39 protein-coding genes and 3 pseudogenes are annotated in these 57671 nt (G+C 58.7%); 19 read left to right on the forward strand and 23 right to left on the reverse strand.

The genetic code is table 11. The features are described 5' to 3' along the window. Positions 1 to 209 precede the first annotated feature (209 nt). From AC1DWM_RS17340 to AC1DWM_RS17355, 4 genes and pseudogenes are all read right to left on the reverse strand, one after another. On the reverse strand, positions 210 to 587 hold the full coding sequence (locus AC1DWM_RS17340; RefSeq protein WP_223512145.1) for a DUF6124 family protein: 378 nt from the start codon (positions 585 to 587) through the stop codon (positions 210 to 212). A 630-nt stretch (positions 588 to 1217) separates the two neighbouring features. Further along, entirely contained in the window at positions 1218 to 1595 is a 378-nt protein-coding gene (locus AC1DWM_RS17345) for a DUF6124 family protein (RefSeq protein ID WP_477795756.1), read from the reverse strand. A gap of 426 nt (positions 1596 to 2021) precedes the next feature. After that, positions 2022 to 4415: pseudogene (locus tag AC1DWM_RS17350) on the reverse strand (glucose/quinate/shikimate family membrane-bound PQQ-dependent dehydrogenase); the annotation flags it as partial. 201 nt (positions 4416 to 4616) lie between these two features. Further along, the gene (locus AC1DWM_RS17355; protein WP_477795757.1) at positions 4617 to 5999 is read right to left on the reverse strand and encodes a carbohydrate porin; all 1383 of its coding nucleotides are present in this window, start codon (positions 5997 to 5999) and stop codon (positions 4617 to 4619) included. A 284-nt stretch (positions 6000 to 6283) separates the two neighbouring features. Here AC1DWM_RS17355 and AC1DWM_RS17360 point away from each other — a divergent pair, with 284 nt between their 5' ends. Both AC1DWM_RS17360 and AC1DWM_RS17365 read left to right on the forward strand, forming a co-directional pair. After that, a complete protein-coding gene (locus AC1DWM_RS17360) occupies positions 6284 to 6514 on the forward strand; it encodes a VF530 family protein (RefSeq protein ID WP_162438744.1) in 231 nt (76 codons plus the stop codon). Between the two features lie 2 nt (positions 6515 to 6516). Further along, entirely contained in the window at positions 6517 to 7173 is a 657-nt protein-coding gene (locus tag AC1DWM_RS17365) for a Pr6Pr family membrane protein (RefSeq protein WP_223512139.1), read from the forward strand. Between the two features lie 96 nt (positions 7174 to 7269). Here the strand turns inward: AC1DWM_RS17365 and AC1DWM_RS17370 are convergent, their stop codons facing one another. Together AC1DWM_RS17370 and AC1DWM_RS17375 are read right to left on the reverse strand one after the other, a co-directional pair. Beyond that, positions 7270 to 8055: a siderophore-interacting protein gene (locus tag AC1DWM_RS17370; RefSeq protein ID WP_223512138.1), complete on the reverse strand. Its 786-nt coding sequence runs from the start codon at positions 8053 to 8055 to the stop codon at positions 7270 to 7272. Beyond that, positions 8052 to 8630 carry a PadR family transcriptional regulator gene (locus AC1DWM_RS17375; protein WP_223512137.1) on the reverse strand — a complete coding sequence of 193 codons (579 nt, stop codon included), beginning with the start codon at positions 8628 to 8630 and terminating at the stop codon, positions 8052 to 8054. Before AC1DWM_RS17375 ends, AC1DWM_RS17370 begins: the two co-directional genes overlap by 4 nt. A 512-nt stretch (positions 8631 to 9142) precedes the next feature. On the opposite strand from AC1DWM_RS17375, the gene AC1DWM_RS17380 reads away from it, so the two are divergent. The 6 genes from AC1DWM_RS17380 to AC1DWM_RS17405 all read left to right on the forward strand — a co-directional run bounded on the left by AC1DWM_RS17380 (position 9143) and on the right by AC1DWM_RS17405 (position 16150). Further along, complete coding sequence (locus AC1DWM_RS17380; protein WP_223512136.1) at positions 9143 to 9631, forward strand: CS1 type fimbrial major subunit; 489 nt, start codon at positions 9143 to 9145, stop codon at positions 9629 to 9631. A 109-nt stretch (positions 9632 to 9740) separates the two neighbouring features. Beyond that, a complete protein-coding gene (locus AC1DWM_RS17385; RefSeq protein ID WP_477795758.1) occupies positions 9741 to 12263 on the forward strand; it encodes a TcfC E-set like domain-containing protein in 2523 nt (840 codons plus the stop codon). 40 nt (positions 12264 to 12303) lie between these two features. Next, entirely contained in the window at positions 12304 to 13044 is a 741-nt protein-coding gene (locus tag AC1DWM_RS17390; RefSeq protein WP_477795759.1) for a molecular chaperone, read from the forward strand. Positions 13045 to 13048: 4 nt separating this feature from the next. Further along, entirely contained in the window at positions 13049 to 13549 is a 501-nt protein-coding gene (locus AC1DWM_RS17395; protein WP_223512132.1) for a CS1 type fimbrial major subunit, read from the forward strand. A 24-nt stretch (positions 13550 to 13573) separates the two neighbouring features. After that, a complete protein-coding gene (locus AC1DWM_RS17400; RefSeq protein WP_223512130.1) occupies positions 13574 to 14824 on the forward strand; it encodes a hypothetical protein in 1251 nt (416 codons plus the stop codon). A 66-nt stretch (positions 14825 to 14890) separates the two neighbouring features. Then, the gene (locus AC1DWM_RS17405) at positions 14891 to 16150 is read left to right on the forward strand and encodes a hypothetical protein (RefSeq protein WP_223512128.1); all 1260 of its coding nucleotides are present in this window, start codon (positions 14891 to 14893) and stop codon (positions 16148 to 16150) included. A 268-nt stretch (positions 16151 to 16418) separates the two neighbouring features. Here AC1DWM_RS17405 and AC1DWM_RS17410 read toward each other — a convergent pair whose 3' ends face one another. Continuing rightward, positions 16419 to 21497, reverse strand: a complete 5079-nt coding sequence (locus AC1DWM_RS17410) for an NEL-type E3 ubiquitin ligase domain-containing protein (RefSeq protein ID WP_477795760.1) — start codon at positions 21495 to 21497, stop codon at positions 16419 to 16421. A 166-nt stretch (positions 21498 to 21663) separates the two neighbouring features. Beyond that, the gene (locus tag AC1DWM_RS17415) at positions 21664 to 24792 is read right to left on the reverse strand and encodes a transglycosylase domain-containing protein (protein WP_223512124.1); all 3129 of its coding nucleotides are present in this window, start codon (positions 24790 to 24792) and stop codon (positions 21664 to 21666) included. Positions 24793 to 25314: 522 nt separating this feature from the next. Here AC1DWM_RS17415 and AC1DWM_RS17420 point away from each other — a divergent pair. Then, entirely contained in the window at positions 25315 to 26736 is a 1422-nt protein-coding gene (locus AC1DWM_RS17420) for an amino acid permease (protein ID WP_223512123.1), read from the forward strand. Positions 26737 to 26792: 56 nt separating this feature from the next. Here AC1DWM_RS17420 and AC1DWM_RS17425 read toward each other — a convergent pair whose 3' ends face one another. After that, positions 26793 to 27917 carry an OpgC family protein gene (locus tag AC1DWM_RS17425; protein ID WP_223512122.1) on the reverse strand — a complete coding sequence of 375 codons (1125 nt, stop codon included), beginning with the start codon at positions 27915 to 27917 and terminating at the stop codon, positions 26793 to 26795. 247 nt (positions 27918 to 28164) lie between these two features. Between AC1DWM_RS17425 and AC1DWM_RS17430 the strand changes: the two genes are divergently transcribed. The 3 genes from AC1DWM_RS17430 (at position 28165) to AC1DWM_RS17440 (ending at position 31707) form a co-directional block, all read left to right on the forward strand. Then, on the forward strand, positions 28165 to 29670 hold the full coding sequence (locus AC1DWM_RS17430; protein ID WP_477795761.1) for a glucosyltransferase domain-containing protein: 1506 nt from the start codon (positions 28165 to 28167) through the stop codon (positions 29668 to 29670). 118 nt (positions 29671 to 29788) lie between these two features. Next, a complete protein-coding gene (locus tag AC1DWM_RS17435) occupies positions 29789 to 30163 on the forward strand; it encodes a GtrA family protein (protein WP_223512120.1) in 375 nt (124 codons plus the stop codon). Further along, positions 30160 to 31707, forward strand: a complete 1548-nt coding sequence (locus AC1DWM_RS17440) for a glycosyltransferase family 39 protein (protein ID WP_477795762.1) — start codon at positions 30160 to 30162, stop codon at positions 31705 to 31707. The genes AC1DWM_RS17435 and AC1DWM_RS17440 overlap by 4 nt, the downstream gene beginning before the upstream one ends. Here the strand turns inward: AC1DWM_RS17440 and AC1DWM_RS17445 are convergent. Both AC1DWM_RS17445 and AC1DWM_RS17450 read right to left on the reverse strand, forming a co-directional pair. Then, positions 31685 to 33304 (reverse strand): FMN-binding glutamate synthase family protein, encoded by a 1620-nt coding sequence (locus AC1DWM_RS17445; protein WP_223512118.1) that lies wholly within the window; start codon positions 33302 to 33304, stop codon positions 31685 to 31687. The two genes, AC1DWM_RS17440 and AC1DWM_RS17445, sit on opposite strands and share 23 nt — an antisense overlap. 176 nt (positions 33305 to 33480) lie before the next feature. Beyond that, positions 33481 to 34280 (reverse strand): annotated as a pseudogene (locus AC1DWM_RS17450) (helix-turn-helix transcriptional regulator). 10 nt (positions 34281 to 34290) lie between these two features. On the opposite strand from AC1DWM_RS17450, the pseudogene AC1DWM_RS17455 reads away from it, so the two are divergent. After that, positions 34291 to 34515: pseudogene (locus AC1DWM_RS17455) on the forward strand (amino acid permease); the annotation flags it as partial. A 26-nt stretch (positions 34516 to 34541) separates the two neighbouring features. Here AC1DWM_RS17455 and AC1DWM_RS17460 read toward each other — a convergent pair. Further along, positions 34542 to 35012, reverse strand: coding sequence for a DUF4234 domain-containing protein (locus AC1DWM_RS17460; protein WP_223512117.1), 471 nt, complete (start codon positions 35010 to 35012; stop codon positions 34542 to 34544). A 215-nt stretch (positions 35013 to 35227) separates the two neighbouring features. Between AC1DWM_RS17460 and AC1DWM_RS17465 the strand changes: the two genes are divergently transcribed. From AC1DWM_RS17465 to AC1DWM_RS17475, 3 genes are read left to right on the forward strand one after another with little or no spacing between them, the layout of a single operon-like run. After that, a complete protein-coding gene (locus AC1DWM_RS17465) occupies positions 35228 to 35662 on the forward strand; it encodes an NUDIX hydrolase (RefSeq protein ID WP_223512115.1) in 435 nt (144 codons plus the stop codon). A 24-nt stretch (positions 35663 to 35686) separates the two neighbouring features. Beyond that, complete coding sequence (locus AC1DWM_RS17470) at positions 35687 to 36325, forward strand: LysE family translocator (protein ID WP_223512114.1); 639 nt, start codon at positions 35687 to 35689, stop codon at positions 36323 to 36325. Positions 36326 to 36327: 2 nt separating this feature from the next. Beyond that, the gene (locus AC1DWM_RS17475) at positions 36328 to 36825 is read left to right on the forward strand and encodes a GNAT family N-acetyltransferase (RefSeq protein WP_223512113.1); all 498 of its coding nucleotides are present in this window, start codon (positions 36328 to 36330) and stop codon (positions 36823 to 36825) included. Positions 36826 to 36883: 58 nt separating this feature from the next. On the opposite strand, the gene metR is transcribed toward AC1DWM_RS17475, so the two are convergent. Beyond that, positions 36884 to 37801 (reverse strand): transcriptional regulator MetR, encoded by a 918-nt coding sequence (metR, locus tag AC1DWM_RS17480; RefSeq protein WP_084323017.1) that lies wholly within the window; start codon positions 37799 to 37801, stop codon positions 36884 to 36886. 119 nt (positions 37802 to 37920) lie between these two features. On the opposite strand from metR, the gene metE reads away from it, so the two are divergent. Beyond that, on the forward strand, positions 37921 to 40233 hold the full coding sequence (gene metE, locus AC1DWM_RS17485; protein WP_477795763.1) for a 5-methyltetrahydropteroyltriglutamate--homocysteine S-methyltransferase: 2313 nt from the start codon (positions 37921 to 37923) through the stop codon (positions 40231 to 40233). Positions 40234 to 40276: 43 nt separating this feature from the next. Here metE and AC1DWM_RS17490 read toward each other — a convergent pair whose 3' ends face one another. Next, positions 40277 to 45484 (reverse strand): dermonecrotic toxin domain-containing protein, encoded by a 5208-nt coding sequence (locus AC1DWM_RS17490; RefSeq protein ID WP_477795764.1) that lies wholly within the window; start codon positions 45482 to 45484, stop codon positions 40277 to 40279. A 205-nt stretch (positions 45485 to 45689) separates the two neighbouring features. On the opposite strand from AC1DWM_RS17490, the gene AC1DWM_RS17495 reads away from it, so the two are divergent. Continuing rightward, positions 45690 to 46724, forward strand: coding sequence for an alpha/beta fold hydrolase (locus AC1DWM_RS17495; RefSeq protein ID WP_477795765.1), 1035 nt, complete (start codon positions 45690 to 45692; stop codon positions 46722 to 46724). A 112-nt stretch (positions 46725 to 46836) separates the two neighbouring features. Here AC1DWM_RS17495 and AC1DWM_RS17500 read toward each other — a convergent pair whose 3' ends face one another. Beyond that, positions 46837 to 47193, reverse strand: a complete 357-nt coding sequence (locus AC1DWM_RS17500; RefSeq protein ID WP_477795766.1) for a DUF6124 family protein — start codon at positions 47191 to 47193, stop codon at positions 46837 to 46839. A gap of 548 nt (positions 47194 to 47741) precedes the next feature. Here AC1DWM_RS17500 and AC1DWM_RS17505 point away from each other — a divergent pair. Then, positions 47742 to 48410 (forward strand): DsbA family oxidoreductase, encoded by a 669-nt coding sequence (locus tag AC1DWM_RS17505; RefSeq protein ID WP_477795767.1) that lies wholly within the window; start codon positions 47742 to 47744, stop codon positions 48408 to 48410. 107 nt (positions 48411 to 48517) lie between these two features. On the opposite strand, the gene AC1DWM_RS17510 is transcribed toward AC1DWM_RS17505, so the two are convergent. From AC1DWM_RS17510 to glpD, 8 genes are all read right to left on the reverse strand, one after another. Further along, entirely contained in the window at positions 48518 to 48847 is a 330-nt protein-coding gene (locus AC1DWM_RS17510) for a GlpM family protein (RefSeq protein ID WP_223512201.1), read from the reverse strand. 8 nt (positions 48848 to 48855) lie between these two features. Beyond that, on the reverse strand, positions 48856 to 50184 hold the full coding sequence (gene aauR / locus AC1DWM_RS17515; RefSeq protein WP_477795768.1) for a two-component response regulator AauR: 1329 nt from the start codon (positions 50182 to 50184) through the stop codon (positions 48856 to 48858). After that, positions 50181 to 52082: a two-component sensor histidine kinase AauS gene (aauS, locus tag AC1DWM_RS17520; protein ID WP_477795769.1), complete on the reverse strand. Its 1902-nt coding sequence runs from the start codon at positions 52080 to 52082 to the stop codon at positions 50181 to 50183. The genes aauR and aauS overlap by 4 nt, the downstream gene beginning before the upstream one ends. A 137-nt stretch (positions 52083 to 52219) precedes the next feature. After that, a complete protein-coding gene (locus AC1DWM_RS17525) occupies positions 52220 to 52954 on the reverse strand; it encodes an amino acid ABC transporter ATP-binding protein (RefSeq protein ID WP_223512102.1) in 735 nt (244 codons plus the stop codon). Beyond that, positions 52951 to 53622 (reverse strand): amino acid ABC transporter permease, encoded by a 672-nt coding sequence (locus AC1DWM_RS17530; protein WP_150779483.1) that lies wholly within the window; start codon positions 53620 to 53622, stop codon positions 52951 to 52953. The genes AC1DWM_RS17525 and AC1DWM_RS17530 overlap by 4 nt, the downstream gene beginning before the upstream one ends. Further along, positions 53622 to 54368: an amino acid ABC transporter permease gene (locus AC1DWM_RS17535; RefSeq protein ID WP_223512100.1), complete on the reverse strand. Its 747-nt coding sequence runs from the start codon at positions 54366 to 54368 to the stop codon at positions 53622 to 53624. Before AC1DWM_RS17535 ends, AC1DWM_RS17530 begins: the two co-directional genes overlap by 1 nt. Positions 54369 to 54719: 351 nt before the next feature. Further along, positions 54720 to 55634, reverse strand: coding sequence for a glutamate/aspartate ABC transporter substrate-binding protein (locus tag AC1DWM_RS17540; RefSeq protein WP_223512098.1), 915 nt, complete (start codon positions 55632 to 55634; stop codon positions 54720 to 54722). Between the two features lie 438 nt (positions 55635 to 56072). Next, positions 56073 to 57611, reverse strand: a complete 1539-nt coding sequence (glpD, locus tag AC1DWM_RS17545) for a glycerol-3-phosphate dehydrogenase (protein WP_477795770.1) — start codon at positions 57609 to 57611, stop codon at positions 56073 to 56075. Positions 57612 to 57671 lie beyond the last annotated feature (60 nt).

A 57671-nucleotide genomic window follows, 5' to 3' on the forward strand; every position in this document is an offset into this window, starting at 1 on the left:
GAGCAAAGGCGGTACGCCGATCTACTGTAGGAGCTGGCTTGCCAGCGAAGGCGGCCTGAAAGCCGACCAATCTCTGGCGGACGGACACGATCCAATTGTGGGAGCGAGCCTGCTCGCGAATGCGGTATGACATTCAGTGTTGATGTCGACTGACACACCGCTATCGCGAGCAGGCTCACTCCCACAAGGGATTTGGTCCATCAGGGGGATTAGCGGTGTGGCGCGGTTTTGGGTAGTTCGAGGTTGTCGAGCATCCGGTTCGCCGCCAACTCGGCGAGCATGACGATTTGCTGGATTGCCATCGCGGTGTTGCGATGCGGGCCTTCCAGATAGCCGGCAAAATCGCTGGCCATCACACTGGCCTGAGCCAACGACTCACAGGTGTGGGCCAACAGGTCTTCGTCTTTGAGATCTGGTGCGAGCATGAACATCGTGCTGGGTTTGCGGGTGGGCGGTGATTTGAGCGCAGCGGGATTGAGGTAGTGATTCAGCGCGCGTTCGGCGGCTTCGTTGAGTTTTTTGGAATCGACGGATTCGTAGGGTGAAACGTCGTCGGTTTCGGGGGGATTTGGTGTTTCTTTGATCATGGTGAAGCTCCATTCGAAGATAGGGAGTTCGCCACGACTGCGACCAAGCAGTTGGGTGGCGAACCGTACGCAGGTTGGTCGACCAGGGAATGGAACCCGGCAGGGCCGAAGCCCTCCCACGCACAGCTCGCCATGAAGCAAGCACGAAAAGTGCGCCATTCTAAACCTGGGCGACCAAACCCGGTCGCTGAATTTGCAGCGACGGGCAAAGCCTATCTCCCGGCCTTCCGACACGACAACCGACAGTACCTGTCGGAATCCTTCCCCAAAACCGCCACGGCTGTAGGACCAGCGCAAAATTTTCAGACTGATCTCAATCGAAATGTGGGAGCGGGCTTGCCCGCGAAGGCTGTTTAACATTCAACATGAATGCTGGCTGGCACACCGCTTTCGCGAGCAAGTCGAATCGTCGCACCGCCGCTCCCACATTTGTTCAGTGGTGTGGCGAATATGGCGGCCACAAAAAAGGTGAGGCTTGCCTGCGAAGGCGCCCTGACAGCCGACCAATCTCTGGCAGATATGTACCGTTCCACTGTAGGAGCCGAGCTTGCTCGCGATGACGGAGTGTCAGTTGTCATTAATTTTGAATATTAGACCGCAATCGCGAGCAAGCTCGGCTCCTACAGGGGATTAGCGGTGTGGCGCGGTTTTGGGTAGTTCGAGGTTGTCGAGCATCCGGTTCGCCGCCAACTCGGCGAGCATGACGATTTGCTGGATTGCCATCGCGGTGTTGCGATGCGGGCCTTCCAAATAGCCGGCAAAATCGCTGGCCATCACACTGGCCTGAGCCAACGATTCACAGGTATGGGCCAACAGGTCTTCGTCTTTGAGGTCCGGTGCAATCATAAACATCGTGCTGGGTTTGCGGGTGGGCGGTGATTTCAGCGCAGCGGGATTGAGGTAGTGATTCAGCGCGCGCTCGGCGGCTTCGTTGAGTTTTTTGGAATCGACGGATTCGTAGGGGGAAACGTCGTCGGTTTCGGGGGGATTTGGTGTTTCTTTGATCATGGTGAAGCTCCAAGTAAGTAATGGAGCTGCCACTAATCGCCGCGAAGCGATGGAAGGTGGCAGCTGTGCGCGGGTTCGCGGACCGGAGCTACTTGGAAACCCGGCATACCCGAAGGTATCCCGCGCACAGCCACCATAAAACCAATCGACAAACTACGAGGGAGAGTCGGTTGAGGGCGGTGATTATGCACCAAGTAAGCTAACTCGGGCCGCGATGCCCGGTCGCTGAATTTGCAGCGACGGGCAAAGCCTATCTCCCGGCCTTCCGACACAACAACCGACACAACCTGTCGGAATCCTCCTCGAAAACCGCCCCGGCTGTAGGACCTCCACAGATTTTCCAGACCTCCCCCGGTCAAATTGTAGGAGTGAGCCTGCTCGCGATGGCTGTTTAACATTCAACATCAATGTGCCTGACACACCGGCCGCAATCACATAGTCACCCATCTTGGTGCCCAGCGAACCGTGACCACCCACAACCAACAGAACGTATTGCTTGCCGTCCTTGCCCGTATAGGTCATCGGTGTGGCTTGGCCACCCGCTGGCAGGCGCGATTTCCACAACTCTTTACCAGAGTTCACGTCGTACGCTCGCAGGTACTGGTCGAGGGTGCCGCTGAGGAAGCCGACGCCGCCAGCCGTTACCATCGAGCCGCCCATGCTCGGCACGCCGAGGGTGAAGCCGATCGGGATCGGCGAGCTGTCGCGGCTGGTGCCATTTTTGCGTTTCCACACGACTTTGCCGGTGGTCAGGTCGATACCGGCGACGTAGCCCCAGGCGGGGGCCTGGCACGGTACGCCGAAGGGCGACATGAACGGGTGCATGATCACGGCGTATGGCGCGCCGGTGTTCGGTTGCACGCCAGCGGTTTCGCTCTCGCGTTTGCTGCCGGCAGCGACTTCTGCGCGTGGCACCATTTTCGAGACGAAGGCCATGTAGTTCGGGCTGGTGAACAGGATCTGGCGAACCGGATCGACCGAGACGCCGCCCCAGTTGAACACGCCAACGTTACCCGGGTAGATCAAGCTGCCCTGCTCCGATGGCGGGGTGTACTGGCCCTCATAACGCAGTTCCTTGAACTGGATGCGGCACAGCATCTGGTCGAACGGGCTCGCGCCCCACATGGCTTTTTCGGTCAGTTCCGGGGCCAGCAGGTTGAGGTCCGAACGGGCCTGGGTCGGGGCGGTGTGGTCGCCTTTCACGGCGCCTTGCGGAACCGGGATTTCCTTGATCGGGATGATCGGTGTGCCGTCACGACGGTCGAGGACGTACAGGCTGCCCTGTTTGGTCGGGGCGATCAGCGCAGGTTTGACGCCGTCGGCGGTTTTCATGTCGAGCAGGGTTGGCTGGCTGCCAACGTCCATGTCCCACAGGTCGTGGTGAGTGAACTGGTAGTTCCAGCGCACTTTACCGGTGGCCAGGTCCAGAGCCACAACGCCGGCGCTGAATTTCTCGGCGCCTGGGGTGCGGTCGGCGCCCCATTGGTCTGGGGTCTGGTTGCCCAGTGGCAGGTAAACCATGCCGAGTTTTTCGTCGACGCTGGCCAGCGACCACATGTTCGCCGAGTTGCGGCTGTAGGTTTCGCCCGGGGCCAATGGCTCGGTGGCGTCTGGCTTGTCGCTGTCCCAGTTCCATACGAGGTGGCCGTCGCGCACGTCGAAGGCGCGGATCACGCCCGATGGCTCGTTGGTCGATTCGTTGTCGGTAACGTGACCGCCCATGATCACCAGATCACGGGTAATCGCGGCCGGCGAAGTGGAGTAGTAGCCACCGGCAGTAAACGGGCCGATGCCTTGGGTCAGGTCAACCACACCGTTTTTGCCGAAGCCTTCGCAGATCTTGCCGGTGTCGGCGTTCAACGCGATCAGGCGGGCATCGGCGGTTGGCAGGTACAGACGACGCGGGCAGGCCTGGGCAACGGCTTTGCCGGCTTCGGAGATGACGGCGGAAGCGGCGTTTTCAGACTTGGCGTACGCAGCTTCGTCGTAGTACGACACGCCACGGCAGGTCATGTGGGCGAAGCCCTTGAAGCCGACCGGGCTCTTGATCTGTGGATCGAAGCGCCACAGTTCCTTGCCGGTGTCCGGATCCAGTGCCAACACTTTGCTGTGCGCGGTGCAGGCGTAGATCATGCCGTTGGCTTTGAGCGGGGTGTTTTCGTTGGTCAACTCGACCGGGTCATCCGCGGTCGGCAGGTCGCCGGTCTGGATGCGCCAGGCTTCTTGCAGCTTGCCGACGTTGGCCGGGGTGATCTGCTTGAGTGGCGAGTAACGGTCACCGAACTCGGTGCGGCCATAAGCCTGCCAGTCGCCATCCGGCATTTGCGGGGCGGTGCTGGTGGTGTCTGCAGTGTCGCGGCCCAGTTCGCCGAACGTTTCGCCCGGGTGGGTGAACAGGCTGGCCAGTGCGGTGACGCCGGCCAGAACCACAGCCACGGTCAGGCCGCCGGTGCCCATTGGCGCAGGGCCGTTGAGCAACAGTGGACGACGGAACCACGGCAGCAGCATCACGAAACCGAGGACAAACAACATCGCCAGGCGCGGAACCAGTTGCCACCAATCGAGACCGACTTCCCACAAGGCCCAAACGGTGCTGGCGAACAGCACCAGTGCGTACAGGCCCAAGGCGGCTCGGCGGGCGAGCATCAGCAGCACGCCGGTCAGCGCCAGGCCGATACCGGCCAGCAGGTAATACAGCGAGCCGCCGAGCATGCTCAGCTTGATCCCGCCTGCCAGCATGGCCAGGCCCATTAGCAGAAGCAGAATGCCGAGCAGGGTCGGCAATAGACGGCTTCGACTCAAAGCACCATCAGTGCTCATAGTGTGGTTCTCCGTGACGTTTCAAGTAGTCCCGCGCAAGTTCACTGTAGATGACGATCTGGCGTGGGCATGGTTCATATAAAAACTGCAATCCTTGTAGGAGCTGGCTTGCCAGCGAAGAGGGCGTATCAGTTGGCATAGATGGCGACTGACACCCCCTCTTCGCTGGCAAGCCAGCTCCTACAGGTTTTGTGGTGTCGGTTAGAACGACGACTGGATTTTGATCCCGCCAATCAGTGCGTCATCGACCTGGTCCACGCCACCGGGGTGGCGGATGTATTGCAGGTTCGGGCGCACGGTCAGCCAGTTCGTGACGTGCACGCCGTAATAGAGTTCGGCGCTGTATTCGGTGTCTTGCGGTGGCAGGAACGACGGGTCGTCATAGTCATCAACGGCGTGCGCCTGATTGGTCGCTTCGGCGTTTTTGCGATACGCCGGGTTGACGTGGACCCGGGCGAGGGCGAAACCGATGTCGTCTTTGGTGCGCGCATCGAACCAGCCTTTGTAGACCACACCGGCCTGGACGTAGTTGTCGATGGCATTGGTCTTCTTGTCGTGCATCGTGGCGTTGGCAAACACGTTCAAACCACGGGAGTGATCGCTGGCGATGCTGGTCACTTGCTGCTGAATAACGAGCCACTCGCCGTGCTTGCTCGATGCACTGCGATACGCCTCGCCACTCAGGGCGGCAGGCTGGCCATTGCTGTCCTTGTAGACATCGGTGGCATTGGCGCTGCTGTAGTAATAGCCGACGCGGTATTCGCCCGGCAGGTCATGAACCTTCGGCGACCACACCAGTTCCACCGGCAAAATCGCGCCTTGGGTGCCGCTGCCGCTGAGCTTGAAGCCGTTGCCGCGATCCAGGTTCGATGGGTTTTGCTCATAGGCGCCGACCTGCGCAAACAACTGCGGCGTGAGGTGATATTTGACGCGCATCGCCCACTGGCTGACGGGCCAGTTGTACCAGATGCCACCGACCCAGTTGCCGACTTGCGAGCCGCAGAACGCCAGGTTCTGGAAGTCGCAGGGGAAGCTGTTGAAGTCTTCGCCTTCACCGAAGCGACCGACCTTGATGTCGAGTTGCTGATCGAAGAATTTCTGCTGATACCACATCTGCGTCAGGCGCCAGGTCTGCCCGCGCCCCCAGACTTCCTGAGCCGAGGTAAAGCCGCCCACACGCGGATCGTTGATCCGGTCGTTGCTGATGTTATTGCCATTGCGCTCGGTGAGGGTCAGCTGAAATTCGGCGTCGTCCCAGCCGAGGATTTTCTGCAAGTCCAGGTGCGTGCCGAAGGCGAACTGGTCGCTGTAACGCGCGGTGCGGTCATGGTCGTAGCCGCCGTGCAGATTGCTGCCCGTTTCGCCGGTGTAATCGACGTTGAAGTCGTAGCCTTTTTCCGAAAGTTCGGTGCGAGTACCGTTCCAGTCGCCGAGCATCCATGGTGAATCGCTATCGAAGGCGGGAGCCGCCTGGGTGCAGGTGGCAAGGCCCACCGCGGTGAGCCCACCGATCAGGTTCAGGGCTTTTCGGCTGGTAATAGTCGTGCAGACAGCGCTGTCTCGCGAAGTTTGAAAATAAGGCATAGAGAAGAAATTCGGGGTCTTTTTCCAGGAAATAAACGGATTGCAGCAGGCGTAAAGCAGTGTGCGGAAGCGTTTCAGCTTGGCGGGCGCAAGGATAATGTTCTGTTACAAATAGAGAAAGGGCTTTTACTGACATGGATCATTTCAGATTCGGTAACAGTGTCGGGCGGCAGTCTTATCAAGGTCACCTACAGTAAGAGATAGCGCACAGAGCGCTTCCACCCGATCACACCCTCGGCTAAGGTGCGCGGCTTCCCACTCCTTACATCGCTCGAAGGCCCTGCATGACCGAACAGAACAACAACCCGCTGCATGGCGTGACGCTGGAGCAGATCCTCAACGCCCTGGTTGAACATTACGAATGGTCGGGGCTGGCCGAGCGCATTGATATCCGCTGCTTCAAGAGCGACCCGAGCATCAAGTCGAGCCTGACGTTCCTGCGTAAAACCCCGTGGGCCCGGGAAAAGGTCGAGCGCTTGTACATCAAATTGATGCGCACCAAGCGACCGGTCTGAGCATGTCGGGTTCGGCTGCGAGGCGTCGTTTTGTTGCCGTTGCGGCGCTACTGGGCTGGATGGGACTGGCCATTCAGCTGTACCTGATTCTCTATTCGCGCTGGAGTCTGGAAGCCAGTCTGATAGGTGGGCTGGTGAGCTTTTTCAGCTACTTCACGGTGCTGAGTAACACGCTGGTGGCGACGGTATTGACCTGTGAGTGGACGTCCCGCGAGTCAGCGATGCGACGCTGGTTTTTACAGCCGTGGGTCAGTAGCGCGATAGCCGTGAGCATCGCCGTGGTGGGGTTGGCGTACAGCGTTTTGTTGCGACATTTATGGCATCCCGAAGGCTGGCAGTTTCTGGCTGATGAACTGATGCACGACATCACGCCGCTGCTGTTTCTGGCGTATTGGTGGGTGTGTGTGCCCAAAGGCACGTTACGGCTGCGGCACATTGGTCTGTGGGTCATTTATCCGCTGGTGTACTTCGCGTTTGTGTTATGGCGCGGGCATGTGCTGGCGGTTTATCCCTATCCGTTTGTGGATGTCGACAAGTTGGGTTATCCACAGGTGTTTGTGAATGCGGGGGGATTGTTGGCGGGGTTTATTCTCATTGCTCTTGTGTTTATCGGGCTGGATCAGTGGCTTGGGCGTCGTGTAAATACTTCAGGTTTGTAGCGGCTGAGCTATCGTCATCGCGAGCAGGCTCGCTCCCACATTAGACCGCGATCAACTGTGGGAGCGAGCCTGCTCGCGAAGGGGCCTTGGAGCCTGTCACTCCTCTTCGCTGTCATCCAGCCGCCAATAGCCGACGGCTTTGACGAACTGCTCATTCAGGCCGTGCTCATCGAGCAATACCCGACGGATCTGCCGCGACACCTTGCTCTCGGTCGCTATCCACGCGTACAGACTGCCGCTCGGCATTTGCAGTTGCTTGACGGTGGTCAGCAGATTGTCTTTGCCCCCTTCGCGCAGTACCCAGATCACATCGACCTGTGCGGCGCTTTCCAGGCGCTGCTGTTCGGCGCCGTTCTCCACTTCCACAATTACCAGCGCACGGCGATTGGCCGCGAGGCCTTCAAGTCGACGGGCGATGGCGGGCAGGGCGGTTTCGTCGCCGATCAGCAGGTAGCTATCAAACATGTCCGGCACGATCATCGAGCCGCGTGGCCCGCCGATGTGCAGGAACTGGCCGGGCCTGGCTTGCTCGGCCCAGGTCGAGGCAGGGCCGTCGCCGTGCAACACGAAATCAATGTCCAGTTCCAGGGTGTCAAGGTCATAGCGACGTGGCGTGTAGTCACGCATCGCCGGCATCGGCCCGTTGTTTTTGCCCCCGCCGAGCACCAGGGTTTCCAGCGCCGCTTGTTCCGCCGCATTTTGCGGGAACAGCAGTTTGACGTGGTCGTCGGTGCCGAGGCTGACGAAGCCAGCCAATTCCGGCCCGCCCAAGGTGATCCGGCGCATACGCGGCGTCAGGTCGACCACGCGCAACACTTCCAGGCGCCGGCGTTTGATCTCATGCATGACACGGTGGATGGATTGCACGATCACTTCAGTCATTCGGCTTTCTCCTGAAAAGGTTGAATGGCAGGGCCGTCAACAATGGCTTTGGCAGTGTTGTTAAGCAGGTCGCGCACCCGCAGGATTTCTTCCGGGCTCCAGCGCCCATGATGCATCTGCAAGGCGTAACGCAAGTTGTGCACCGCCTCGTGGATCTCCGCCGGACGGTCATGACCGCGTAGCGATCGCTTGCTGACCTCGATGCGCAAGCGCACACCGTCTAGCGCAATGGCTTGATCGGTCAGTGATAAGCGCCCAGCGTCGGTGACGTTGTAGCGTTTTTTGCCGCCCTCGGCGTCGCCCGAAATCATTTCGCTTTCTTCAAGAAAGGTCAGGGTCGGGTAGATCACGCCGGGGCTGGGGCTGTACGCGCCGTCGAACATGCTTTCGATCTGGCGAATCAGGTCATAGCCATGGCAGGGCTGCTCGGCGATCAGCGCCAACAGCAGCAGTTTCAGGTCGCCGGGGGCGAACACTCGTGGTCCGCGTCCGCCGCGTTCACGGCCGGGGCTTGGGCGTTTTTCGACGCCGTCGCGGTTGTCGCTGTGCTCTCGATGGGAATGATGGTCTCTCATTTTGTGTCTTCTCTTGTCGCGTTTAGATACAACTTAAGATATATCTTAAGGCGAAAGCAAGGGGGCTTGACGAACGGTCGAGGGTCGAGGGTCGAGGAGGGCCTGAAGGGAATCAGCACGTGAGGATTGGACGGATAAGAAAGTCACTTTTTTAGAGTAATAAAACTAATTCTATAAGTTCCTCTACTTATCACGGGGCTTTGAGTGTGTTAGTAGTATTGATCTTACGGAAAGTTGATGGCTTGTCGTCTGTGTGTCTTTTTAGCTAGAACTGTGTGTAGTATTTATCTGAGGGCTATACAGCGTAATCAGGGCTTTTCTGTCTATTTTCCTGCTGTTCGAAAGTCATTGTTACTACATGTGCTTCGGAACTTACGTACTTACTTTCTCGAGCGATTGGCCGATCATTCTCCGGCGTCGAAAGTTAAGCGAATTCACCATTACTTCACGGTATGGCATTCGCTTGTTCTAACTTTCTGCGCCCAATCCTTTGAAAAGACAGGTACTCAACAATGTTCAAGAAGTTTGCAATCTCCGTTCCGATGACTCTCCTGGCCCTCAGCTCTTCGCTGGCGTTCGCTGCGGAAGAAGCGCGCACGACCATCAATATCAGCGCCACTATCCCAACCCAGGTATTTCACGCCCAACCGGTGGATCCTGACTTCGGTAAAGATGAAAAAATGGCCTACAACCTGGTGGCCGGTACCTTGAACCCGCTGCGTGCGACTTACGATATCCGCCACACTAACGGTTCGGTCAATGCTTATGTAGAAGGTGGTCCGCAACCCCTGTTCAACGGTGCCAACAACATCGCGCTGACCTACTCCTTCAACGGCGTAACCTTGACCGGTGTGTCTCAAGAAGTGGTCGGCGATACCGAGTCCAACGGGGGCATGCGAGCTGATCTGGTAATTGCCGCTGCCAAACCGACCGCCGCTCAGACGGGTGTTTACACGGCCAATCCGGTCGTGGTCTTCGATGCCATCCCGCGCGTCCAGTAATACGGTTATGAATTAAGGCTTGTCCTTATTCGTCAACGCCGACCGGTCGATGGGTAGTCACTGCCTGTCGATCGGGTTTTAACGTACTTATCTTCAGAGTATCTCGTTCATGTTCCCGATGACTCCCATCGCGGCGGCGCTTGCCCTTTTTTTCTGCGCAACTGCAATCGCCGCGCCAGCGGATAACGGCACTACACCTCGAAGTCTGCTGGCGCAGGCCAAGGGGTTGCCGGCCGAGTTTGAAGAGCACTTCTTTGATGTGCCGCTGGCGGTGCGCGTGGAACTTGACCAACAATTTCTCGGTGAGGCGATGGTGGTGTTATCTCGCGATGACCGCATCACCTTAGTTGAATTCGCTGACGTCAGTGACAGTACGATCAAGCCCAGCGAGCGCGACACCTGGTCGACCTGGCTGAAACAAGGTGTGGCGTTGGGCAGCTGCGAGGCCAAGTGCCCTGAGCAACTTCTGGCGGTGCATTACAGTCTTGAAAACTCGCTGGTGTCGATTGTCACGGAAAACGCCGAACGTGATGATCAAGCACAGCGTTACTACACGTTGCCCGAAGGTGGCAGCACCGGATTGATCGTGCGCAACCAGTTGAACCTCAATGGCGGCCAGGGCCAGGACCTTGGCGGGCGCTACGGTCTGGAAGCCAGCAGCAGCCTGGGTAACTGGACCCAAGCGGTCAATGTTCAGTGGTCCCGGCTGGGCGGCCTGGATAACACGCTCTACCACGCTGTGAATGAGCTGTTTACCCAACGTGAACTGGAAGGCAACTTTCTGCGCCTGGGCCTGTTCACGCCCTCGTCCGAAGGCCTGACCCGGCAGCCGAATACCTTCGGCACCAGCCCCGACACGGCACTGGGCGTGATGTATGGCAGCTCCGACAGTCTGGCGCTGAATAACCCGAAGCCGGCTGTTTATCCGATTTATGTCACTGCCAATCGGCAAGGGTCGGTGGAAATCTATCGCGACGGTTTGATGATCAATACCCAGGCCGTGCCCGCCGGTTTGCAAACCCTCGATACACGTCCGCTGCCGGGTGGCATCTATGAAGTGGAAGTGCGGCTGATCGAAGACGGCCAAATCACCTCCAGCACCCAGGAACTGATCTACAAGCCGAACAATTGGCGTAACCATGACGAACGCTGGCGCTACAACCTCTTCGCCGGCCGTGAATCGAAAGTGCTCAGCAACTGGGACCAGCAGGACGATGGCGACATGACCTCTGGCGCCGCGTTCAACTACCTGCTGCATCCTCGGGTGATCCTCGGCCTGAGCGCTCGTCAAGTGCGCGACAACTTGCAATACGGCACGTCGGTCGATTGGTCGATCGTCAATAACGCCAGCCTGTATGCCAGCGTCTACGAGACCGAAAATTACGGCACCGGCCTTGACGTGCAGGGGCTCTACTCCTATGGCAGCGGCAGCCTCGTCGCCAGCTATAACCGCAGCTGGCTCGACACCACAAAGCTGTATGACACCCTGCCCGATGGCACGCGGGTGCGGCAGCCAAACGTGTTTATCGGGCAAACCAGCAACTCTTCGTTGTCGATCAACCATCGATTGACCAGTAAAAGCTCGGTCAATGCGCGGGTATCCCACAGCGAGGGCAACACCAATGGCACTGGTGTAGATCTGGGGTGGACCCAGCGCACCCGACTGTTTGGCAGCGATGCCAACTGGCGGCTGTCCCTGTTCGATCGGCCGGGCAGTATCAGTTCAGATGACGAGCGCAACCGTGGTGTCGACCTGAGCGTCAACATTGCCTTGGGCGGCCCCGGTGAACAGCTTTCCGGCAGCATCGGCTCACGCACCGCACGCGAGGGCGGTCGGGATAACAATGCCTCGATCTCCTACCGCAAAGACCTGCAGGATCACCTGCTGCAAAGTGTCTCGGCCACGGTCCTCACCGACACCTACGGCGTGGGCTTGAACGCAATGGGGACGATGCAAACGGACCTGGTCAACGGCGACGGTTTTGTCCAGCGCTCGTCGTTCAACAATGACTTCACCGGTGGCCTGAACCTGGACAGCACCGTGGCCGTTGGCGGCCAGAAAATGGTCGTGACCAGCCAGTACCACCGCAACGGTGCGGGCATGATTATCGATGTCGAATCGGACATCACAGATATCGCCCTGCGCGCCGACGATTTGAGCGGTAGCAGCACGGTACTCAAACCCGGGCGCAATTTTGTGCCGATCACCGCCTACAAAAGCAGCTCGGTCAGTTTCGATTTCGAGGGCAACCATGTGCCCGCCGCGACGATTCAGCCGGCCCGCTCCAGCTATCACCTGAACAAGGGCGGCGTGGGCTATCGCCAGATCAAGGTCATGCGAACCCTCACCGTACTCGGTCGCCTGATCGACCCCCAGGGCAACCCGCTCAAGGGCCACCACGTCATCAACCATGCCAGTCGCGGTGTGAGTGAAGTGGACGGTTTCTTCTCGATGGAAATGAATGCCGGCTCACCGACCCTGGAAGTGCGCCACGGTGATCAATTGCTGTGTCAATTCCGCCTCGATACGAGCAGTGGGCGCACAGAAAACAACGTGTTGATGATCGGTGATTTGCGCTGCACGCCGGACACCTTGGCAGATGCAACTTTTATGGCTCGAACGGCGGGTTGATGGCCCGGCAGAACGTGATTAATCAACGAGGTAAGGGACGATGAAACGTCTGTTGGCAGTATTTGGTTTGTGTTTGTTTACCCAGGCAACGCAGGCAACACCGAGCATCAATATCGGCACCGTGTACGACTATCTGGACGGCGACAAAAGTACCTTTTTGAAACGGGTTTTCAATGGCGGCGACAGCACGGCATTTGTGAAGGTCAACATTCTCGAGATCCTCTATGACGCCGACGGCAAATCACAGGAAGTGCCGCTCAAGACCCAGACCGATGGCAGCGCCCGCGATGGCTTGATGGCCAGCCCGGCTCGACTGATCGTCCCGGCCAATGGCATGCAGGGCACGCGATTGTTGTTCATGGGGGAGCGCGACAAAGAGCGCTATTTCCGCGTGCGTTTTGTACCGGTGGTGCCCGAGAAAGAAGACGAGTTCGCCGTCTCCAGCGAAGAGCGCGAGGACTACAAGAAAACCCTCTCCGCCGGGGTCAATGTACTGGCGGGTTACGGCGCGGTTTTTTTCGTACGACCCAAGCAGACACGCTTTGACAGCGCGATTGAAAACGGCGCGGGCACTTACCGGATCCGCAACAACGGCAACACGGTCGTGGTGATCGATGAGTTCAAGGATTGCTCGGTTAAAAACGAGCAAGACTGCCAGCCGACCACCAAGCATCACATTCTCGCCGGCCGCACGTTTACCTTCGAAAAACAGGCCGGCCGCCACTACCAGTTCACGCTGGTGGAAGGTGCAAGCAGCAAAAAACTCGACGTGAAGGGTTGAAGCCATGACCAGGAAACTGATCTTCGGGTTATTGGTGGTTGCTGTTTCGTATGCGAGTCATCCGGCCTTTGCCGCCAGGGAAGTGCATCAGTTCGAAGTGTTCGTGACGATCCCGACCCAGGCGTTCTACGTGATTCCCTCTGACCCGACCTGGATCCATCGCGAGCAGCAACTGCCCTGGAACCTGACCGCATCGACGCTGGGCGGCTTGCGCAAGTATTTCGACGTCAAGAATGCAGCCGGCTCGATCGAGGCAAGGCTTGAAGGCCGACCGTATCTGTCCAACGGCACGCCGGCCGATGACATCGGCTTGCGTGTGCTGTTCAACGGCACGTTGTTGAGTGAGCTTGAGAGCAGCGAAGTGGTGTCCCCGACCGACGCCGCCCCCGGTAAACGCGTCTTGCTGGAAATCGTCCCGATGCCGCCGGCCGCCGGGGTTTACAAGCCCGGCAATTACTTTGGCAACGTCAACATGATCTTCAACGCGGTCATGCCAGGTACTTGATACCGGTTCTACGAGGCTAAAGGGATGAAGCGTTTTCGGACATTACGACGTTGTGCGGGTGCGGTGGTGTTGTGCTCGATGTGGCTGCCAACGGTCTGGGCAGAGGAGGTGTCGATTGAGGCCTCGTTCAAGCCGGATTCGGCAAACCCGCAACGCAATAAATTCACCAACGACACGCCGTCCAGTGGTTACTGCGCCTCTTGGCCTCAGCAATGCAAAGACCATGAAATGTTCAGTCTGCGAGTGCCGATCCAGTTCGATTCCAGTGGGCCGATCACGGCCAATCATGAAGACCCTCGCAAGGGCGCGATGATTAAAGTGCCCGCGCAGTGGCGGGACTTGAGGGTAGTCCATGAGACTACCGGTGAGGCGGAAACCGTGAAGGTACGGATCGCCGGTATTGGCTCCCAATACCAGACGGAAGACGTGGTCAGTCTGGTGGGCGGTGGCGTTGACTATCTACGCGCTCACTATTTGCTATGGGGCAAGGATTGGGTCAATGCGCCTGCTCCCTGTGTGTACAGCGGCGTGGGGTACTACACGACGCGCACGTATGCTTTTTTCTGGAAAACGCCGACTCAGGGGGCGTGTGAGAAACAGGCGAAGTTCAATGTTCCGTGGCTTCGTTATGAGTATCTGGATTTTGCTTACGAACTGGTAACCCCCAACCCGTTAGGCATGTCCTCGGGCAAGTACCGTGGAGACCTGGTCTATTACCTCGGTCCCAACATGGATTTCGACATGGGCGACATTATGCTGCCCACCAGCTCGACCCTGACCTTGAACTTCGCCCTGGATGTTCAGCACACCCTCAAAGTTGATATTCCACCGGGAGGCAACCGCGTGGAGCTGGTGCCCCAAGGCGGCTGGCAGTCGTGGTTGACGCAAGGGCGCAAACCGACACGCCTGTTCCGTGACCAGACGTTCAATCTTTCCGCCAGTTCACGTTTCAAAATGCAGCTCGAATGCCAATACACGCAGGATGGCAACAACTGTTCCTTGCAGGAACCTGTCAGCGGTCACGCCGTTCCCCTGAATGTCAGCGTCAGCCTTCCCCATGGCTTGAGCGATGCCAATGGGCAAGCGGTCAGTCGTCGCCCGCTGCGGCGTGACGGCAGTGGCTCGGAGCTGTTTCAACCGGGCATTTATGTGGATCGCAAACCGGGAACGCTGCACTTTGAAATTCCCGCCGCTGAAGTCGGCGAAATGATTCGTCCAGGCGTCGCTCGCCAATACGCGGGCAACGTGACAGTGATCTGGGATTCGGATGTCTAGCGCTCCGTCAAACGCTGCCCACGGTTCCAACGGGCCGGGCATCACTATGATCTTGAAGGAAAGACAATGAGCAGTCTGCGTACGCAATCATCTGAAAAATTGACTGGCCGTGTAGTGGCTGGCCTGCTGTGCGCGGTGTTTGCACTGTCGGCGCAAGCCTTGACCGTGGATATCGAAGCCACCTTCAAGCCCGACTCATCCAACCCGCAGCGCAATAAATTCATCAATCAGACGCCGTCCGAAGGTTTCTGCCGACAGGTTCCGCAAGCCTGCGAGCCCTTTGGTCTGTTCAGCCTGGGCGCGCCCATTTTGTTCACGGCCAATGCGCCGATCCTGGCCAATCACACCGACCCTCGTCAGGGCGGCATGGCCCGGGTGCCCTCGGAGTGGCGAGACGTGCTGGTGACCCATGAATCGGGTGATACCAAAGTGCTGTCCGTTCGGATTGGAGGGATCGGGCACGAAGCGTCCATCCCTCGTTCCATCACTGAACTGACGGGAGGAGGCGGGTGGGATCAACTGTGGGAAGGAGGACGCTGGATCTATGCTCCGCCACCTTGTGAGAGTGTCGGTTGGGCCACTGTTGGCCCAGTGGGATACAACAGTTTTTGGCGAGTCCCGGTTGGAGCGGGTGTGTGCAGCAAGAAGGCGCTTTTCGACATTCCGATGTCCTTCCGTTATCTGTACTTCGTTTTCGCTTATGAGCTGCGTACACCTGACCCCCTGAACATGAAGGCGGGCAAATACACAGGCTCCATCCCGTACTCGGTCGGCCCTCGCCAGGATTTCGACATGGGCGATGTCATGATTCCGAACGACAACCAGTTGACCCTCAATTTCTCGCTGGATGTTCAACATACGCTCAAGGTGGAGATTCCTCCCGGTGGTACACGCATTGAGCTGGTGCCGCAAGGCGGCTGGCAGGCCTGGTTGACTCAAGGGCGCAAACCGACGCGGTTGTTCCGTGATCAGACGTTCAACATTTCAGCATCGAGCCGATTCAAGATGAACCTTGAGTGCCAGTACGTCAGTGGCAATACCTGCGCGGTGCGGGAACCGACGGCGGGACATTCGGTGCCGCTCAACGTCAGTGTCACCTTGCCCAGTGGTTTGACCGATGCCGCGAATCAGCCGGTCAATCACCGCCCGCTGCTGCTCGATGGCAGTGGCACGAACTGGTTCCAGCCTGGCTTTTACCTGGATCAGAAACCCGGGACGCTGCATTTTGAAGTGGCCCGGGACCAGGTCGAGGAGATGCTCAAACCGGGTGTTGCCCGAAGTTACTCGGGCACTGTCACGGTCATCTGGGATTCGGAGGTAGGTTGAAAGCAGGGTGGTGTGCAGAAGATTGTCCTCAGGACAAATGCCAGTCAGTTAAGTAAATCTCAGGCAAAACAAGCTCTTGGTAGCAGCTGGCGAAGCCTGCGTTCGGCTGCGCAGCAGTCGTAAAATTAGGCGGTGCGGTGTTTCAGGAAGACTTCGCACTCAGGTTTTACGACTGCTGCGCAGCCGGACGCAGGCTTCGCCAGCTGCTACAAATCGCGTTACGGCTTAACTGACTGGCATTACCCCGCTGGGCTTTCAGGGGGCGTCTTTACTGCCCTGCCTTTTGCAGCGCTTCACGGGTCAAGCGTCGGCTTAACGCCTTTTCGTCATAGCCGATTTCGTTGAGCAACCGCTCATACACGGCATCGCTCATCTCGGCGCCGGTAAACACCACGCTGTGGGGCACTGGCAGTTGATCGGCGAGGTCCTGCAACTGCCGCCGCAACGGAGCGCGCCGCATTTCAGACCATCGGGCAGAGAGTGCCCAGGCGCGTTGTGCATCGCGCAACTGATCCAGCAGCTCGGGTTTTTCCTGGTAGATCCGGGCGTTACGGCGGTAGGCGTCGGGGTAGGTTTCACGCAGGTACTTTTCCCAGAAGGGCTGTTCGAGCATTTCATTGACCAGCCCATCGCCAGCCTCCATGGAAATCACGGTGTCAAACGCCGTATCGAGGTGTTTGGCGCTCACGCCGGCCACGGGTTCATAGAGCATGGTATTGGATTGCCATGGCAGGCCCAGGCGGTGAGCCAGGCCGGTTTCGTAGGCCAGGTACACCTCGACTTCATCGGGATTGCCCGCTCGACTGCGGACATCGGCACCGGCGATGTCATCCACCCGCGCCAGACGCGCGGCACCTTTTGCCAGGGTCACCAGCCTGCTTTCCAGAGTCGCAGCCGATGTCGAGAGGGCATAGGCTTCGGTGGTCAGTACCTTGATGCCCATGTTGTTGAACAACTGGGCACCGGCATCGGCGCAGGTGGTGGGTGCGGAGGTCATCTCGAACAGTTCGGTGCGCAACCCGGTGTCCAGATCCATGGCCTCGATCATGCGCCAGACGCGTCCACTGAGGTGCTCGCGCAGTGCTCCCCCCGCGCGATAGTCGGCCGACTGCTTGAGTTTCTCGATCAATGCGAAGAAGTCTTTGGCGCCTGGTTCTCCCATCAAGTCGTGCCAGGCTTCTTTCCTGAACGTACCCAACCCGGCGACGACTGAACTCCACCAACGGGAATCATCCGACATCGGCCAGGCATCGATCGCATTGTCGGCAGCACGGCGATAGAGATGCTCGCGGCTCAGTCCCACCGACTTTCGGTATTGCTCATAAGCCATGCGGTTTGCATCGGAGAGCCGCTCGGCGAACAAACGCGTGCGGGCGACGATGCGTGCATCTTCAGAGCCCGCAACCACAGCCGGCAGTTCAGTGAGCGGGTTTTCCATCAGGTCGAGGAAAAACCCCCGGGGGCGGCGTTTCTTGAACAGACCCTCCGGCCAGCGCGTCACCCCGGTGTTGCTCAAACTGAGGATCATCAGTTTGGGCATACGCTCGACATTGGGCAGCAGGCCCAGTTCCGGGTTTTCATCGAGCCTGAGTGTTTCCATGCGGGTCAGGTTTCTCAGGCTCTCGACGGCTTCGGGTGTCAGGGTGATGTAGTTGTCGGTCAGGCGCAGGGTGCGCAGAAAGTGCATCTTGTCGATGCCGTCCGGCAAGTGCGCCAGCCGGCAGCCTCTGGCACTGAGCTGCTCAAGCTTGGGGAAGTCTTCCAGCAGACAGCCTTCTCTGGGGTAAAAGGTTGCCCGGTCCAGATTCAGCGTGGTGATCTGATCCAGATAGTGCTGGATATCCGGCAACTGATCCCACCACAGATCGAGGTTGATGAGATTGAATTCCGATGACAGATCCAGCGTGTATCCACCGTCGAAGCTGGCGCTACGCTCACCAAAGACCATCGATTTTCGTTCAAAACACTGCAACAGGCGTTCGGCAATGAAGCTCCCACCGTTGTACTTGAAGCTCAACCACAGGCGGTCAACTTCACTGTCACCCGTGCCGTCAAAGGCCGCCGGCTCCCAGTTTTGCAGGGTCTGTCGCAGCGTTGCAAGCTCGTCCTCCAGCGCCTTCATGACCTTGAGCGGCTCGTTTTCGGCGTTCAAGGATCGAGCGAAGGTGGCCACTTCTCGATCATTCAGGTTGGGGTAAAGATTGCGTACCCGGTCTTCCAGTGTCGCGGCGGGCTTTGAAAACAGCGGACCACGCAGCAGGGTGACCGTTTCGGGGGGCAGGACGGGCATGTTCGGCGGCTCGGCGAGCAGCACCCGACGCACGCTGGGCTTTTCGGTCTTGGCCATGATCCATTGCTTGAAAAAACGGCCTTGTCCGGGCCGGTAACCCAGTGCCTGACGCCTGTTCGCGGGCACGGCGTGGAGTACCGATTCCATAAAGTCGCCGGCTTCATGCAGTTCATTATTGGCGTCGTCACGCACTTCGTATTGGCCGGATTCATCGCGGATCAGCTGCCGAACGGTCGTCGCATCCTCGGCGCCGACGCTGCATCGCAAGGGGCCGTCGAAGCTGCCTTCGCGCACTTCAATGCGCAGCTCGGCGAAGGTGTCGCTGTGCAGCCGCAAGGTATTGAGCACCAGCCTTTCGGTATCCGCCCCCCACTGTGCGTCAGCATAAAAGCCCTCATAGGCGTGGCTGAGGCGTGCTTCGAAGGCGGCTTCGCGAGCCAGGGTTTTCAAGCGCAGCGGCGGGCGCTGTTCTTTTGACAGGCGTTCCAGTTCACCGCCACGGGCCGCGCCCAGCAGTGTTTCGGCCGCGCAGGCCGGCAGCTCCGGTACTGTTTGACGAAGCACACGGATAGGCGGGTTGTCGGAGGTTTGCCCGACCAGGTAAAGCTGATTGAAGATGTCTGTCCTGAGCTCGCCGGCTTCATCAGCCAGCCGATTGCGCAGTGCTTGCACGCGATCACCCTTGGCGACCTGCGGACCGAGCAACGCTTCAAGCTCGGCCTCGTTCAAAAAGTCGACGACGCTTTGCGGTAATTGGCCGCTCATGACATGGGCGAGAGTGGTGGCGAAGGTCTGTTCGTCAGTGGCCTGATCGTTGCCATACTGGTGAAAGGGCCCGGTCAGGTCGGTGTTTTGGTAAACCTTCAGCGCTTTCTCTGCGGGCCAGCCGTCCAGATAGCTCACCAGTGTTTCGAACCAGTAAGAGGCCGGGTCGAGGGCCTGCCCGGCACGGATTTGCCCGATCGCTGTGTCGATCTGCCGGTCAATCTTCAAACGCTGCAGACTGTCCGCAAGTAGCGACGGCGGTGGCGCGTTGTCGATGTACATCCGGCGCAGCGCATCGTCGTCGGTGCCGCTGGCGATGCGCACCCGCTCAAGCTCTGCATCGCTGAAAGCGTCCACGTCATGACCCAGGCGGCGCATTAATGTCGGGCCTTCCCAGTCCTGCGGGGTTTCGCCTTCATGGGTCCAGGCACCCCGGCCATTGGTCTTTAATTCGGGTAAATAGGCATTGGCTCGGCGAGGATGCTTGATGCGGTAGCGACCCTGCTTGACCTGGTGTTGCACGGCGTAATGTTTGCCCTCCAGTGGCAACACGCGTTGCCCCTTGTGCGAATGCAGGCCCTGTTCATCAGGTCGCGAACCGTCCGGCAACGTGAGGTCTGGCTGCTCGTAGGGTTTGAGGTCGGGATGCCACAGTCGGGACTCACCGTTGGGTAACCTCACCGGTTTCATGCCTTCGATCAAGGGCGAAAGCCTCAGGCGCGCGAATTTGCCCAGTTCTGCACCTACCGCAATAGCCGCCAGTTGCAGGATATTCGTCACCACACCGACGATGTGCTCGGCGGCTTCGGTCCATAACCCTTCGGCCATGTCGACGATGGATTCGACCACCTCACTGGTGATCTGGTAGGCGGTATAGACCATCATCAACTCACCCACGAAGGGGACGAACGGCGTGATGACAATCAGCGCGACGTTGAAGATGTCCGAGACAATCTTCTTGAAGTTGTCCCACCAGGCCCAGCGGGCATTGCTGTCGGCATCGGCGGTGGACACGGCGATGTGTCTGGCGTCGTTGAGAATCTTGTTCAGTTTCTGCTGATAGAGATGCGTCCACAGACCGTCGTTGATCAGCTCGGTACGAAAATGCAGGCGGGGGTGAGACACCGGCTCTTCGCGCCATGGCGGACGCTGATCCAGTGGCTCTTTTTTGTGCCAGCGCACCTCGGTCAGGTTCTGCTGGAGTTCGGCGAAAAACAGCCCGCGTTGCTGATGAGGGACGAATTGACTGAAGTATTGACGGTAGGTCATGCCGCTGGACTTGATCAGTTTGTTTTCCCGCAACTGGCGAGTCAGTTCGTTTAAGAAGTCGGGGAGCGACGGGTACGACTTCAGCGGATGTTCGGGGTCTTGCGGTACATAAGCAATCACGTGCTCGGTCTGCCATGTCCGGTCCAGATCCGGGGCGATGAGGACGATGCCGGTCAACGTCGTGTCCAGCATCGACAGTTGGTGAAACCGCAGATGCTTGCCTTTGAGTTTGATATTGCGTTCACCCTCAAGCATCGCCACCACCACGTCACGGGTGTAGGGCCCGATATCGCCGGTCACCACCGCCAGTTGCGCCGCCGCTTTGAATGCTGCTTTCTGACTTCTGACGACTTTTTTCTTCAAGAGCGTTTTGGCAACGACATCTTCGGGCAACAACATGCTTTGCAGGTATTGGGTGTATCGGGCGCCAATATCCAGTTCGCGACACAGCGTCTGGAACTGAGCGATGGACATCTTGTGTTTGATTGGTTTGATGTCGAACAGCCCACGTTCATCGGGTTGGCTGATGAAATCCGAATCGGCCTCACAGGTTTCGGAGCGGGCGAAGTTGTGCAGCGCCGCGTCCAGCAGAGAAACAGTTCGGGTGACAACACCTTTTGAAATGTCTATGGCGTACCACGGTTGTTGCTTGGGTAAGTAAAGATGCAGGAATGTTGTTTTGACGTCGTCCTCGACGCCATAGTGTTGCTTGAGTGCGGCACTCAATAAGGGTTCGGCAAATTCATAAACATTCTGCAACTTATCGAACAGCCGGTCGATGCTGTTGTGTTCGGTCCACAGTTTCAGATTGGCATCTTGTAACTGGCTGTGATCGTGCTGTGAGGCGGTTGTTATCCAAGTCGCGGGGCTGATTCGCGCGGAACTTAGTTCCCTGGCTCTTTTTAGTGATGAGCTTTTGAACACGAGAGGGATGCGGCTCTTGATAAGCGCGTAGTGACGGCCACTGTCGCCAAGTGTGTCCAGCTCTTGATCTGCGGTTATACGTCCTTGTAGGTCAGACATTGTTCTAATAAACCTTGAGCGTTAATAGGAGCTTCCAGCCTACCTTTCATCGCTCAAAGTTAAAGTTTGAATAACTGCTGTTAAGTCAGAGTTCGTCCTTGAAAAAACATTGAAATTATCAATGTCGAAAATAATTATGTACCACCTGCGCACACGACCGATTCTGCTAACGCCGCACCACTTCAATCGGCAGGCAACCGGTGTTGCCGGTGGGTTGCAGGTACGGCGTCAGAATCGGCGCCATGCCCTTGAGCACTTGCACCGGCAGCGCGGAAGTGAACGTGAACGATTCGGCCGAGCGACCCGGCACGAAGGCGGTGAGGGTGCCGAAATGGTGATCGCCGATGTAAAACACGAAGGTCGCCGTGCGATTGAGGGATTTGGAGCTGATGACCCGCCCGCCGGAACCAATGGCTGCAATGCGGTTGTCACCGGTGCCGGTCTTGCCGCCCATGGCCAGCGGTTTACCGTCGGGCAGGGTGAAACTGCCGGACACACGTCTCGCCGTACCGGCATCCACCACTTGTGACAAGGCTTCGCGCATGGCCGTGGCGACTTCAGACGGCATGACCCGCTTGCCTACGTCCGGATCATTGATCAATTTGGTTTCGTACGGTGTGTTCGCCGCGAAATGCAGGGTGTCGATGCGCAGTGTCGGCATGCGCACGCCATCGTTGAGAATGGTGCCGATCAACTCGCCCAGCGCCGCCGGACGGTCACCTGAGCTGCCAATAGCGGTGGCCAGCGACGGCACCAAGTGATCAAACGGGTAGCCGACTTGCTGCCAGCGCTGGTGAATGTCGAGGAACGCTTCGATCTCGAGCATGGTGCGAATGCGGCTGTCACGGGCGCCCTTGTGACGGCTTTTGAACAGCCAGCTATAGACTTCCTGGCGTTCGAAATGGCTGGCTTTGACGATCTGGCTCCACTTGGCGTCAGGGTTGTTCAACAGGTAGCCCATCAGCCACAGGTCCAGCGGGTGGACCTTGGCGATGAAGCCCTGATCCGGCAGATCGTAGGCACCGGGGCTGTAGTTTTCGTACAGCCGTTGAAGGCGTTCGTCGGTGAGTTTTTCGGTAGGTTTTCCGGTGGGCTTGGGGCCTTTGAGGTGCGAGCGCACAAAGGTGTTAAAGCTTTCCTGACTGGCTTGCGGCAGCAGATAACGGTGAATCGCCGCCAAGCGAATCGGGGTTGGGCGCAGGCTGTCGAGGAAGGTGTCGAGCCGCGCCTGGGTGTCCTTGTTTTTGTACTTCTTCCAGAACTTCAGCAGGAACGAGGTACCTTCGCGGTCGGCAAAATTGGCCAGGTATTCCTGACGCCGAGGGTCGCGGTCGTCCTTGAGCAGTTCGGCGCTGCTGTTGGGGCCGGAATACGTGGCGTAACGCACCAGGTCGCGCATCAGCCGAATGAACGGCAGGTTGATGGATTCGCGCAGGGCATCGCGCAAGGTGGGGATGCGGCCGTTGTCTTCCTTGCGAAAGTTATGGAAAACGTGCAACCCGCCCCCGGTGAAAAATGCTTCGCCGGGGCTGGCCGAGTATTTGCGATCCAACGCCGCGCCGAGCATGGCCGGCAGGTTGCGGTCTGTGTTCTCGATCAGGTAATCAACGGCCCAGCGGCTCAGGCGGTCCTGGTCAGGGACGTCGATTTTTTTCAGTTCAGGGACCGTCATCCCGGCATATTTATCGTGCAACTCGGCGATGATTTGCAGGTAGGTGGTGAGCACGCGCATTTTTGCAGTAGAGCCCAATTCCAGCTTGCTGCCTTCGTTGATGTCGAACGGCTGGTCGGTGCTGTCGGTCTGAATCCGCACGCGCGCGCCGTCCGGTGTCAGTTCAAACAGGGTGAAGCTGTAGCGCACCTGGGTGGTACTGGTGGGGGTGAGCAGGCGTTCGCCCATCAAGCCGATCTGCGTGGCAAACGCCGGATCGGCCAGATGCTTGAGGTACTCGGTGGCCTTGGATTGCAGGTCGCCTTGCAGGGTGCTGGTGGCAGACAGGTCGAGGCGATCAAGGTCGTACAGCGGACGATTGAGCAACCCGCCCAGGCGGCTGCGCGCCACGCTGATGCCTTTGTTGGTCTCGATCGGCTGAATGGTCGGCTGAGTCTGCCAATCGCGATAAGTAACCTTGCTGGCCAACGCCGCCGCCGCGAAAGGCGCATCGATCACGTTGTTCTGTGCCAGTAGACGGATGTGGCTGTCGGTAAGATCGGCCAGTTCATCACGGCCCTTGGTCAGGTAGTGAGAAGGCCGGCGCTGGGCAATCATCAACGAGAGCATTTCACGCAAAGCCAAACCTTTTGCGGCCAGGGTCTTTGGGTCCGTTTCGGTGCTGGTCAGCGTCTCGTTGGCCTTGTTGAAGTCGGCGCCATACCAGACGCGCAACCCCTCGGCCATGCCATGCACTTCACCGTGGCCCGGCACGGCCGACAGCGGCACACTGTTGAGGTAGTCGCGAACCACATTCTGCCGGGCCTGCAGGGTTTCCGGACCTGCCTGATAGGCCCGCACGGTGGCGGAAATCATCTGCCGGATCTTTTCCGCGCCCGACACCGTCAGGCCATCGGGTGAGTGCCGATACTTTTCAAGCTGTGTCGCCAGGGTACTGCCGCCCGCCGACTGGCCCGGCAGGTGAATCAGTTTGGCCACCTGCGACCACGCGGCCATGCCGAAGCGCGGCCAGTCCACGGCGGGGTTGGCCAACGGTTGCTTGGGGTCGAGCAGAAAGCGGTTCTCGATGAACAACAGGCTATTGATCACCACCGGTGGAATCGATTCAAAGCTTGAATAAAGCTGTTGTGGATACTTGAACTGGTACAGCGGTAACGCGCGGCAATCGGTGATCGACAGGCCGGCCTGGATTTTCTCCGAGTAGGGCACGAAAAGGCCTTTGGCGCTGTAGTCCATCAGCTTTGGAGAGAAACGCGTTTGGGCTGAAATCACGTAGTCGCGCTTGAGTAACCGTGGCAGGAACTCATTCAGTGAGCTGTAGCCCAGTCGCAAATCGAAAGGCCCGGCGCCAGGGTAACGAATGGCATCGCTGGGGCCCGGTTCCAGGGTGTAGCTCAGCGACGCGGCGAATTTGCTGGCTTCCCGTGCCTGAAACTTCGAAGTGCGCATTTCTTTGGCAGCAGCGAGCCCCACGACGATCAGAATGATGAGCAGCAGCAACCAAAACGCCTTCCAGCCGTGTTTGACACGGCTGCTACGGGGTTTTTCAGGTGATGGCGCTTCTTCCACAGGTTCAGTCGGGACCACAGTTTTACTCGTATCGGTTTGCCACAAAGCGCCCATAGTCGATTGATCCATTTACGCAGATTGATCGGACTTGTCTCAAGCTTAGACGGTGGTTGGCGATGGTGAAAAAATTGTGGACAAGGATGTCGTGTATTTTTTCTGGATCCACGCAAGTCCCGTAGCAGCTGCCGAAGGTTCGGGGGGATGATGGCATCGTGGTTGAAGAGGCTTGATCTAGAGCCATTGATCGCTAAATAAGGTCCAGGCAAATGCATGACGATGCACCAATGCTGTGCAATACTCGCCGCCGTTTTCAATTGCGAGTGAAATCAGCTTTAGCCAGTTAAAGCCTCTCCTTGAATCGCGCTTTTGCCGAGAGTTGTGGCTGTAATTTATGGTTTATAGAGTGAAAACGCCTGCGAAAAGCTTTTTATACTGCGCGTCCCGCTGATCCTGAAGGTTTTGTCCTACAGGACGGTTTTGCCCAAAAAGCAAACCGGTTTCAGGCAAGCAATGGCTTATCGGTCAGCGCTTCGACACTCGGTGGTCATATCCAATAACAAGACGAGGATGTCCCCTATGCCAGTCGGCAATCACCTGCCCCACGGCGAGACCGCTCAAGGCGGCCCGCTTAAACGCGAACTCGGCGAACGGCATATTCGCTTGATGGCGCTCGGTGCCTGTATCGGTGTCGGTTTGTTTCTCGGATCGGCCAAGGCCATCGAAATGGCCGGCCCGGCCATCATGCTGTCGTACATCATCGGCGGTCTGGCGATCCTGGTGATCATGCGCGCTCTCGGCGAAATGGCCGTGCACAACCCGGTCGCCGGCTCGTTCAGCCGTTATGCCCAAGACTACCTCGGCCCTTTGGCGGGCTTTCTCACCGGTTGGAACTATTGGTTCCTGTGGCTGGTGACCTGCGTCGCGGAAATTACCGCGGTGGCGGTGTACATGGGCGTCTGGTTCCCTGATGTGCCGCGCTGGATCTGGGCGCTGTCGGCGTTGATCAGCATGGGCACCATCAACCTGATCAACGTAAAAGCCTTCGGTGAATTCGAGTTCTGGTTCGCTCTGATCAAGATTGTCACCATCGTTGCGATGGTCATCGGTGGCATCGGCGTGATCGCGTTCGGCTTTGGCAACGATGGCGTGGCGCTGGGGATTTCCAATCTGTGGACCCACGGTGGCTTCATGCCCAATGGCGTGCAGGGCGTGTTGATGTCCCTACAAATGGTCATGTTCGCCTACCTCGGCGTCGAGATGATCGGCCTGACCGCCGGTGAAGCAAAAAATCCGCAGAAGACCATCCCGGATGCCATCGGCTCGGTGTTCTGGCGGATTCTGCTGTTCTACGTCGGCGCGCTGTTCGTGATCCTGTCGATCTACCCATGGAACGAAATTGGCACCCAGGGCAGTCCGTTTGTGATGACTTTTGAGCGTCTGGGCATCAAAACCGCCGCTGGCATCATCAACTTTGTGGTGATCACTGCCGCGCTGTCGTCCTGCAATGGCGGCATTTTCAGCACCGGGCGCATGCTCTACAGCCTGGCGCAGAATGGCCAGGCCCCGGCCGGTTTCGCCAAGACGTCAAGCAATGGCGTGCCGCGTCGCGCCTTGCTGCTGTCGATGGGGGCGCTGCTGTTGGGCGTGTTGCTCAACTATCTGGTGCCTGAAAAAGTCTTCGTCTGGGTCACCGCCATTGCCACCTTCGGTGCGATCTGGACTTGGGTGATGATCCTGCTGGCCCAGCTCAAATTCCGCAAAGGCCTGAGCGCCAGCGAGCGTGCCGGCCTCAAATACAAAATGTGGCTGTACCCGGTCAGCTCGTACCTGGCGCTGGCGTTCCTGGTGTTGGTGGTCGGCCTGATGGCGTACTTCCCGGACACCCGTGTGGCGCTGTATGTGGGGCCTGCGTTCCTGGTGCTGCTGACGGTGTTGTTCTATGTGTTCAAGCTGCAACCGACCCAAGTGTCGCAAGGTGCGGTACGTTCGGCGTCGTAAAGTGTAAGGCTTGAAATGCAAAAAGCCCCGGTCGAGATGACCGGGGCTTTTTGGTTTTAAGCGACAGCGATGTGCGGTGAGCGATTCAAGTGTTTATTGAACTCCAGCCAGACCCCCAACAACCCCATCAACCCGGCCCCGACCAGCGCGGTAAAGATTTGCATGGCAAATGCATCGCCGGTCAGGGCGTTGATCATATCCGCCAACGGCGCCAGCAACACGCCGAGGCAGAATATTTCCAGCGAATAGCGCCCCATGCGCGAGCATTGCCGGGCCATCCAGTTTTGCGTCCAGCCGGTGTCCGGCAACAGTTTCGCCGTGACGTACGCCAGGGCCAGAAAGTGCAGCAGGCGCACCGGCGACAGATCGGTCTTGCTGATCGGGTACAGCAAGTTATTCAGAAGGGTTGGCATCAGCGCGTCATGTATCTGCGGCCAGCGCCAGGAGACGGTAATCAGCCCGGCAGCCACCACGTAAATCGCCGCACAGACAAACAACGGCTGGCGCAGCAGTGGACGAGCCTCGGCCAACCGTGGCCTTTGCCTGTGAATCGCAGCGGCGCCGCCGAGCACAAACAGCAGTTGCCAGGTAACGGGGTTGAAGTACCACACGCCGTCCTTGATCGCGGCCAGGTTCCAGCCAAATACCGGCGCCAGCAGGTAGACAGTCAACGACACCGCCACCACCGCCCAAGCCTTGCGCACCAGCATCGGCAGTACCAGCGGCAAACCGGCGAGCAACACGATGTACAAAGGCAATGGATCCATCAGGTTCGGTTTGAAGCGCAACAACAACTCATCAGTTAACGCTTGCTGCGGGTTGGTGATGAAGTGGCGCAGGCCCATTTCCTCGACCAGATCGCGGGTTTCCACATGGCTGTTGGCGAAAAACACGATGCCCATCAGCATCGCCAGCAAGAAAATATGCACCACATACAGCACCCAGGCGCGGCGCAGGATTTTCACACAGGCAATCAGATAACCGTCGCGCGCAAGGACTTTGCCGTAGGCCAGGACCGCCGCGTAGCCCGCCAGAAACACAAAGACCTCTGCTGCATCGCTGAAGCCGAAGTTACGCAGGGTAATTTGACCCAAGGGGTTATGGGGCACGTGATCCCAGAAAATGAAGATCAGTGCCAGGCCACGGAAAAAGTCGATTCGGTGATCGCGTTCAGTCGTCATGGCTGCGGGCTCTTGAACGGTGTTGAAATGGGGGCGGCCGGTGCCACAATTAAGTCGCGCGCGGCACATCGGCGGCGCGCAGGGTGCAGGGATTAGCCGGCAATTGCAAAGTGTGGGTATTACGGGATGTCTCAGCGCATTTCCGAAGGGCAACCGCCGGTCTAAAAGCCCGGCAGCTTTGCGATCTCTGACTAGCGTCGGATTCAAAGTTGTATTGGTTGTGGGCGAAATCCCTTGAGGCGCCGACATGAGCATCTGCGATTGGCTCGACAAAGAACGTGGAGGCCGTCAGGTCTGGTTGCTGTTTGTTCTTGCGACGTCACTCTATGTCCTGCCGTTGATCCTCGCGGATTACCCTTACATCGATGACAACTGGCGTTCCCTGGCCGCTGGCATGGGCTGGTCGGAGGAGGGCCGCCTGTTCGCACAATGGTTCTACAACCTGCTGACCTTCAGCGGTGCCGCGCCCAATATCTTCCCGTTGCCGCTATTGATTGCCACGCTGGCCATGAGCGCAGCCCTGACCCGCCTGACGTTCCACTACTTTCCCGAAGCGACGATTGCTCATTGCCTGGTCGTTCTGCCGCTTTGGTACAACCCGTTTTTCCTGCAAAACCTGTCGTACCAATATGACGGGCCGACCATGGCGCTGAGTGTGGTAGCGGTGATTTACGCGATCACGTTCAAAGGCCCCTCGCGCGTTCAGCAACTGATCGTTCCGGCGCTGTTGATTGCGTTGGCCATCGGTCTTTATCAGGTCAGCATCAATGTGTTTTTCGGGCTCTGTTGCCTGGAGCTGCTGCGGGGGGCAAACGACAAGTTATCGTGGCCCGCGTGGTGCCGACTGCTTGGCTGGAAAGTCGCGCAGGTGGTGTTGGCAGGCTTGATCTACGGCGCCACGGCCTTTGCTTACATGAGTCAAAACCGCACCGCGATGTTGAACGGAGCGGCAGCACCACTGCTGCAAGTTGAAATCAATGCAGGCCGGGTGCTGGAAAAAGTCGTGCTGCTGTTTCATGGTGGCTTTACCTGGGTGTTCGCCGCGCTATTGCTGTGCGCCATCGTCGGGGGGGCACGCGTGGGGCAGGGCTTGCTGGCGCGGCAGGACAGGAGGCTGCACAAAACGCTGATGGGGTTGGCGTGTTTGTTGATTCTGCCGGTCCTGGTGTTCCTGGTGCCCGGTGCTTCACTGTTTTTTCGTGACTTCAATGAAGGCGCCCGAACCTTGATGGGCTTTGGTGTCGTGCTGGTGTTGCTGTTCTATCTCAGTCATCGGGCTCTGGCATCGTTGCACGGAAAACTGCCGTTGCTGTTGCTCATCCCGCTGTTGGCGATGCTCTCGCTGTCCTTCGCTTACGGGCGCGTGCTGACCCTGCAAAAAACCTTCGCGACCAACGCGCTGTATGCCTTGAGTGCCGACATCGCCTCGCGCCCCGCATTGCGCGATGCCAAGCGCATTTACTTGTCGGTGACTTACTCGGATCACTGGTTAGTTGCCGCCGCAGGGTCGTTCAAGCAGATGCCGGTTTTGCACTATTTGCTGAACACCGACTACTACATGCTCGCGGAAAATCTGCCGAAAACCGGCATCACCAATGTGGTCCGGGAAAAGGAGCGGCGCAACGCGACACGAGTGGGTTATCAGGGGTATCCGCCGCTGGTGGACAGCCAGTTTTATCGCATTTATCTGCTGGGGGATTACGGCTTTATCGTCATGAAAGAACCCGTCCCGGTGAAAGTGTTGCAATGGTGAACAGGCATGACCTTTGATCTGAAATGCCGCTCTACCTGTTATTTATGACAGTAGACGCGCACCTGCCCTGACTTTAGGTTGAAACCCACCTGAAGCAGCAACAGGCAAGAGCACGGACATGAAAGCCTTATGGAAAGAATTCTCCACCTATGCGGTTGTTGGCGTGGCCAATACGCTGATTCATTGGCAGCTGTTTTACATCCTCACCACCGCCGCTGAATGGAGTCAGGCCGCCAGCAACGTTTCGGCGTTCTGTGTAGCGGCGACGTTCTCCTTTTATGTGCACGCGCTGTACACATTCGACGCCAAAGAATCGGTCCTTAGATATTTGGGGTATGTCGGTGTCATGGGCGTGCTGAGTTTTGTGTTCGGACACTATGCCGACGTCTGGAAACTCCACGGTTTGGTGACCGTCGCGTCGTTCTCGCTGTTGAGTCTGGTCTGCGGGTTCTTCTTTTCGCGATTTTTCTTGTTCAGCGAGCGTGAGGCGTGAAGGTTTCGCGCTGCTCCGGGGAGGTGGCGGCGCTGTTTGTGGTGGTGGCGATCGCGTTATTCGTGAGATTTCACGCCATCACCACGCCGGCCGTCTGGTACGACGAAGCCTATAGCCTGCTGCTCGCCGAGCGGTCGCCCGCGGATATCTGGTCCACCACGGCTCGGGACGTTCATCCACCGCTTTACTACGTGTTGCTGCATTACTGGATGCTGATGTTCGGTAATGGCGTCCTGGCTGCTCGATCGCTGAGTGCCCTGGCTGACGTCGGTACGTTGTTGCTGTGCATCAAGCTGATGAGTCTGGTGTCGACGCGAAGGGCGACCTGGATGGCGGCTTTGTTGTTTGCGTTGCTGCCGATATCGGTTCGCTACAGTCAGGAAATCAGGATGTATACCCTGATTGGTTTTTGGCTGATGGGCGCTACGGTGGCGTTGGTGTGTTGGGTCAATTCACCGCAGCAAAAGCGTTTTGCGGTCATTTATGTGCTGCTGATGACGGCCGCTTTCTATACGCATTATTTCTCCGCACTGTGTGTATTGGTGCATTGGTTTTTTTGGTGGCTATCGCGTGGTTTATCCGTTCGTGCATGGATAGGGGCCAATGCTGCCATTCTCTTTTTGTACCTGCCGTGGTTACCCCATTTCATTGATCAACTGCTGCAAAGAAATGGGCTCGATTGGATACCGCCCCTTACATGGGAAGTCGCCCTGACAGTCGTTTGGTCATTCATGGTAATGAGTGATGAGCCGGCGTCTTTAGGTTGGCGTTTGGTGCCGACGGTGTTGATCGTTGCTTTCGCAATATTTGTTGTGTCGAAAGACCGGAGTAAACAGCACTACAGCGCGCTGCTGGTGAGTTACTTTTTCGTACCGGTATTAACTGTTTTTCTGCTGTCGCAAATCTTCCCCATTTTCATCCATCGGTATCTATTGTTTGCTGCTGTCGGACTGCCAATTATCATTGCTGTCGCGCTGGATGGTTGGGAGTGGCGAGATAGAATTTTAGCCCCATCGGCTTTTCTTCTTGTTGTCGCCGTACAAACGTATGGGGTGATGGCTGTTTATGAACAATCTGATGAGATTAGCGGTGCTGCTTTTCGCCGCGAGGGCAAGCTGGACGTGCTAGCGGCAAGGATCGCTCGCGAGGCTCGCCCGGATGACGAAATCGTGGTCGAAGGATTATTTTGGTACTTGCCGTTCATGTACTACAATACAACGGGCATCCAGCCGAAGATGTACGTTGTGAAATCGACCGGCGTGCCCTGCGACACCTACGGTTTTGGTGGTTGTGCGTTAGTCCCCGGGCGAGTAGAGGGCACCGCATTCATGGATTTTTCGGCCATGAAGCCGAAGGCGAGAAGGGTCTGGTGGGTAACGGGTCAATCCGATCCTGAACACAGCCGTTTATTTCCAAACGACTGGATACATGTTCTAACGCTCAGGGGAGGAGAAAGCGAGGCCCGCTTGTTCGTCCTGGACGGCGCTCCAACTCCCCATGAAATCGTTTTTCAGCCGTTATTTACGCAGCAACTCCCTCGTTAGGCTCAAAACTGTCCGCCCGAGCCATCTGCCACATCCGCGAGTAAAACTCCCCATTTACTTCCCCGGTAAGCAACTCCCCCGGTTTCAGGAACACATGCAACTGCGAGAACAGCTTGATCTCGGTCGCCGACATGCGCCGCACCAAGTGTTTGGCCGACAGCTGTGAAGGGTGGTCGAGGCCCGCCGCCGCGAGCATTTCGGCCAGGGCTTTAAGCGTATTGCGATGAAAGTTGAACACCCGCTGGGCCTTGTCCGGTACCACCAGCGCGCGTTGACGCAAGGTGTCCTGAGTCGCCACACCGGTAGGGCATTTGTTGGTGTGGCAGCTTTGCGACTGGATGCAGCCGATAGCGAACATGAAGCCGCGCGCCGAGTTGGCCCAGTCGGCACCGATGGCCAGGACGCTGGCGATGTCGAAGGCGCTGACGATCTTGCCGCTGGCGCCGAGTTTGATTTTGTCCCGCAGGTTCAAGCCGACCAGCGTGTTGTGCACGAACAACAAACCTTCGCGCATCGGCACGCCGATGTGGTCGGTGAACTCCACTGGCGCGGCTCCGGTGCCGCCTTCCTTGCCGTCGACGACGATGAAGTCCGGGAGGATGCCGGTTTCCAGCATGGCCTTGGCGATGCCCATGAATTCCCACGGGTGGCCAAGGCAGAACTTGAAGCCCACCGGTTTGCCGCCGGACAGTTCACGCAGTTGCTGGATGAAATGCATCAGTTCGATTGGCGTGGAAAACGCGCTGTGCCGCGACGGCGAGATGCAGTCTTCGCCCATCATGATGCCGCGGGTTTCAGCGATTTCCTTGGTGACTTTGTGCTTGGGCAGAATCCCGCCATGGCCGGGTTTAGCACCTTGGGACATCTTGATTTCGATCATGCGAACTTGCGGCGTTTGTGCCTGGGCGGCGAAACGTTCCGGGTCGAATTGGCCGTCAGCGGTACGGCAGCCAAAGTAACCGCTGCCGAGTTCCCAGGTCAGGTCGCCGCCGTTTTCCCGATGGTAAGCGCTGATGCTGCCTTCACCGGTGTCATGGGCAAAGTTGCCGAGCTTGGCGCCCTGGTTCAAGGCGCGAATCGCGTTGGCGCTGAGCGAGCCGAAACTCATGGCCGATATGTTGAACACCGACGCCGAGTACGGCTGGGTACATTGCGGGCCGCCGACCATCACGCGGAACGCGCTCGGATCACTCAACGGCGCCGGACGCATCGAGTGGCCGATGAACTCGAAGCCCGACTGATACACATCGATCAACGTGCCGAAGGGTTTGTCGGCGCTTTCGTTTTTGGCGCGCGAATAGACAAGCGAACGCTGGGCCCGAGAGAAGGGCAGGGCGTCGCTGTCGGATTCGAGCAGGTACTGGCGGATTTCCGGGCGAATGCCTTCCACCAGATAACGAATATTGCCCAGGATCGGGTAGTTGCGGCGCACCGCGTGCGGGCTTTGCAGCAGATCGAACAGGCCGATCAGGCTGAGCACGCCCGTGACGGCAGTGATCGGCCAGAGCCAGTCGTATTGCACAAAGGGCAGGCTGGCGAGGGTGAAGATCACGCAAGCGGCAAAGAAGGCGTAGCGGCTCAGGAGTGACAGGCTCATACGGTTTCCTTGGGTTCGGACTCAATAATTTCAACACAGCAGGTGCATGGACACAGAGATCCCTGTGGGAGTGAGCCTGCTCGCGATTGCGGTTGTTCAGTCGACATCAATGCTGAATGAAAGACCGCCATCGCGAGCAGGCTCACTCCCACAGTAAAAAGCAATCCGCGTTGTAGTCAGGCATTCTGCGCCTGCAGAAAAATCGAAAACAGCTCGGACTGGGATTTGATCCCCAGCTTGCTGTACATGTGTTTCTTATGGACTTTCACGTTTTCCACGGAGATTTCCAGCTTACGGGCGATTTCTTTGCTGGAGCAACCGCTGAGCATCAATTGCCCGACGTCCAGTTCCCGGGCGGTCAGTTGCGCGCCTTTGAGTTGTTGCACCGATGCTTCCAACTGCACGCGCCAGTCAGGCTGCGGTGGCGATGGCGCCAGGGCCACGACTTCGTTGATTTCATAGGGCAGGCGTTGGCGCAAGAGGCCCAGCACCCACGGCTGGATCAGCGACAACAAGGCAATCTGCTGGCCACTGAACCGCTGCTTGCTGCCCAGCGACAGGCAGAGCGTGCGGTCGCCTTCGAGCTGGCAATTGAACTGGATTTCATCGGCGACCACATCCAGACGAAAGTAGCGCTGGTAATACTCGGTCAGCTCGAAGTGTTCCGGCGCCACTTCCGACAGGCGATAGAGGCCGGTGCGTGATTGCTCGCAGCACGCGATGTAGAACGGGTCCAACAGATACAAACCGCGCAGGTAGTCCTGAAACAGCTGATCCGGGCTGCCGTCCTCGCCCGGGCATTCGGCGAACACTTGCGGGTGCTGGTCGGCGCTGAAAAGCAGGGCCACCAGCTGTCGAAGGTCACATACTGATCCAGCAGGCGCACCAGCTGCGTCCAGAAATTTGGCTTGTCCAGGGCGTCGATCAGTTGCCCGACCGAGCGGTGCCAAGCGATGTCGTCCCGCGAAAGTGTCATGCCTCTACCCCTATCGGGTTACCCCAGCGGTTCGCGTCTGCTGTTCGCCATGGGCCGCGACGGCGTGCCGCCGAAATCGTTTTTCGGCACCTTGCACGAACGCTTCGGCGCGTTCCTCGCCTTCAGCCTGGTCAACCTGTCGATGATCTTTCACTACTGGATCGGCGGCGAGAAAAAAGTCCCGCGTGAACTGGTGTTGCTCCTGGTGTTCCCGTTCATCGGCTTGGTGGCGGATTTCACGGTTACCTGCCCTTTTTTGTTTCAGGCTTGAACGGAGTGGGATGTCGGTGGCTTTTTTTCTTGGTGTTTTTGCTTGTCCCGAGGGAGGGCGTTAATGCAGTAGTTGACGTGGTAAAAGGTGAACAGTACGGAGTAGACACGATTCATGCGTAATTCGAAGTTGTGTTCAGTCAAGGCGTAAGCCCTGAGCGCTCGACGTACGCGAAAGCACCATGCAACAGAGACAAACCAGGCAACTACAGTTAGCAAGATACCCAAAAATATAAACGCCAAATGAGGAATGAGGCTGAACAGCCCGCCGATACCGCACATGCCCAGATACACAATCAGGAACGTTGTGGTCATGGTCTTGATACGAGTGACGACCTCAACCGCCGCGGCGGTCTTATACATCCAGATATTTGAATACAATCCCATCGTCACCACCGTTAACAGAATGAGATGAAACGTCTTGAGATTGTTCTGTTTTTTGAGCGTCGAGATATCGGACATGCAACATGTTCCTTGCGAGGCGAGGTAGGCGAATGACGGCTGAATAGCTGCCGAACACGCTACCAAAACCCCGCGTGGGAAATTTCCGAGCTAGTGCGTGGATAGATCCTCTTGTTCAAGCGATTCGAGTGTCAGAACTTGTAGTGTTCGTCGGATGACGAGCACCCAGCGAGCATGGGATCCTTGCAGCTTTCACCCAAGGCCCATTCCGATCCATGACTCATCCATCCGCTGATTCGCCACGCCTCATCCGCATCGCCGCCGCCCTGTTGATCGGTCCCGACGGCCGCACATTGCTGGTGCGCAAGCGCGGCACTCAAGCCTTCATGCAGCCGGGCGGCAAGATCGAAGCCCATGAACAACCGGTACACGCGCTGGCCCGAGAGCTGGAAGAAGAGCTGGGTCTGATCATCGATCCTGCGCACGCCAGCTACCTCGGGCAATTCTCGGCACCGGCCGCCAACGAGCCGGGATTTGTCGTACACGCCGAACTGTTTTTGCTGACTATCGATGCCGACGTTACCCCGGCGGCGGAGATCGAAGAAGTGATCTGGATCGACCCGGTCACCGATGGCGATGTTACGCTGGCGCCATTGACACGGGACCTGATCCTGCCGTTTTATCGAGCATCGCTGACCGAACCTGCCTAATCATTACCGGACGAAGGATTGCCCATGATTCCGCTTCAAGACCTGCTGATTTTCGCCGCCGCCGCGTTGCTGATGGTGCTGACGCCGGGGCCGAACATGATCTACCTGATCTCCCGTTCAATCTGTCAGGGGCGCAAGGCCGGCGTGACGTCATTGCTGGGCGTGGTCGCGGGGTTCTTTGTCCATTTGTTCGCCGCCGCTGCCGGTTTGACCGCAGTGTTCCTGGCGGTGCCGATGGCCTATGAAGTCTTGAAATGGGCCGGGGCGTTGTACCTGGTGTGGCTGGCCTGGCAGGCGGTCAAGCCCGGTGCGCGTTCACCGTTCGAGGCGCAGCAGTTGCCGCCGGACTCGTCGCGCAAACTGATCACCATGGGGTTTCTCACCAGTGCGTTGAACCCCAAGATTGCGGTGTTTTACCTGTCGGTGTTTCCGCAGTTCATCAACCCTGAACACGGCTCGGTATTCAGCCAAAGCCTCATCCTTGGCCTGACGCAGATCAGTGTCAGCTTCTGCGTCAATCTGCTGATCGCGTTGTTCGCGGCGGGCATCGCCTCGTGGTTCGTCAACAACCCGGCCTGGCTGGCGGTGCAGCGTTATTTCATGAGTTTTGTGTTGGCGGCACTGGCGGTGCGGCTGATGCTTGAGCAACGCAGGATGGTGTGAACATGTGGATTGAACGGCTCGATGCCAGTCATGCCCTGGCTTACCGGGAATTGATGCTCGAAGCCTACGACTTGCATCCGCAGGCTTTTACTTCAAGTGTGCGAGAACGCGCTGCAATGCCGCTGAGTTGGTGGGAAAAGCGCCTGACCAGCAAGCTGGATGCGGTGTTTGGGGCGTTTGAAGAAGGCCGGCTGGCGGGCATTGTCGGGTTGGCATTTGAACCGCGAGAAAAGGCCCGGCACAAGGCGAGGCTGTTTGGCCTGTACGTGTCGGGCACGGTTCGCCAGCGCGGGTTGGGGCATGAGTTGGTGCAAGCGGTGTTGGCCGAGGCGCGCAATCATCCGGCGCTGAAGGTCATTCAACTGACTGTTACTGCCGGCAACGAGGCAGCATTCAACCTGTACCAGCGCTGCGGCTTCATTCAGTTCGGCCTGGAACCACTGGCGGTGCGGGTGGGCGAAGACTACTTCGACAAAATCCATATGTGGCGAGAAATCTAAACCCACCGCTATCCCCTGTAGGATCGCCGCACCGCCGCTCCTACAGGGGACTGTGTTCCTAGCGGACTGCGCTGACGCCATCCAGTGTCGAGAACGACGTGTCTTTCGCCGTCAGCAAGAAATCGCGCATATACGGCGCATCCAGCATGTCTGCGCGAATCCCCGCGTACAGCGTCGCAAACAAACCTTTCTCGCCCAGCCGCTTGGCCTTCACGTAACCCCGCGAGCTGTATTCATGCAGCGCCCAATGCGGCATGCCGCACACGCCGCGACCGCTGGCCACCAGTTGCATCATCATCACCGTCAGCTCCGAGGTGCGAACCTGCGCCGGTTCGATATCGGCCGGTTCCAGGAAGCGGGTGAAGATGTCTAGCCGATCACGTTCCACCGGGTAGGTGATCAAGGTTTCCGTGAGCAAGTCTTCCGGCACGATGTACGCCTTGCTCGCCAACCGGTGCTGGTTGGCCACCGCCAGCATGGCTTCATAGGTGAACAGCGGCACGTAGGTGATCCCGGCGATTTCCAGCGGATCAGAGGTCACCACCAGATCCAGATCGCCACGGGCCAGCGCCGGCAGTGGCGCAAAGGAAAAACCGGAGGCCAGGTCGAGTTCGACTTCCGGCCAGGCATCGCGGAACTGGTCGATGGTCGGCATCAGCCACTGGAAGCAACTGTGGCACTCGATCGCCATGTGCAAGCGTCCGGCCGTACCGCCCGCCAACCGCGCGATATCGCGCTCGGCGCCGCGCAGCAGCGGCAGGGTGGCGTCGGCCAGTTGCAGCAGACGCAAACCGGCACTGGTGAAGCGCACCGGTTTGGTCTTGCGCACGAACAGCGGCATGCCCATGCGCTCCTCCAGTTCCTTGAACTGGTGGGACAGGGCCGATTGCGTCAGGTGCAGCCGGTCGGCGGCATCGACCAGGCTGTCGGCTTCGCGCAAGGCGTGCAGGGTCTTGAGGTGGCGGATTTCAAGCACCGGAGGTCTCCATGAGGAAAACTTGTGATCAACACGAAAAGGTTGAGTTTGTCTCATGATGGGTTGGCTGTCGACAATAGCGCCATGTTTTACAGCATCTTTTATAGAGAGAACTCATCATGGCGCTGGCCCACACACTTGGTTTCCCACGCATCGGCGCGGACCGCGAACTGAAAAAAGCCCTCGAAGCCTATTGGAAGGGCGACCTCGATCAGGACGCGCTGAACCGTGTCGGCCGCCAATTGCGTGCCACCCGCTGGCAATTGCAGAAAGACGCCGGCATCGACCTGCTGCCGGTCGGTGACTTCGCCTGGTACGACCAGGTGCTGACCCATTCCCTGACGTTCGGCGTGATCCCCGAGCGTTTCGACAGCGCCAAAAATGCCAACGGCCTGCCGACCCTCGACACGCTGTTTGCCATGGCCCGAGGCGCTACCGCGACCTGCTGCGGCGGCGAACACGGCAAAGCGCAATACGCCCAGGAACTGACCAAGTGGTTCGACACCAACTACCACTACCTGGTCCCGGAATTCACCGCAGACCAACCGTTCAAACTGAGCTGGGAACAGCTTTTCGACGAAGTCGACGAGGCCAAGGCTCTCGGCCATAACGTCAAACCGGTGATCATCGGCCCGCTGACTTACCTGTGGCTGGGCAAAGCCAAAGGCAACGACTTCGACAAACTCGACCTGCTGGAACGCCTGCTGCCGGTGTACAACGAGATCCTCACGCGCCTCGCCGCTCAAGGCGTGGAATGGGTGCAGATCGACGAACCGATCCTGACCCTCGACCTGCCGCAAGCCTGGAAAAACGCCTTCGAACGGGCCTATCACATCCTTCAATATTCGCCGCTGAAAAAACTGGTGGCGACCTACTTCAGCGGTCTGGAAGACAACCTCGGCCTGGCCGTTGGCCTACCGGTGCAAGGCCTGCACATCGACGCGGTGCGTGCGCCGGATCAACTCGGCCAGGTGCTGGATCGGCTGCCGACCTACAAGATTCTCTCGGTCGGTTTGGTCAATGGTCGCAACGTTTGGCGCTGTGAACTGGAGCAAGTATTGGCGCAACTGCAACCGGCCCAAGAACGTTTTGGCGACAACCTGTGGGTCAGCAGTTCCTGTTCGCTGCTGCACAGCCCGGTGGACCTGGAACGTGAAGACAAACTCGACCCGGAACTGAAAAGCTGGCTGGCCTTTGCCGTGCAGAAGTGTGGCGAAATCGCCGTGTTGCGCGACGCCTTGAACGACCGGCAATCGCCAAAAGTGCAAGCCGCACTGGCCGAAAGTCGGGCGATTCAGGTCAACCGCGCCGAGTCGCCGCGTATCCATAAAGCCGATGTGCAGGCGCGTATTGCCGCCATCGGCGCAACGGACAGCCAACGTCATTCGCCGTTTGCCCAGCGCATCGAGCAGCAGCGTGCACGCTTGAAACTGCCAGCGTTCCCGACCACCACCATCGGTTCATTTCCGCAGACCGGTTCAATCCGTCTGGCGCGTCAGGCGTTCAAGCAAGGCAAGCTGTCGGCCAACGATTACACCGACGCCATGCACAGCGAAATCCGCCACGCCGTGCAAATACAGGAGCGCCTGGGACTGGACGTGCTGGTGCACGGTGAAGCCGAACGCAATGACATGGTCGAATACTTCGCCGAGCAGTTGGACGGCTACCTGTTCACCCGTTTCGGCTGGGTGCAGAGCTACGGTTCGCGCTGCGTGAAACCGGCGATTATCTACGGCGACCTCAGCCGCCCGAAGGCGATGACCGTCGACTGGATCACGTATGCACAGGGCCTGACCGACAAGGTCATGAAAGGCATGCTTACGGGGCCCGTGACCATGTTGATGTGGTCGTTCCCGCGCGAAGACGTGTCGCGCAAAATCCAGGCGCAACAATTGGCGCTGGCCCTGCGTGACGAAGTGGTCGACCTCGAAAACGCGGGCATCAAAATCGTCCAGATTGACGAAGCCGCGTTCCGTGAAGGCTTGCCACTGCGCCGGGCGCAATGGCAGGAGTATCTGGACTGGGCGGTGGAAGCGTTCCGCTTGAGCGCCAGCGGTGTGCGTGACGAAACCCAGATCCACACCCACATGTGCTACAGCGAATTCAACGACGTGATCGAGTCCATCGCGGCCATGGACGCCGACGTCATCACCATCGAAACCTCGCGCTCGGACATGGAATTGCTGGAGGCCTTTGAAGCGTTCGACTACCCGAATGACATTGGGCCGGGGGTCTACGACATCCACTCGCCACGGGTGCCGGACACGGGCGAGATGGTCAAGCTGATGAGCAAAGCCGTGAAGCGGATTCCGGCCGAGCGCTTGTGGGTGAACCCCGATTGCGGATTGAAAACCCGGGCGTGGCCGGAGACTGAAGCGGCGTTGGTGAATATGGTGGCGGCAGCACGGCAGTTGCGTAGTCAGCTGGCATAGGGTGCCTGAAGCGGGAGCGGAAAAACCGCTCCCGTTTTACGTTCTAAGCCGGGTTGAAATGTTTAAGCGCTACGGATTTCTTGCCGATGTCGGCGTATGGAAGGTTGGCATTTTCAGCGTGCGTCAGAAACCGGTGCTCTGGCAGTTTCAGATGGGCCTTTTCGAACTCTGCAAATGCAGGTGCTGCCCTGGCGTAGTGAAAATGGGCATACCACATCACCTTGGGCGGTGTTTGCGTCAGGTCTCGTACCTCGTATTCCTGCAGGTAGTCGGTTCGTCCGTCCGGCCGTTTACCCAGGTTTTCCATCGGCTTTTGCTTATGGATATCGACGATTTTCCTCTCCCCGAAATTTTGCTGCATGAGGTAATCCAGCATTCCATCGGTCGGGTTTCGACTGTTCATCGAGTACTCGATACGCAGCACCCGTGCGGTATGGGTCAGTTCGGTGGCTTTGTCACGTAGCTGCTGGATGAGCGCGTGACCGGGTTGAAGATCTTCGATCGCCAGGGCTCGCCGGCCGAGTTCGGCGGCCTCGCTGAACATCATGTGTTCTAGATCAACGGGCAGCATGTCCTGCCGGGCATAGGCCTCGACGCGGGTCTTGTACGCCGCCTGAGCACCGAGTCGGCTACGGGCATCGGCCGTTAACGCTCCAAGGTCTTGGTGAATGGGGTGAGAGCCCTGTTCCTGAGGATTTAGAAGGCGAAACTTGCCATTTGAGCCTTGTTCCCAAACCTCTTCGAAACCGCGATGTCCCGTCAGTGAGTATTGGCGTTTTTGGGTCGTCGGTTCCCAGCGTTCCTCCCCGATCAGCAATTGATCGTCTTCGGTGGTGAACACTTTTTTGCCGCGTTGCCCGGCCGTGGACGCTGGCGCTGGCTGATCGATAGCCTTGCGTGCCCGTTCGGCGATTTTCTCGATACCCTCCAGCAGTGGCCCCACGGCCTCCAGATGAAAGTGCTGGGGATAGCTGGCGGTCCAGGCATTCATGTTGCGGCGAAATTCCCCGTAGAGATCGAGGCACTCCTGCAGTATTCGATTGCGCTGGGCGCGGGTGGCGCTCACTTCCGGCAGGCTGTGTTGGGTGAACAAGGCGCGATCGACTTTGGTCCGAAGCGATTGTGCCCGTGCTTGCAGGTAGAACCAGGAAACATCGTTGGTGCTGTCGTAGCGTTTGACGATCTCCAGCAGGTGACTCGTTTTCAAGTACAGCTGATTGGCCTCGTTGAGCTTCGCGTTCAAGTCCACGAAGGCGCGGCTCAAGACTGTTTTGGTCGGTTTGTCAGTAATGCGCGGGTACCACAGGTTGAGGTCGCGCATGTGGGCATCGATCGCGTCGAACTCGCGCATATTCTCCAGGCGCAGCTTTCTGACGTCCTCCAGAATACGCAAACGCTCGCCCAGTGCCTCGGCAGGCAGTGCGTCCAACTGGTCCAGAAGATCGTCGATCCTGTCCGTCAGGGCCAGTGCCCGTTGACTGGCCAGGACCACCCGTTGTTTGGCCCGATCAGCCACTAACAAGGCGTCATTACTTTGTATTTCCTTGAGCACGCGTACTTTGTTGCCGCGCGTCATGGGGAGCAGATCAGCCAGCGTTTGGTAATGCTTGCTGCCCAGTTCCATGTCCTTGATGCACGCCGCTTCCAGTGCCGGTGTCAGCGCCGGACGAAGGTTTTCGGGGCTGGTGTTGTACGTTTCCATCAGGGCGGTGGTCCGCGTGATCTGGGCGTCGATCAGCGGGGCCATGGCATCGGCGGCTTCGGTCAGCGCTTGCTGGCGGCGCAAGGTCTGGTCGGTCCACCAGCGCGGCAGGCGTTCGCGAATGGCGGCCGGCCAGAGCGGGTCAAGGCCGTCTGCCAAGTGCCCGAGCACACCACCGCCACCCAGCCCGCCGCCCTCGAAGGTCACCCCGTAGACACCGAAGTAAGTGTCCCAATGGCCCGCCTCATCGAGGCCGACCGGTTGCTTGTAGGTTTTTTGTGAAGTACCGAAAAGTCGCCAGTTGCGTGAGTCGCTGCTGCGTTCAATTTGGTAGATGCGTCCCTGGCGAACGATAAAGTCACCGTCGGGATGCCGGTAGACATTGCGGTCAATCCCATGGGTAGCCGGTTCCAGGCCGGCCAGGGAAATCGGTTTTTCGTATGCGTACCCGGCGAAGCGCTGGACAGCATGCCGGGCCCGGCGTTTCGACGGCGATTGCAACGCCCCGGCGTTTTTACCCAATGCACCGAGTTGACGAATACGCGTCAGTGAGCGAGCGCCCTTCACTGTCCTGGCACCGACGGAAGCGCCCGGAAGAATGTCCATGGCGGCATCGATCAGTGACAACAACACCGATTCAATCTCCGTCAGACCATCGCCTACATCACCGCGCAACAGGGCCGCGACGGCGTGGTTGGCGCTGTTCCAGGCATCGTAGAGCGCGACACCCGCGCCGACAAAGGGCACCATTCCCAAGGCCATTTTTATGTAGTTGAACGCCCTCGGCCCGTTGAGCGCATAGCGTTCCTGATACAAGGCATCGTTGGAACGGGAGGTGCCGCGATGCGCTTCGATCAGGCGTCCCATATGCGCATCGAGCAGATGGGACGACAGCGACGTTGTTTTCGGCCAGGGCAAGCCGACCCCGATCATCGCGTCGAAATGCTTGAGCACGGCCTGGTTGATGCGGCTTGCATGGGCTCGCACGTTACCGATCAAGGCACGTCCGGCCAGATAACTGACCATCTCGCTGCGCAGGCACAGATTGAACAAGGCCCGGCGAGCAACCTCCAGATTGTCGTAGCGGCGCAGGAACTGACCGTCGGGGCTGTCAGGCAGATAAAGCAGGGTCACGCCGCTGACCTGCTCTTCAACGAACGTCACCCCTGACAACGTGGTGGGGCCTTCGTTGGGAGTGTCCTTGCCACCGGCGCTCAGGTAGGCCGGCCGGAGCACGATGCGCTTGCCCGCAACGTTCCAGGCTGGCGGCGTATCGGACGTAATAGCGATGCTCAACACCTGCCATTCGTTCTGATTGATCTGCTTTTGCAGGCGCGCGCAGGTCCCCTGCAACTGGAGCATCAGGCGCCAGGGCTCGATCAGGCATTCACGCCGGTGTTCCTTGATGAACGCGGTCTCGCTGGCCGAGCCCATGAAGGCGTCGCGAATCAGGTTTTCGTAGGCTTGGGGCAGATCCAGTTCAGGCAGCACCTTGCGCAGCCAGGGCAGGGTGATACCGCTTGCCAGCGCCCGGCGTTCGGTTTCATCCGACGCCGTGACTTCAAGCCGCATAAAACCCAGTCGCAGTGAAAGGGGTTCCAGCTGCATCGCGGGTGTGTTGGCGATATTGAGCTGGGCGAGTGCTTCGAGTGAGATTTTGCTGCGGGTTGCACTGGGCACTGCGACGAGTTTCTGCGGGGTTCCCGGGGCGGCGCCACCGGACAGTTGTTTTTGCAACGTAACCGCGTCGGGCAGATCAAGCTGCACGGCAAAATGCCCGTTGAGCGCGAAGTCTTTTCGCAGACGCGCCTGCACATGCTGGCGGGTGAAATCGTCACGCGGTGGCAGGGCGATTTCCAGTTGTGCATGACTGCGGCGCATGGCCAGGAGGTAAGCCTCCACCAAACCCTTGAGTTCAGCGCGCTCGGACGCCGATAAGGTGACCAGCCAATCGGGCAACAGGGAGAATAGTTTCGCGCTGCGGCTTTGTTCCAGCAGGTGTGCAAAGGCCAGGTTTCTGGCGGCCGGCACCGGGACTTGCAGGGTCGCCAGTGTTTGTTTGCGTAGCGTTTCCAGTGGGTCTGCATGTTGGCGCAGGTGCGCGGCTTGTTCTTCGAAGTGGCTGGTCTGTTTATCGAGGCTGTCATGCAGCGGGTCGGTGACGATTTTTTTCAGCTGCAAGGCCAGCACCCTGTCTTGGTCCTGGATCTTGAACAGCTGTTGTTCCAGTTCCGTGCGATTGGCAAACCGTTGCAAGCCACCGCCTAAACCTGGCCAGTACAGCAAGAGGCTGTGCGGCGATGGCGTATCTCGGGTGATGACGAAGGGACCGTTGAGTGCCTGGGTGGTGATGCCGCCATTGGGCCCGGTCATCGACAGCGTCAGGTTGGCCGCGATGATGGTTGCGTCGCGATCGGCCGCCAGCGGCGTATCCAGCACCGCCTTGATCAAACTGAACTCATCGCTGTCGAGCTGCTTGAGCGCCAACTGAAGTTGGGCCTCGGCGCGCAGGCCATCCTTGTGCGCTTGATAGAGCGCGCTGAACTCGCGGTTGATGGTCGCAAAGTCGAGGACACGGGACCTGTAAAGCAGGGCGGAGGCAGCCGTATCAGCGGCATGCTCTGCTGTCTCCAGCGCCTGCATTGCCTCTTTGAATGACTGTTGACGCTCGCTGTCGAGCTCGTCGCCCAACAGCGCTTCGAGCGCATCGCGCTGCCGGTTCAGTGAGGCCTGGCGCTGGGGCCAGGGAATGTCGGCAAACAGGTTGTCGAACAGCGGTTGTTCGTCCTCATCCTCAGCCGGGTTGTCTGGCAGCGGGATTTCAAGCTCTGGAGGCGACGCGAAAACGACGGCGTTCGCGTACTGCGGGCGTAAAAGCAGCTCAGTGATACCGAACGTGAGCGGCTGAGCCTTCGCGGTGTATTCAAAGCGCACGTCATCGTCGGGCAAACCTTGGGGAACAAGGGATTGTCGAGACAACCAGTCTTCCATGTCACGGCGCTGATTGAAGAACTGAATGGGAACCGGCCGGCCCGGCAGATACAGCCACTGTGCGGCGGGTTGCCGATCGCCCACGCGGATGACCCAGGCGGCGGGGATTTTCAGGGTACCGCTGTCGCTCAACACCAGGGTCAACTGTTCGGTGTGGATGGGTTGATCGTCCAGGCGCAGGCCTGAGACGGGTGGGGCCAGTACCAACAATAGCGGCTGCAACTGTTCCGTGGTCAGGGTTCGGCGAGCGAAGGCCACTTGGGCGCAGGCCTCGAAGTGACAGCGGTACAACTGACCCACCCGCTCGCGTCGCGACACCGGCGCACCGGGTGCCCGGGCATCCCAATAGGCGTTCCAACGTTCGTTGAGCGAGGGTTCAGGACGGTGACCTTTCAACGGTGCGGCGGCAAACAACGCCTGCAAACCCTGGCTGCACTCGCGCCAGCGCGCTGAAGCACTCAGCAACAGGCTTTCATCGGGGTTGTTCTTCAGGGGCGGATGCGCCGTCATCACAATCGGTGGGGAGACGGGCAAGGTGCTGAACACACTTTCATTCATGGCAACGTGGCTCTGTGCAGAGGAGCGGCGTATCCGCTCTTGAAGAGCTCCATTAAAAGAAACCTGCCATGGCCCGTGGCACTACATAGTTATCGCATCGACCATTGGGCGAGATTCACGAAACTGTCACGTAACTGTGGCAGCGCGCTTGATCAAACTTCATCAGACTCGCGCTCTACTGGGGTTCTGCGTTTCGGTGTTTTTCATGCGTGCACGATTTTTATCAACTGCGGCCTTTCTGGCCGCGTTGTTGTTTGGCTTACCGTCCTTTGCGGCGTCTCGTTGTGATGTCAACGTACCGACCCAACACGTCGATCTGGCGCAGGTGAGCCTGGCGTACCAGAGCATTGGCCGTGCGTCGGACCCTGCGTTGCTGCTGGTGATGGGCCTGGGCGGGCAGTTGATTCACTGGCCGGACGAGGTGGTGGTCGCGCTGTGTCAGCAGGGCTTCCGGGTGATTCGCTACGACAACCGTGATGTTGGCCTGTCCACGTGGCGGCAAACCCCGGCCGAAGCCAACCTGACCTTCGAAGCCTTGCGCTACAAACTCGGCTTGCCGGTGTCGGCGCCGTACACCCTGACCGACATGGCCGACGATGCCTTTGGCTTGATGGACGCGTTGCACGTCGAGCAATTCCACGTATTGGGTGCGAGCATGGGCGGGATGATCGCTCAGCACATGGCGGCGATGGCGCCGCAGCGCGTCGAGAGCCTGACGTTGCTCATGACCAGCTCCGGTGCCGAAGGCTTGCCGGCGCCGAGTGAGGCGCTGGTGCAATTATTGTCCCGTCGTGGCGCGCCGAATCGCGAAGTGGCGCTGGAGCAACAGGCGGATTTGCTCGCGGCGCTGGGCAGTCCGTCGATAACGGATGACCGGCAGGCGCTGTTGCAGCAAGCGGCGCAGTCCTACGACCGAGCGTTCAACCCGGAAGGCGTGAAGCGCCAGATCATGGCCATCCTCGCCGAGCGCAGTCGCGTGGACCTGCTCAACCAGTTGCGCGTGCCGACGCTGGTGGTGCACGGCACTGCCGATCCGCTGTTGCCGGTGATGCACGGTGTGCATCTGGCGGCACATATTCGTGGCAGTCAGTTGAAGCTGATCCCGGGGTTGGCGCATCGGTTCCAGGAGGCATTCAAGGAACCGTTGCTGGCGGCGGTGTTGCCGTACTTGCAGGCCCATCGCGAAGACACTTCGCATTGGGCGCAGATCGACCCAGTTACCTACCCAAACCTTCTGTAACCCCCAATCCAAATTGTAGGAGTGAGCCTGCTCGCGATGGCGGCGGATCAGTCAGTATTGATGTAGCAGACAGACCGCTATCGCGAGCAGGCTCACTCCCACAGGTTTTGTTTTACGTCGGGACGACGTTATCAAGCATCAGGTTCACCGCCAGTTCGCCGAGCATGACCGAATTCTGAATGCCGAGCACGGTGTTGCGCTGGGTGCCGTCGACCGTTGCGGCGAAGTTGTTCAACATCACGCTCGCCGACGCCAGTGATTCGCAGGCGTTGACCAGCAGGGTTTCGTTGTCGGTGTCGGCGGCGACGAAGTAGATGGTGCTGGGTTTGCGTGGGGTGTCTTTGGGAATGACCGGTTTGAGGTAGTAGTCGAGGGCGCGGTCGGCGGCTTTGTTGAGCTTTTTGGACTCTGGGGTTTCGTAGGGGGAAACGTCGTCGGTTTCCGGTGGATTCGGCGTTATTTTGAACATGAGGCATTTTTCCTAATAGTAGTGCCGCAACCTGTCTCGCTACTAAACGGAAAGGGTGGCAGCTGTGCGCAAGTTAGTAGACCGGTAAAATCGCCCAAAACCCGGCGCGCCCGAGGGCGCCATGCGCACAGCTACCATCAAGTGCAGGTGAAAACCTGACTGGATGACACTTGTGCAACCGTAGACGAAATCAGCCGGGCTACTAAACCCGATCACTGGGAATCAGTGACAGGACCAAGTTACCGACGGGCCTCCAGGCGCACAAGCCGGCGGATTCTGACGTGGTTGTAGGCGACGGCGCAAGGCGCTGTAGCTTTCAGGAAGTAACCTTAAACAGAACTAAACACACGCCCCCAAACACCACACAAACCTGTAGGAGCCTGGCTTGCCAGCGATGGCGGCGTGTCAGTCACCACACATGTCGGCTGGAAGACCGCTTTCGCGGGCAAGCCCGGCTCCTACAGGGATTAGCGCAATGGCTGCCACCTCGGGGCGGTCAGGTGTATCGTTCGAACTTTCCGGCGCGATCCAAGCCTGCGAGGTGTGTGATGAGTACCCCTTTGAAAATCGATTTCGTCAGCGACGTGTCCTGCCCCTGGTGCGTTGTCGGCTTGTACGGCCTGACCCGGGCGCTGGAGGTTTTGCGCGATGAGGTCCAGGCCGAGATCCGCTTCCAGCCGTTCGAACTGAACCCGAAGATGGGCCCCGACGGCCAGAACATCACCGAACACATCACCGAAAAGTACGGCTCGACCCCGGAGCAGTCACAAAAGAACCGCGAAATGATCCGCGCCCGTGGCGCCGAGGTCGGGTTTGCGTTTCGCACCGACGGCAACAGCCGCATCTACAACACCTTTGATGCCCATCGTTTGTTGTATTGGGCAGGGCTGGAAGGGCGGCAGTTCAATCTGAAAGAAGCGCTGTTCAAGGCGTATTTCACCGACGGCGGCAATCCGTCCGATCACGGGCAGTTGGCGCAGATCGCCGAAAGCGTCGGGCTGGACCGGCAACGAGCCGAGACGATTCTTGCGTCGGATGAATACGCCAAGGAAGTGGTTGAGGAAGAGCAATTGTGGCTGACCCGAGGCGTGAGTTCAGTGCCGACGGTGGTGTTCAACGGGCAGTACGCAGTGAGTGGCGGGCAGCCAGTGGAAACGTTTGTCGGCGCGATCCGGCAGATCATGAGTGAAGCCAAGGGCGGTACTGTTAACGGCTGAGATCGTTCCCACGCTCTGCGTGGGAATGCCTCTAGAGACGCTCCGCGTCCAGTGACGCGGAGCGTCACGGGCTGCATTCCCACGCGGAGCGTGGGAACGATCAGTAATCAGGCCTGGAGGCGAACCCAAACGGTGACGAGGATTGTCGCCGCGATCAACCAACCCACCGCAGCCACGGCCAGCGACGCCTCCAGTCGCATCCGGTCCACCATCACATACAACGTCGCCAGGTAAACGAAGTAGGGAATGATCGACCACATGCCAAACACGATGGTGGTCTTCAAGTCCTCCACTGAGCGCCCTTTGCCGACGATGAAATGCGCAATCAGCGCAAAGGTCGGAAACAACGGCACCAGGCCGGCGATGTAGTAATTTCTGGTCTTGGCCAGTGCCGCCAGAATCAGCACCACCGCCGCGCCCAACGCTGCTTTCAGAATCAGATCCATCAGTGGCTCAGCCCGTACTTTTTAACCTTGTCGAACAGCGTGGTCTTGGCCATGCCCAGTTCCAGGCTGGCCTGGGTCAGGTTGCCGCCGCTGCGCTGCAAGGCGTCGCTGAGCAAATTGCGTTCGAAGGCTTCTACCGCTTCGGCGAAGGCCAGGCCCTGATTACTGCCACTGGCACCGGTCTTTTTGAAGGCCGGCAGGCCGAGGGCGAAGCGTTCGGCGACGTTGCGCAGTTCGCGCACGTTGCCCGGCCAGTCGTGGCTCATCAGGTTCGACAGGGTCTGGTTGTCCAACTCCGGCACGGCGCGGTCAAAGCGCAGGGATGACTGCTGCAAAAAGTGCTCGAACAATTGCAGGATGTCCTCGCGACGTTCGCGCAGCGGCGGCAATTCCAGAGTGACCACGTTCAAGCGGTAGTACAGGTCGCTGCGGAATTCGCCAGCCTTGCTGGTTTCGGCCAGGTCGGATTTGGTGGCCGCAATCACCCGGCAATCCACCGCCACGCTCTGGTTCGAACCGAGGCGTTCGAGGGTGCGCTCCTGCAACACTCGCAGCAGTTTGATTTGCAGCGGCAGGGGCATGCTTTCCACTTCGTCGAGGAACAGCGTGCCGCCGTCGGCATGTTCGATCTTGCCGATCCGTCGCTTGCCGGCGCCGGTGAAGGCGTTGGCTTCATGGCCGAAAATTTCGCTTTCGAACAGGTTCTCCGGCAGACCGCCGCAGTTCAGCGCGACGAATTGTTTGGTGTGGCGGCGACTGAAGTCATGCAGGCAACGCGCGACCAGTTCTTTACCGGTGCCGGTCTCGCCTTCGATCAACACGTTGGCCGAGGTGTCGGCGACGTTGGCGATCAACTCGCGCAAGTTCTGCATGGCCGGCGAACGGCCAATGATCCGGCCTTCCAGCGAGTCGCGCTCGGCCAATTGCCGGCGCAACGAAGACACTTCGCGGGCGAGGCTGCGTTGTTCCAGCGCACGGCGGGCAACGTCCACCAGGCGTTCGGGGGAGAAGGGTTTCTCCATGAAGTCATAGGCGCCTTTTTGCATCGCGCCGACGGCCATGGAGATGTCCCCGTGACCGGTAATCAGCACCACCGGCAAGCTGCGATCGCGGGCCTTGAGTCGGGTCAGCAGTTCCAGGCCATCGATACCCGGCAGGCGAATATCGCTGATGACGATGCCGGCAAAGTTGTCGCCGACACGTTCCAGTGCTTCCTCGGCGCTGCCCACGCCGACGCAGGGAATGTCTTCCAGGGTCAGCGCCTGTTGGCAGCCGAGCAGCACATGAGGATCGTCCTCGACGATCAGCACACTAAGGTCGTTGTTCATATGGGCTCGGCGGAAGTAGGGCTTACCAACGGTAAACTGAGGACGAAAGTGGTACCACCGCTGACCGGGTGTTCGACACCCAAATTTCCGCCAGTAGCGGCGGCCAGACTGGCGGACAGGGTCAGGCCGAGGCCCAGCCCCTGTTCACCGGGTTTGGTGGTGAAGAACGGTTCGAACAGATGCTTGCGCGCTTCGGCGTCGATGCCGTGGCCGTTGTCGCGCACGCGAAGACGGTATTTGCCGTCGAAGACGTCACCTTCCAGCCACAACTCCGGCAGCGGTTGGGCCTGCATGGCATCGAGGGCGTTGCCGATCAGGTTGACCAGAATCTGTTCGAGGCGGGTCTGATCGATCTGCACTTGTACATCTTTGAAATCGCGATGCAGTTGCAGGTGCGCGCTTTCCACCCGACTACTGAGCAGTTGCAAGGCGGCGTCTACGGCTTTGCCGAGGCTGGCCTGGCCTTTGTCATCACCGCGACGAGCGAAAGAGCGCAGGCTGGCAGTGATCCGGCCCATGCGGTCGATCAGTTCGTTGATGGTATTGAGGTTGGTGCTGGCCACGTCCAGCTGACCACGCTCAAGGAAGCGCACGGTATTACCGGACAAGGTGCGCAGCGCGGCCAGCGGCTGGTTCAATTCGTGGGCAATGCTGGTCGACATTTGGCCGATAGCCGCAAGTTTGCCGGCCTGCACCAGTTCATCCTGGGCGCGGCGCAGCGTCTCTTCCGCGTGCCGGCGCTCGCGGATCTGGCCCTTGAGCCGTTCGTTGCTGGCGCGCAGGTCGGTGGTGCGTTCGGTAATCCGACGCTCCAGTTGATTGTTGGCTTCCTGCAAGGCTTCCCGGGCGGCGAGGCGGGTGGCGATGACCTTGCGCCGCTCGTTCCAGGCGATCAGCAGAAACGCCACCAAGGCGAACGCTACCGCCACCAGAATCCCCTGATTGATCGCTTCACGGCGCAAATCCTGAAGCGGCGTGTGCAGGGTGAAATTCCACGGGGTATCGCTCAAGGGCCGGGTCTGGGCCAGGTAGCTGATGTCCTCTTCGTCGGACGCCACTTCGCTGTTGGCGGGGAATGTCAGCTTCTCGACACCCTCGGCCAGGGTTTCACGGGCCAGCGGTTGCAGTTCATTCAGCGGAAACCAGTAGTACTGAAGGCTGCGGGCGAGTTTTTCTTTGGTCTCATCGCTCAACGGCACGACCGACTTGAGTCGTCGCGCCGGATCACTGGAGAGAATGATGATGCCGTTTTCGTCGCTGACGAAGGCTTCGAGGCGCGCCCGCTGCCAACGTTCCTCCAGGGCTTCGAGGCGGATTTTGACCACCGCGACGCCGATGATTTTGCCGTGCTCTTCCAGGCCGTGGGCCAGGTAGTAACCGGGTTCGCCGTTGGTGCTGCCGATGCCGTAGAAACGTCCCGGCTGGCCGCGAATGGCGTTCTGGAAATAAGCGCGGAAGGACAGGTCTTCACCGAGGTAACTATCGACATCGCGCCAGTTACTGGTGGCTACGACACGGCCGGTCGTGTCCATCACGTAGATAGCCCGACTGCGGCTGCGCCGGTTCAGGCCTTCAAGGTAATCATTGACCGTTTGCCGGTGTTCCGGCGACGGGTCGGCCAGCAGTGTGGAAACACTGGTTTCGAGTTCCAGCAGGCTGGGCAGGTAGGTGTATTTGCTGATCTCGCTCTCGACGGCGCGGGCGTGCAGTTCGAGCTGACGCTGGCCGTTCTCGCTGAGGCTGCGAATGCCGTAGTGTTCACTGACGCAGAAGCCGGCGTAACCCAGTCCGATCATCAGGGCGATGATCAGCGGCGGCAGTAACATGTGGCGAATCAGACGGGGTTTCACGGCAAGTGATGGCGTTGCTGCGCGATAGAGAATGGGGTCGCATTTCATCACAGATGCCTTGGGTCAACCACAACACAAATCTGAACCTTGCACCGACCCCTGTAGGAGCACGGCTTGCCGGCGATGACATCCGATAAAACGCCATCGCCGGCAAGCCGTGCTCCTACAGGGGAGCGGTGTTTTGTTTAGTGCTGCAGAATCTTGTTGAGGAAGTGCTGTGTCCGCTCGGCACGGGCGCCGATGTCGCCGAAGAATTCCTCTTTCTGGCAGTCTTCGATGATTTTGCCCGCGTCCATGAAGATCACCCGGTCCGCCACTTTACGGGCGAAGCCCATTTCGTGGGTCACGCACATCATGGTCATGCCTTCGTGGGCCAGTTGCACCATCACATCGAGCACTTCGTTGACCATTTCCGGGTCCAGTGCCGAGGTCGGTTCGTCGAACAGCATGACGATTGGGTCCATCGCCAGTGCGCGGGCAATCGCCACACGCTGTTGCTGACCACCGGAAAGCTGGCCCGGGTGCTTGTGAGCATGGGCAGACAGGCCGACGCGCTCAAGCAGTTGCAGGCCTTTCTTGGTGGCTTCTTCCTTGCTGCGGCCCAACACCTTGATCTGCGCGATGGTCAGGTTTTCGGTGATGGTCAGGTGCGGGAACAGTTCGAAATGCTGGAACACCATGCCAACGCGCGAACGCAATTTCGGCAGGTTGGTCTTCGGGTCGGCAATCGAAGTGCCATCGACGACGATGTCGCCTTTCTGGAACGGTTCCAGGGCGTTGACGCACTTGATCAGGGTGGATTTGCCGGAGCCGGACGGCCCGCACACCACGATCACTTCGCCTTTTTTGACCTCGGTGCTGCAATCAGTCAGTACCTGGAAGTCGCCATACCACTTGTTGATGTTCTTGATAGAGATCATACGGCAAACCTTTTTTGCAGACGCTTGACCAGCAGCGAGGCGGCAAAGCTGATTGTGAAGTACACGAGACCTGCGAAGATCAGGAACTCATTGGAGCGGCCAATAATGTCGCCGCTGGCACGCGAGGCGTTGAGGAAGTCCACCAGGCCGACCGCGTAAACCAGCGAGGTGTCCTGGAACAGGATGATGCTCTGTTGCAGCAACAGCGGGGTCATCTTGCGGAACGCTTGCGGCAGGATGATCAGACGCATCATCTGGCCGTACGTCATGCCCAAAGCCTGGGCAGCGCCCATCTGGCCTTTGGGAATCGACTGCACACCGGCCCGGACGATTTCGCAGAAGTACGCCGCTTCAAACATCATGAAGGCCACGATGCACGAAGCGAACGCGCCGATCGGGGTGTCTTCGCCGGTGATCCAGCGCAGCACGAACGGCACCGCCAGGTAGAACCAGGTGATCACCAGCAGCAGCGGGATCGAGCGGAAGTAGTTAACGTAGGCGCCGGCAATGTTCGACAGCAGTTTGCTGTGGGACAGGCGCATCAGGGCCAGGATCGTGCCGAGGATAATGCCGCCGACCACGCCCATGACCATCAGCTTGAGGGTCATGACCATGCCGTTCCACAAGCCCGGCAGGGAAGGGATGATTCCCGAGAAGTCGAATTCCATCATTTACCCCCTACGGAGATCAGGCCCGGTACGGCCACTTTCTTCTCGACCAGGCGCATCAGCAGCATCAGGCTCATGTTCAGGGTGAAGTAGATCAGGGTTGCCAGGGTGAAAGCTTCGAACAGGTTGGCGGAGAACTCGGCGGTCTGTTTGGTTTGCGCGAGCAGCTCCATCAGGCCGATCAGCGAGGCCACGGACGTGTTCTTGAACACGTTGAGGAATTCCGAGGTGAGCGGCGGAATGATGATCCGGTAGGCCTGGGGCAGCAGCACGTTCCAGTAGATCTGTGGCAGCTTGAAGCCCATGGCGCGAGCGGCGGACTCCTGGCCTTTGGGCAGGGCCTGGATGCCGGTGCGCACTTGTTCGCAAACGCGAGCGGTGGTGAACAGACCCAGGCAGACGACGACGCTCAGGAAAGCCGAGGTGACCGGGCTCAGGTCCTGTTTGTACCATTCTTGCAGGTCTTGCGGCAGCAGGTCAGGCACCAGGAAGTACCAGATGAACAGCTGAACCAGCAGCGGCACATTACGGAAAAGTTCGACGTAGCAGGTCGCGATGCCCGATACGATGCGATTCGGTACGGTGCGCATGACGCCCAGAATCGAGCCCAGTGTCAGGGCGATGATCCAGGCCACGATGGCGATGGCAATGGTCCAGCCCAAACCGGCGATGTACCAGTCGAGATAGGTCTCGCTGCCAACGCCAGTGGACTTGAAGAACACGCCCCAGTCCCAGTTGTAATTCATTAGGGTCTCCCCTCAGATCGTTCGATGTACAAGTGCCCGCCTGGGGAAGCTCCGTTCCCGCCCTGATCAGGTGGCCTGTGTGGTCAGTTCTGTCAGCTCAACTTCGGCTCCGGAAGTCCATCTCCTGCGTTGCTGTTCCTCGCCATAGCGGGCTATGACTCGTCACAGCGCCTTGGATATGAACATCCGGCACCGAATTTGAGCTAACGAACTGACCGTACAGGCCACTACGATCAGGCACACACGAGCGGCTCGACAGCCACCGGTTCGAGTGTTTCCAAAAATGCCAGCAGGGAGTGACAAACCCCTGAAAGGGCAGCGGCCCTCTCAGGAGATAAGGTTAGTCAGAAATCAGGATTTCTTTTCGTCAGCCGCTTTATCGGTCGGATTGGCGATCAGGGCCTTGAGTTCGTCGCTCATCGGGAAGTTCAGGTTCAGGCCTTTAGGCGGAATTGGCGCCATGAACCATTTTTCGTAGATCTTGTTGATCTCGCCCGACTTGTAAGTGGCGATGATGGCGTCATCCACCGCTTTCTTGAACGGCTCGTCGCCCTTGCGGACCATGCAGCCGTAGATTTCGAAGGACTGTGGCGTACCGGTCACGGCCCAGTCATCGGCTTTCTTGGCCTTGGCTGCTTCGCCCGCCAGCAAGGCGTCGTCCATCATGAAAGCCACAGCACGGCCCGATTCCAGCATCTGGAAGGACTCGCCGTGGTCTTTGGCGGAGATGACGTTCATGCCCATTTGCTTGTCGGCGTTCATCGACTTGAGCAGGCGCTCGGACGTGGTGCCAGCGGTGGTCACGACGTTCTTGCCTTTGAGGTCGGGGAAGTCTTTGTAAGTCGAATCTTTCTTGGACAGCAGGCGGGTGCCGATTTCGAAGATGCCAACGGAGAAGTCAACTTGCTGCTGACGCTCGACGTTGTTGGTGGTGGAGCCGCACTCGACGTCCACGGTGCCGTTCTGCACCAGCGGGATACGGGTTTGCGAGGTCACCAGGTTGTATTTGACCTGGAGGTTCGGCATGTCGAGGTCTTTCTTGATGGCTTCGACGATTTTTAGTTGCAGATCGTGGGAGTAGCCGACCGGCTTGCCGGAAGCGTCCGCGATGTACGAAAACGGAATGGAAGCGTCACGATGCCCGAGGGTGATGACACCGGACTCTTTGATCTTTTTCAGGGTGCCGGTGAGTTCGGCAGCGAAAACCGGAGTGCTGATCAGAGCGGCAGCAATGGCTGCGCCCAGGATGTGGGGAACGATGCGCATCAAATTTTCCTCGACATTGTTTTTTTTATGGAGCCAGTTTATCGGCCCTTTTGTGCTTCGAACGCCTGTGGGCTCCTGAAGGGGCGCAACAGGCATTCGTCGAAGAAGTGTAGAGCATGACTCGTGCCAGGCTAGGCAGTACAGGTTAACTTATTGATTTATAACGATATTAAATATTTATGGCGTTATTTGTCGCGTGGAATAATCCGGTTAACCGAATCGACCGACAGGTCGCGTTCGGAAAACCGAATGCCATCCCGTACTCCTGTAATTGAATGGGCTTRCCCGCGATGGCGGCGTGTCAGTCACCACAGATGTTGGCTGGAAGACCGTCATCGCGGGCAAGCCCGGCTCCTACAGGGACGTGGTGGTGTCTGGCAGTATGCAAAAAGCCCCTGAATCTCTCGATTCAGGGGCTTTGCTTTAACCGATTGCCGATCAGGCCGCTTCGATCTTGCTGCGGTTCTGTTCGACCTTGCTCAGGTAATCCGCCAGTTTCTGTTGTTGCGCCGCAGTGGTGAACAGCCCGAGCTTGCTACGACGCCACAATACGTCATGCGCGGTGGTCGCCCATTCATCGCTGCACAGGTAATCAACTTCGCGGGTGTAGAGCCCGCCGCCGATGTGTTCACCCATATCACTGAGGTTCTGCACACCTTCGAGCATGCGCCAGGTGCGGCTGCCGTAGGTGGTGGCCCAGCGGCGGGCGATTTCAGTTGGCACCCAGTCGAACTTGTCGCGGATCAAGGCGCACAAGGCTTGTGGGGTGGTCATGTCTTCGCCGCCCGGCAGTGTGGCGCTCGCAGTCCAGCTTGGCTTCATGTGGGTGAAGTACGGCGTCAGCTGCGCCAACGCCGATTCGGCCAGTTTGCGGTAAGTGGTCAGCTTGCCGCCGAACACCGACAGCAAGGGCGCTTCTTCACCGGTGCCCGACAGTGCCAGGGTGTAGTCGCGGGTGACGGCCGACGGGTTGTCGGACTCGTCGTTGCACAGCGGGCGAACACCGGAATAGCTGTGCAGGATGTCGTCGCGGCTGATCTGCTTTTTGAAGTGGGCATTGACCACGTTCAACAGGTAATCGGTTTCGCCATCGGTGATCGCAACTGCAGCCGGATCGCCGGTGTACTCACGGTCGGTGGTGCCGATCAGGGTGAAGTGGTTCAGGTACGGAATAGTGAAGACGATGCGTTGATCTTCGTTTTGCAGAATGTGCGCATGTTCACCTTCGTACAGTTTCGGCACGATCAGGTGGCTGCCCTGAATCAGGCGAATGCCGTACGGCGATTCCATCTTCAGGTCGTCACGAATGAACTTGGCGACCCACGGACCGGCCGCGTTGACCAGTGCCTTAGAGCGGATCGAAAACAGGCTGCCATCGGCGCGTTCCAGGTTCAGGTGCCACAAACCCTTGGAGCGACGCGCGCTGACGCAACGGGTCTGGGTGTGAACATGGGCGCCTTTTTCGCGAGCAGCCATGGCATTCAAGACTACAAGGCGCGCGTCATCGACCCAGCAATCGGAGTATTCAAAGCCTTTGGTGATTTCGCTTTTCAGCGCGCTGTCCGGACCGAACTTCAGGCTTTTCGAGCCCGCGAGTTTTTCCCGTTTGCCGAGGTTGTCATACAGAAACAGGCCGGCGCGAATCATCCACGCGGGACGCAGGTGCGGACGATGTGGCAGCACGAAACGCATCTGCTTGACGATGTGCGGTGCCTTGGCCAACAGCACTTCGCGTTCAGCGAGGGCTTCGCGCACCAGGCGGAACTCGTAATGTTCGAGATAGCGCAGGCCACCGTGGATCAACTTGCTGCTGGCCGAGGAGGTGTGGCTGGCAAGGTCGTCCTTTTCACAAAGGAACACCGAAAGACCGCGGCCGGCGGCATCCGCTGCGATCCCCACGCCATTGATCCCGCCACCGATGACGGCGATATCGTAAACCTCAGCGAGAGGGGGCGTACGCAAGGTGGAAGTGGGCATCGGCTGGCCTCGGTGCTTGTTTTATGTATTTGAATTCGAACATTAATGTTCATTTGCGAA

The sequence above is a fragment of the Pseudomonas sp. P4_C8 genome (assembly GCF_056401975.1).

Coding starts and splice junctions, on each gene's coding strand:
- AC1DWM_RS17425 (WP_223512122.1), bottom strand. CDS start 27,917: ATGACGACTGAACGCGATCACCGAATCGACTTTTTCCGTGGCCTGGCA.
- AC1DWM_RS17365 (WP_223512139.1), top strand. CDS start 6,517: ATGTCGGGTTCGGCTGCGAGGCGTCGTTTTGTTGCCGTTGCGGCGCTA.
- AC1DWM_RS17540 (WP_223512098.1), bottom strand. CDS start 55,634: ATGCGCATCGTTCCCCACATCCTGGGCGCAGCCATTGCTGCCGCTCTG.
- AC1DWM_RS17380 (WP_223512136.1), top strand. CDS start 9,143: ATGTTCAAGAAGTTTGCAATCTCCGTTCCGATGACTCTCCTGGCCCTC.
- AC1DWM_RS17375 (WP_223512137.1), bottom strand. CDS start 8,630: ATGAGAGACCATCATTCCCATCGAGAGCACAGCGACAACCGCGACGGC.
- AC1DWM_RS17460 (WP_223512117.1), bottom strand. CDS start 35,012: ATGTCCGATATCTCGACGCTCAAAAAACAGAACAATCTCAAGACGTTT.
- AC1DWM_RS17490 (WP_477795764.1), bottom strand. CDS start 45,484: ATGAATGAAAGTGTGTTCAGCACCTTGCCCGTCTCCCCACCGATTGTG.
- AC1DWM_RS17420 (WP_223512123.1), top strand. CDS start 25,315: ATGCCAGTCGGCAATCACCTGCCCCACGGCGAGACCGCTCAAGGCGGC.
- AC1DWM_RS17535 (WP_223512100.1), bottom strand. CDS start 54,368: ATGAATTACAACTGGGACTGGGGCGTGTTCTTCAAGTCCACTGGCGTT.
- AC1DWM_RS17470 (WP_223512114.1), top strand. CDS start 35,687: ATGATTCCGCTTCAAGACCTGCTGATTTTCGCCGCCGCCGCGTTGCTG.
- aauR (WP_477795768.1), bottom strand. CDS start 50,184: ATGAACAACGACCTTAGTGTGCTGATCGTCGAGGACGATCCTCATGTG.
- AC1DWM_RS17445 (WP_223512118.1), bottom strand. CDS start 33,304: ATGAGCCTGTCACTCCTGAGCCGCTACGCCTTCTTTGCCGCTTGCGTG.
- AC1DWM_RS17530 (WP_150779483.1), bottom strand. CDS start 53,622: ATGGAATTCGACTTCTCGGGAATCATCCCTTCCCTGCCGGGCTTGTGG.
- AC1DWM_RS17395 (WP_223512132.1), top strand. CDS start 13,049: ATGACCAGGAAACTGATCTTCGGGTTATTGGTGGTTGCTGTTTCGTAT.
- AC1DWM_RS17500 (WP_477795766.1), bottom strand. CDS start 47,193: ATGTTCAAAATAACGCCGAATCCACCGGAAACCGACGACGTTTCCCCC.
- AC1DWM_RS17390 (WP_477795759.1), top strand. CDS start 12,304: ATGAAACGTCTGTTGGCAGTATTTGGTTTGTGTTTGTTTACCCAGGCA.
- AC1DWM_RS17430 (WP_477795761.1), top strand. CDS start 28,165: ATGAGCATCTGCGATTGGCTCGACAAAGAACGTGGAGGCCGTCAGGTC.
- AC1DWM_RS17475 (WP_223512113.1), top strand. CDS start 36,328: ATGTGGATTGAACGGCTCGATGCCAGTCATGCCCTGGCTTACCGGGAA.
- metE (WP_477795763.1), top strand. CDS start 37,921: ATGGCGCTGGCCCACACACTTGGTTTCCCACGCATCGGCGCGGACCGC.
- AC1DWM_RS17355 (WP_477795757.1), bottom strand. CDS start 5,999: ATGCCTTATTTTCAAACTTCGCGAGACAGCGCTGTCTGCACGACTATT.
- AC1DWM_RS17495 (WP_477795765.1), top strand. CDS start 45,690: ATGCGTGCACGATTTTTATCAACTGCGGCCTTTCTGGCCGCGTTGTTG.
- AC1DWM_RS17405 (WP_223512128.1), top strand. CDS start 14,891: ATGAGCAGTCTGCGTACGCAATCATCTGAAAAATTGACTGGCCGTGTA.
- AC1DWM_RS17415 (WP_223512124.1), bottom strand. CDS start 24,792: ATGGGCGCTTTGTGGCAAACCGATACGAGTAAAACTGTGGTCCCGACT.
- AC1DWM_RS17360 (WP_162438744.1), top strand. CDS start 6,284: ATGACCGAACAGAACAACAACCCGCTGCATGGCGTGACGCTGGAGCAG.
- AC1DWM_RS17385 (WP_477795758.1), top strand. CDS start 9,741: ATGTTCCCGATGACTCCCATCGCGGCGGCGCTTGCCCTTTTTTTCTGC.
- AC1DWM_RS17435 (WP_223512120.1), top strand. CDS start 29,789: ATGAAAGCCTTATGGAAAGAATTCTCCACCTATGCGGTTGTTGGCGTG.
- AC1DWM_RS17400 (WP_223512130.1), top strand. CDS start 13,574: ATGAAGCGTTTTCGGACATTACGACGTTGTGCGGGTGCGGTGGTGTTG.
- glpD (WP_477795770.1), bottom strand. CDS start 57,611: ATGCCCACTTCCACCTTGCGTACGCCCCCTCTCGCTGAGGTTTACGAT.
- AC1DWM_RS17525 (WP_223512102.1), bottom strand. CDS start 52,954: ATGATCTCTATCAAGAACATCAACAAGTGGTATGGCGACTTCCAGGTA.
- AC1DWM_RS17465 (WP_223512115.1), top strand. CDS start 35,228: ATGACTCATCCATCCGCTGATTCGCCACGCCTCATCCGCATCGCCGCC.
- AC1DWM_RS17370 (WP_223512138.1), bottom strand. CDS start 8,055: ATGACTGAAGTGATCGTGCAATCCATCCACCGTGTCATGCATGAGATC.
- aauS (WP_477795769.1), bottom strand. CDS start 52,082: ATGAAATGCGACCCCATTCTCTATCGCGCAGCAACGCCATCACTTGCC.
- AC1DWM_RS17340 (WP_223512145.1), bottom strand. CDS start 587: ATGATCAAAGAAACACCAAATCCCCCCGAAACCGACGACGTTTCACCC.
- AC1DWM_RS17345 (WP_477795756.1), bottom strand. CDS start 1,595: ATGATCAAAGAAACACCAAATCCCCCCGAAACCGACGACGTTTCCCCC.
- AC1DWM_RS17505 (WP_477795767.1), top strand. CDS start 47,742: ATGAGTACCCCTTTGAAAATCGATTTCGTCAGCGACGTGTCCTGCCCC.
- AC1DWM_RS17410 (WP_477795760.1), bottom strand. CDS start 21,497: ATGTCTGACCTACAAGGACGTATAACCGCAGATCAAGAGCTGGACACA.